The organism is Ferruginibacter sp. (genome assembly GCF_014377975.1).
Taxonomy (GTDB): domain Bacteria; phylum Bacteroidota; class Bacteroidia; order Chitinophagales; family Chitinophagaceae; genus Ferruginibacter.
Genome location: NZ_JACMOO010000052.1, coordinates 1 through 43,814 on the forward strand (window position 1 = coordinate 1; position 43,814 = coordinate 43,814).

General features: G+C 36.6%; 31 protein-coding genes and 1 pseudogene. 12 read left to right on the top strand and 20 right to left on the bottom strand.

The genetic code is table 11. The features are described from left to right. The 3 genes from H7254_RS03345 to H7254_RS03355 form a co-directional block, all read left to right on the top strand. Window positions 1-2,008, top strand: a 2,008-nt coding sequence (locus H7254_RS03345) for a DUF4331 family protein (RefSeq protein ID WP_301931636.1), incomplete at its 5' end; no start/stop codon positions are given. Window positions 2,009-2,204: 196 nt separating this feature from the next. Further along, window positions 2,205-3,569: a lipopolysaccharide assembly protein LapB gene (locus H7254_RS03350; protein WP_301931637.1), complete on the top strand. Its 1,365-nt coding sequence runs from the start codon at window positions 2,205-2,207 to the stop codon at window positions 3,567-3,569. A gap of 14 nt (window positions 3,570-3,583) precedes the next feature. Further along, the gene (locus H7254_RS03355) at window positions 3,584-4,261 is read left to right on the top strand and encodes a HupE/UreJ family protein (protein WP_301921574.1); all 678 of its coding nucleotides are present in this window, start codon (window positions 3,584-3,586) and stop codon (window positions 4,259-4,261) included. A 34-nt stretch (window positions 4,262-4,295) separates the two neighbouring features. On the opposite strand, the gene H7254_RS03360 is transcribed toward H7254_RS03355, so the two are convergent. From H7254_RS03360 to H7254_RS03395, 8 genes are all read right to left on the bottom strand, one after another. Then, window positions 4,296-7,793 (bottom strand): hypothetical protein, encoded by a 3,498-nt coding sequence (locus H7254_RS03360; protein ID WP_301931638.1) that lies wholly within the window; start codon window positions 7,791-7,793, stop codon window positions 4,296-4,298. A 127-nt stretch (window positions 7,794-7,920) separates the two neighbouring features. Then, window positions 7,921-8,685: a succinate dehydrogenase/fumarate reductase iron-sulfur subunit gene (locus H7254_RS03365; protein WP_301931639.1), complete on the bottom strand. Its 765-nt coding sequence runs from the start codon at window positions 8,683-8,685 to the stop codon at window positions 7,921-7,923. Between the two features lie 33 nt (window positions 8,686-8,718). Beyond that, on the bottom strand, window positions 8,719-10,695 hold the full coding sequence (locus tag H7254_RS03370) for a fumarate reductase/succinate dehydrogenase flavoprotein subunit (RefSeq protein WP_301931640.1): 1,977 nt from the start codon (window positions 10,693-10,695) through the stop codon (window positions 8,719-8,721). Window positions 10,696-10,796: 101 nt separating this feature from the next. Next, window positions 10,797-11,510, bottom strand: coding sequence for a succinate dehydrogenase cytochrome b subunit (locus H7254_RS03375; RefSeq protein ID WP_301931641.1), 714 nt, complete (start codon window positions 11,508-11,510; stop codon window positions 10,797-10,799). A 243-nt stretch (window positions 11,511-11,753) separates the two neighbouring features. Further along, a complete protein-coding gene (locus H7254_RS03380) occupies window positions 11,754-12,317 on the bottom strand; it encodes a hypothetical protein (RefSeq protein WP_301931642.1) in 564 nt (187 codons plus the stop codon). A 144-nt stretch (window positions 12,318-12,461) separates the two neighbouring features. Continuing rightward, window positions 12,462-13,688, bottom strand: a complete 1,227-nt coding sequence (locus H7254_RS03385) for a T9SS type A sorting domain-containing protein (protein ID WP_301931643.1) — start codon at window positions 13,686-13,688, stop codon at window positions 12,462-12,464. A 72-nt stretch (window positions 13,689-13,760) separates the two neighbouring features. Further along, on the bottom strand, window positions 13,761-14,573 hold the full coding sequence (gene murQ / locus H7254_RS03390; protein WP_301931644.1) for an N-acetylmuramic acid 6-phosphate etherase: 813 nt from the start codon (window positions 14,571-14,573) through the stop codon (window positions 13,761-13,763). A gap of 92 nt (window positions 14,574-14,665) precedes the next feature. Continuing rightward, window positions 14,666-15,514, bottom strand: a complete 849-nt coding sequence (locus H7254_RS03395; RefSeq protein WP_301921588.1) for an N-acetylglucosamine kinase — start codon at window positions 15,512-15,514, stop codon at window positions 14,666-14,668. 109 nt (window positions 15,515-15,623) lie between these two features. On the opposite strand from H7254_RS03395, the gene H7254_RS03400 reads away from it, so the two are divergent. From H7254_RS03400 to accD, 5 genes are all read left to right on the top strand, one after another. Further along, window positions 15,624-17,210, top strand: a complete 1,587-nt coding sequence (locus tag H7254_RS03400) for a S41 family peptidase (RefSeq protein ID WP_301931645.1) — start codon at window positions 15,624-15,626, stop codon at window positions 17,208-17,210. Window positions 17,211-17,377: 167 nt separating this feature from the next. Next, entirely contained in the window at window positions 17,378-18,733 is a 1,356-nt protein-coding gene (locus H7254_RS03405) for a pyridoxal-phosphate dependent enzyme (protein ID WP_301931646.1), read from the top strand. Window positions 18,734-19,268: 535 nt separating this feature from the next. Then, on the top strand, window positions 19,269-19,544 hold the full coding sequence (locus H7254_RS03410; RefSeq protein WP_301931647.1) for a hypothetical protein: 276 nt from the start codon (window positions 19,269-19,271) through the stop codon (window positions 19,542-19,544). Between the two features lie 2,112 nt (window positions 19,545-21,656). Beyond that, window positions 21,657-22,724 (top strand): class II fructose-bisphosphate aldolase, encoded by a 1,068-nt coding sequence (gene fbaA / locus H7254_RS03415; protein ID WP_301931648.1) that lies wholly within the window; start codon window positions 21,657-21,659, stop codon window positions 22,722-22,724. A gap of 176 nt (window positions 22,725-22,900) precedes the next feature. Beyond that, window positions 22,901-23,812, top strand: a complete 912-nt coding sequence (accD, locus tag H7254_RS03420; protein WP_301931649.1) for an acetyl-CoA carboxylase, carboxyltransferase subunit beta — start codon at window positions 22,901-22,903, stop codon at window positions 23,810-23,812. A 14-nt stretch (window positions 23,813-23,826) separates the two neighbouring features. Here accD and H7254_RS03425 read toward each other — a convergent pair whose 3' ends face one another. The 3 genes from H7254_RS03425 to H7254_RS03435 are packed head-to-tail and all read right to left on the bottom strand — an operon-like array spanning window position 23,827 to window position 26,106. Next, a complete protein-coding gene (locus H7254_RS03425) occupies window positions 23,827-25,254 on the bottom strand; it encodes an L-serine ammonia-lyase (RefSeq protein WP_301931650.1) in 1,428 nt (475 codons plus the stop codon). Window positions 25,255-25,268: 14 nt separating this feature from the next. After that, window positions 25,269-25,751 (bottom strand): FKBP-type peptidyl-prolyl cis-trans isomerase, encoded by a 483-nt coding sequence (locus tag H7254_RS03430; RefSeq protein ID WP_301931651.1) that lies wholly within the window; start codon window positions 25,749-25,751, stop codon window positions 25,269-25,271. 10 nt (window positions 25,752-25,761) lie between these two features. Beyond that, window positions 25,762-26,106: a hypothetical protein gene (locus H7254_RS03435; RefSeq protein ID WP_301931652.1), complete on the bottom strand. Its 345-nt coding sequence runs from the start codon at window positions 26,104-26,106 to the stop codon at window positions 25,762-25,764. 85 nt (window positions 26,107-26,191) lie between these two features. On the opposite strand from H7254_RS03435, the gene H7254_RS03440 reads away from it, so the two are divergent. Continuing rightward, entirely contained in the window at window positions 26,192-27,115 is a 924-nt protein-coding gene (locus tag H7254_RS03440; protein ID WP_301931653.1) for a hypothetical protein, read from the top strand. Between the two features lie 75 nt (window positions 27,116-27,190). Here H7254_RS03440 and H7254_RS03445 read toward each other — a convergent pair whose 3' ends face one another. The 3 genes from H7254_RS03445 to H7254_RS03455 form a co-directional block, all read right to left on the bottom strand. Further along, the gene (locus H7254_RS03445; RefSeq protein ID WP_301931654.1) at window positions 27,191-27,733 is read right to left on the bottom strand and encodes a YceI family protein; all 543 of its coding nucleotides are present in this window, start codon (window positions 27,731-27,733) and stop codon (window positions 27,191-27,193) included. 29 nt (window positions 27,734-27,762) lie between these two features. Beyond that, window positions 27,763-28,212: a hypothetical protein gene (locus tag H7254_RS03450; protein WP_301931655.1), complete on the bottom strand. Its 450-nt coding sequence runs from the start codon at window positions 28,210-28,212 to the stop codon at window positions 27,763-27,765. Between the two features lie 88 nt (window positions 28,213-28,300). After that, complete coding sequence (locus H7254_RS03455; RefSeq protein WP_301931656.1) at window positions 28,301-28,489, bottom strand: hypothetical protein; 189 nt, start codon at window positions 28,487-28,489, stop codon at window positions 28,301-28,303. Between the two features lie 1,107 nt (window positions 28,490-29,596). Here H7254_RS03455 and H7254_RS03460 point away from each other — a divergent pair. Further along, a complete protein-coding gene (locus H7254_RS03460) occupies window positions 29,597-30,523 on the top strand; it encodes a PepSY-like domain-containing protein (RefSeq protein WP_301931657.1) in 927 nt (308 codons plus the stop codon). Between the two features lie 675 nt (window positions 30,524-31,198). After that, entirely contained in the window at window positions 31,199-33,112 is a 1,914-nt protein-coding gene (locus H7254_RS03465; RefSeq protein ID WP_301931658.1) for a beta-N-acetylhexosaminidase, read from the top strand. Window positions 33,113-33,459: 347 nt separating this feature from the next. On the opposite strand, the gene H7254_RS03470 is transcribed toward H7254_RS03465, so the two are convergent. From H7254_RS03470 to H7254_RS03500, 6 genes and pseudogenes are all read right to left on the bottom strand, one after another. After that, the gene (locus H7254_RS03470) at window positions 33,460-33,771 is read right to left on the bottom strand and encodes a hypothetical protein (RefSeq protein WP_301931659.1); all 312 of its coding nucleotides are present in this window, start codon (window positions 33,769-33,771) and stop codon (window positions 33,460-33,462) included. 412 nt (window positions 33,772-34,183) lie between these two features. Beyond that, complete coding sequence (locus H7254_RS03475; protein ID WP_301931660.1) at window positions 34,184-36,850, bottom strand: cation-transporting P-type ATPase; 2,667 nt, start codon at window positions 36,848-36,850, stop codon at window positions 34,184-34,186. A 42-nt stretch (window positions 36,851-36,892) separates the two neighbouring features. Further along, window positions 36,893-37,708, bottom strand: a pseudogene (locus tag H7254_RS21415) (DUF6544 family protein). A gap of 520 nt (window positions 37,709-38,228) precedes the next feature. Then, complete coding sequence (locus tag H7254_RS03490; RefSeq protein ID WP_301931663.1) at window positions 38,229-38,393, bottom strand: hypothetical protein; 165 nt, start codon at window positions 38,391-38,393, stop codon at window positions 38,229-38,231. Window positions 38,394-38,700: 307 nt separating this feature from the next. Further along, window positions 38,701-41,211: a cation-translocating P-type ATPase gene (locus H7254_RS03495; protein ID WP_301931664.1), complete on the bottom strand. Its 2,511-nt coding sequence runs from the start codon at window positions 41,209-41,211 to the stop codon at window positions 38,701-38,703. 109 nt (window positions 41,212-41,320) lie between these two features. Further along, complete coding sequence (locus H7254_RS03500; protein WP_301931665.1) at window positions 41,321-42,154, bottom strand: universal stress protein; 834 nt, start codon at window positions 42,152-42,154, stop codon at window positions 41,321-41,323. Between the two features lie 1,253 nt (window positions 42,155-43,407). Here H7254_RS03500 and H7254_RS03505 point away from each other — a divergent pair. After that, window positions 43,408-43,557 (top strand): BON domain-containing protein, encoded by a 150-nt coding sequence (locus tag H7254_RS03505; RefSeq protein WP_301931666.1) that lies wholly within the window; start codon window positions 43,408-43,410, stop codon window positions 43,555-43,557. Window positions 43,558-43,814: the final 257 nt, after the last annotated feature.

Below are 43,814 nucleotides of genomic sequence, written 5' to 3' on the forward strand. Positions count from 1 at the left end.
ATTTGCATCGTCTCACAGGGAAGCACCTTTGATTGCCAACGACCCGCTGGCAGATAATACAGATGTGTATGCTTTCCGCAGCCCCGATGATCCGAATAAGGTAACCATCATTGCCAACTATGTTCCCGGGCAGTTGCCGCAGGGTGGGCCTAATTATTACCAGTTTGGTGAAAATATTCGTTACGAAGTTCATATTGATAACAATATTGCCACAAAAGGTGATGATATTATTTATCGGTTTACTTTTCACCAAATTAATGAAGATCCTACCACTTTTTTCAACATCCGTTTGGGTAAGCAAAATCTTAAAACAACTTATAAAATGGAAAGAAGTATGAATGGAGGGATGAGTTTTCAAACAGTAGTTGAAAAAGGAATTGTGCCACCACCCAATATTGGCCCACGTTCTATTACATCATCTGTTGGATTAGGCGCTTCAGATTATACTCAGGAGGTTGTCAATGCCCTTACAACTGCTAGCACAGGCGAAAAGGTATTTTGTGGCCCGGCAGACGATCCTTTTTTTGTAGATCTTGGAGGAATTTTTGACCTGGGTGATGCACCTCGTGCAAATGGTATGGCTACAGACGGATTGAAATGTTTAAACGTTTCTACTATTGCTCTGCAAATTGATATCAGCACTTTGCAAAAAGACAAAAAGCCGGTAAGTCAGTGTGTGAGTATACTTGATCCCAATTATGTTATTGGTGTTTGGGCTAGTGCAAGCAGACAAAAAATAAGTATTTTAAGAGAAGATGGTAAAGGAACTACTAATAGTGGACCATGGGTTCAGGTATCCCGTTTGGGTATGCCATTGACAAATGAAGTTGTTATTCCAATCGGGTACAAAGATTATTGGAATTCTTTGACACCCTATGAGGACCTGGCAACGCTAAGCACATTCGGAAAATTCTTCTATAATCCCGAACTGGCTTTGTACATGGACGATACTTTTTTTGGAGGTGCTGTTCCAGGATTAAAACCATTACGGATACAAAGAAATTCGTTGGGTGCATTTGGTTTTGGCAATAACCAAAATGGTTTGTATGGCCTTAAAGGTAATGCAGCTTTGGATGGTACAGCGCTAGCTGAATCTGCATTTGGCGGACTATTGTTGCCGAAAGCAAATTCACCACGTTCTGTTGATTTATGGCCGATCTTTCATACGGGCGTTCCCAATATGGCGCCATACCAGTTAGCAACGGGCAAAGCAGGCAATCCATTGGCAAAGGGAAAACCTTTCATATCTAATTTTTTACCAAACGGAGGAGATATGCTTCGTCTGAACATGGCTGTACCACCAACTCCGAGAACAAGCAGCCAGTTTAGTTCTCTTGGTTTAATACAGGCAGCAGTACTTGGATTAACAGACCCCGCTTACAACTCAAACACGTCAATTCAGTATATTCCCAACATGGATGGCTTCCCCAACGGAAGAAGGCTGGAGGATGATGTGACAAGAATTGAATTGCAGGCAGTAGGCGGTGTTGTACTTGCCGCCATTGGTTTATGGTACGATGATTATGTTCCCGGCACAAGTAAAAGCCCGGTAACGCCTGACCTGGTGAATGTACTGACCTACACTACAGGCGTAGAAGCGAATGATGTTCCGCTAAAACAATGGTTTCCATATGTACAGGAACCTTTTGCCGGTACATATATTTGCCCTTGCAATACACCAAACAATGCAAGGTCCAATAATACAATCAGAAGCACTGTAAACACAGGTGGTTTGGCAATGTCAACTCCCGAAGTTTTTGCAAAGGTTTCTCCTAATCCATTTGTTGAAAATGGTACTATTACCTACCATGTAGATAATACTGCCAGAGTGAATATTTCATTGGTAAATGCACAAGGACAGCAAATAAAAATGCTGGTAGATAAAAATGTTAAGCCAGGCACTTATACCGAAAAATGGAACGGTCGTGAATTGAGTAAAGGTATTTATTTTATAAAAGTGGTAAAAGATGGCGAGGTTAAACAAACCCTCAAAGTAGTGAAAGGATAATTTTTTTACAAGAAGGTTGTTTTAAAAACAAAAATCATCTCTGGTTGAAACATATGCCAGAATTGGTTTTGGATACATGGCTGAGCTCTTTTTAAATGTCCTTGTTTTTAAAACAACCTTTTTTATTTAGTTAAATATATTTTTTAATGCTATTATTCTTAACCTAATTAACCATCTCATCAACAAATAGAAGAACATGAAAAAAAATATTTTATACATCGCATTGCTAATTGTGTTTATAAGTTCCATTGGATTTATAATCTTACAATATCAACATAAAGAAAAAAAAATGGAAGCAATGGTTTACACAATGCTTCCCCGTAAAGGCTTATTAGCAAAAACAGATGAATGGATACTTACGCAAAAAAATATTGCGTTGCTGCAGCGTAAAATTAAAGCCAATTCAAATGATTCAAAATCAATTATTGCCCTGGCAAACTATTTTATTCTGGAGGCAAGAGCCACAGGTAATTATCCTTACTACGATATGGCCGCGATGAAACTGATCAACGATGCACTTAAAATTGATGCTAACAATTTTGAAGCTCTTACACTTAAATCATTAATCTATCTTAGCCAGCATCATTTTGCAGACGGCCTGGCTACGGCACAAAAAGCAAGGGATATTATTCCCTACAATGCATTCGTTCATGGCATTCTGGTAGATGGCAATGTAGAAATGGGCAACTATGATTCTGCTTTAGACTGTGCTCAAAAAATGATGGACATCCGGCCCGACCTGCGTTCTTACGCAAGGGCATCTTACCTGCGTGAAATATACGGCGATTATACCGGAGCTATCGACGCTATGAAATTAGCCGTTGGTGCAGGAGCGCCCGGAGATGAAGCAACAGAATGGTCAAGGGTACAACTTGGTCATTTATATGAAAATACCGGTGACATTAAAAGCGCTGAAATAAATTACAAGATTGCCCTTAATGAACGCCCCGGCTATATGTATGCACTTGCAGGAATGGCACGTTTAGCCCTTGCTGCAAAAGAATACCCCAAAGCCATTGACTATTACCAGCAGGCAGCAAAAGATGCTACCGGCAATACATTTATGCAGGAACTTGCCAATGTGTATTTTTTAGCAGGCCAGAAACAAAAAGCGGAGGACCTTACAAAAAATGTAATTGATGAATTAAATAAAAATGCACAGGCCGCCAATACAAATGAAAGCATCGGCCATTATGCAGATAAAGAACTGTCCTATGCTTACCTGAGCATTAATAACGTTGACAAAGCGCTTGAACATGCATTACTTGAGTACAACAGGCGCCCTAAAAACATTGAAGTAAATGAAACGGTTGCCTGGATGTATTTTAAAAATAACGAAGCCGACAAAGCCTTGCCTTACTTGCAGGAAGCGCTTAAAACCAATAGTAAAAATCCAACTTTATTGTGCAGGGCCGGTTTAATTTTTGCAAAAAAAGGCGATACTGTTAAAGCAAAAAAATATTTACAGGATGGTTTACAAAATAATCCGACTATTGATGAAAGCCTTAAGGCTGATGTATCGCAACAGTTAAAAAATCAAAATATTGTCTTTGCAAAATGATTAAATAATCCATCATGAAAAAAATTACAGCTGTACATTTAAAAATATTGTTGTTGATGACAGCCTTATTTTCATCGTCATTTTTATTTGCACACAGCATCAATTATGCGTTGCAAAATGCACCGAATGTAGATGTGGTATGGTTTTATACTAAATTGGGCTTTACACATATTTTGCCTTACGGTGCAGACCATATTTTGTTTGTTGTTGGATTGTGTTTGCTGAGTACAAATATTAAAACCATGTTATGGCAGGCTACTGCATTTACGGTAGCGCATTCTATAACGCTTGCACTTAGTATGAAGAATATTTTCGTTGCGCCTGCACCAGTGGTGGAACCTATAATTGCTTTATCCATTGCATTTGTTGCTGTAGAAAATATGCTCATCACAAAATTAAAACCGTGGCGTATTCTGGTGGTATTTCTGTTTGGGTTGGTTCATGGAATGGGCTTTGCCAGTGCATTAAACGAAATAGGATTGCCTGCAGGAAAATTTTTTACGTCTGTTTTATCCTTTAATCTGGGTGTAGAACTGGGACAAATGACTGTGATACTTACTGTTTTTTGTTTGCTGATTATTCCTTTTAAAAATGAAACCTGGTACCGGCAAAGAGTAGTATACGGCTTATCTTCTGTGATTGCTTTGGTTGCCGGGTACTGGGTAGTTGAAAGAGTTTTTATGACAACGTAAATTTTTATGAAGTACAATAACTAAAATTATTGTTTTAAAAAATAGCCCGGATGGTAGCACGGCCAACGTGTACAACCCTTGCTGTGCCTGGTTTTCTACCATCGTATTGGATGCTCATTTCGATATTGCCTGCAAGGCGTTTGGTATATTCCAGATTCCATAAATAATTTTTGCCAGGTAGTAATCCTTCCAGCATGATATATCCTACGGTTGAATTGGGTGAAGCTGCATTATCCTTTGAGGAAAAGTTTATTGAGTTGACTGAAAATTTTCCGTTGATGGTACTGTTGGAAGGTACATTGTATTTTACTTCGGTATTAATAGCGCTGTTGGTGAGTTGTTCAAAAAAACCAATGGTATTTTTTTTATCACTGATGCTGTAAGACGCAGTTAACCGTAAATTAGTTCCATGAGTATAGCTTACCGAAGGTTCAGCAACTTTTTGCTGAACGCTGTAATTTCTATTATCAAATTTAGGCGTGGCCAGTTCGTTGATAATCGACTTCAAAGATATGCCGGCGGTTATCTTTCTGTTGAAATTAAACCGCGCTTTGTAGGTGATGTTACGGAGTTTCCTGCTTTCAACACCATAGGTTAATAAAGACTTCCCGCTACTCTGGCTGTGCGTTACATCCATGCCCCATTTACTACTGGTGCGGTTAAAGAAAAAGGAATTCGATAAAAAAGAACTTAGTGTCAGCAAAGTTGTATCAACCAATTTTTTGGTAAAAGGATTGAATTGAAATTTACCGGTAGAGATATCTTTTTTATTAATCTGCATCGAAGAAGAAGTACTGATCCTGGTTAATAATTTTCTAAATCCTTTTGCAGTAGATGCATTGATTACAGCATGTGGACTGATATCAATATTATAATTAAATGTTACATAGTTAGCTTTTACATATTGGTTGGTGGGGGTATTTACACGGATGTATTTCCGCTGATCGGGAAACAAAGCAATTTCAAATTCATTCAGTTCTGCAATTCCATTATTATTATAATCATTCCAGGTGTATTCGCCCTGCCCTGCCGGTACCTCTACAAAAGTAAATTCCCTTTTCTGTTCCTGTCCCGCTCCTACCTCGTATAAAACGTTTCCTGTAACTAGCCCTTTCCATTCATTTACATAATATTCTGTCCTGCCCAGCAAACTTTCATCCGGCTTTTGTGTGGTAAGCAATGGATTTATTATTTCTAATTTGCGATAGGTAAGATTAAATTTAAACTGGTGATGTTCGTTCTTAAGCAAAGCAGTATTTACACTAAAATTATTACTTTTATCTGCCACTGATAATTTCTTTATAACAGGATAAAAATCACTGCGGGTAAAAAAACTAATACCCCATTTATTTAATTTTGTCTCATCCGATTTAAGATACAATTGCCATGTATGAAAGGCAAAACTAAGTGGAGATAAGGTATCGTACTGTTTGTTGCTGCTGGCATTGTGTTCTGCAGAATAATTAGCGCCCACCACCAGGTTATTGATTTTCTTAAATAGTTTATTTACATCAACAGATGGACGCAGGTAAGTAAATTTCTGCAAAGGAGAGTTACTGCTGGTGATACTAACCTGGTCAGTTATCTTCCAATCACGGATGCTGGAATAATGATAGAGCATTTGCCGTACACCGATAAATTTATCGCTGCGGTTATAATTTGTAATTTCGTATTTTATTTGATTGCCTATGCTGTCTTTCAACTGAAATGCTGCGTTGGCAAGGCTTTCATTGGCAGGTGCAATGATATAGGGCAAACTCCAGTCCCGGTTAAATTCTACATTGCGTAGCCGCTCCAGCGGTGTAAAACGGCTTTGTACAAATTCGTAGCCCAGGTTGGTTTGCAGTTGCAAGGCCTTTTTAAAAAGATGAATTTTTTTACCATCCTGCATTAGTTGAATTTTAGCAGCCACGCCATTATCGTTGCTTTTATCTTTACTGCTAAAAAGATTGATATCATAATTGCTAACCGCAAATTCTGTTTTTATCCGGGTGGTTGCATTGATGGCATACTCTGCCCCAACAGTAATCAGTTGCTTTTTTTTAGGAGTTACCAATAAAATTACCGGTTCCCAGTCGCCCTGTTTTATATTGGCGGCATTGGGTGCAACCCATTTAAAAACCTTGCCGTTGGTAGCGGTGTACTGTTGTATATAATTTCCTTTTCCCAGTCCTAAAAAAGTAAACGCCAGGTTATACAACCTATTGTTATTGGTAGTATTATACACGTAGACAGAATCATGCTGGGTTGCGTTAAAAACGGTGTCTATCCTGCTGTACAAAATTTTACCGGTTGCAAAAGTATCCAGTACAGCACCTTTGTAAAATGCAGTATCAATACCATTGCCCACATTTGCCAAAAATTGTTTTTGGTTAACATCCAGCGTTTGATTGATGGGAGAATTTTTTGCATCCTGGTTAGAGAATGCCCCCATACTCAGCACCAGTTTTTTATTAATAGTTACTTCGTCATTTACATAAATATTGCTGTTTAAAAAGTTCCTGTCCGCATATTCAAATTCAGCCTGTATTCTTTTATCTTTTGTGATCATTCGCTTAGGCGTAAAAGTTAATTCTGCCGTATTGTAATTAATAACGTAATCCTGGTCTTCACCTCTTACCAATAATTCACCATCCATAAAAATTCGTTCTGTGCCGGCAAGAATGGTAAAAAATAACTCATTGTTACCGCCCTGTAATCTATACGGGCCCTGGTTTCCTTCGAGAGGGGTGAGAACATTGCGGTTAAATTTTCCTTTGGCAACTGAGCCACTTAGCAAGAAAGAGTTGTTTATATTTTTGCTTAGTTTATTGTCGGTTAAAAAAGACATCCCCTGTAAGCGTTTGTAAAAATTGAGAAAATAATTTTTACTTTGACGAATATCAATGTCGCCAAAATTAATTTGCCAGTTGCGTTTCTTAACCTGCAGAAATATCTTATCAAAATCTCTTAAATCCTTTGTATTACCATCGGGCTGAATTGGGATATTATTATCGGTTACTGCTGCCGTTAGCTCCAGACTATCGCCGATAAAACCATTGATCTGTAAATTTAAACTGGAATTTAATACGGCATCCTGGCTGTTACCAAATGAAATACCCCGTCCGAAGCTACCGTTGTAATTGATGTCGCCAAAATCAAACAGTGCATTGGCATTTTTACCGGTATTTTTAAAAATGTATGGACGTTCGCTGATGAAATTATTGCGGATACTATCATAATTAAAATGCCGTGAAGGGGCATTCAATCTGCCCGGAAAAACGCGGTAACTTATTTCAACGCTATCAGTCACCGGCTTTTGTATCCAGGTTAAACGGGCATTGATTTCATCCAGGATATATTGAGAAGAATATATATTCTTTATACTGAAGGTTTGGGGAACAATACTTAAACTATCAAAACCCGAAACTGTATTGTATATTCTGATTTTTTTACTCCTGAGATTAGAAACCGGCGACATTATTTTTTGCGCCTGGGATAATTGTATAGTCAGCAGAAAGATCAGCAGCAGATATATCCTTGGAGATTTCAAATCAGGCTTTTAGATTCAATGATTAAAGTTATGATTTATTGTGCAGCACTTTTTAAATGCAGTAATATCCACAAATAAAAAAACCTTCCGGACAAAGGAAGGTTTACAAATAATATAACGTAAAATTTTATTGTTCAGTACTTAATCCGGAAGAAAGATATTCCCTGTTAAAACGGGCAATATTGCTTACCGAAATTCCTTTAGGACATTCCGCTTCACAAGCGTAGGTATTGCTGCAATTACCAAAATTTTCCTTATCCATCTGGGCTACCATATTCAACACCCTTGATTCTCTTTCAGGTTGCCCCTGCGGTAATTGCGCCAACTGCGCAACTTTAGCGCTTACAAATAACATAGCGCTGCCGTTTACACAGGCGGCAACACAGGCACCACAACCAATACAGGCTGCAGCCATAAATGCATTATCCGCATCTTTTTTATCAATGGGTAATGAATTGGCATCAACAGCATTGCCGGTATTTACCGAGATATAACCGCCCGCCTGAATGATGCGGTCAAAAGCGCTGCGATTAACTACTAAATCTTTTATTACCGGAAAAGCCGCGCTGCGCCAGGGTTCTACCACAATTGTATCTCCATCTTTAAACGCCCGCATGTGTAACTGACAGGTGGTATTTTGTGCCCACGGACCATGTGCCTCACCGTTAATGTGCATACTACAGGAACCACAAATTCCTTCCCTGCAATCATGGTCAAATGCGATGGGATCTTTATCTTGCGTTATTAATTGTTCGTTTAATACATCAAACATTTCAAGAAAAGACATTTCAGAAGAAATATTTTTTACGGGATAAACTTCAAAATTTCCTTTTGCTTCTTTATTTTTCTGACGCCAGACTTTTAGTGTCAGATTCATGTTGTAATGATTCATAGAAAGTATTTGCAGTGTGTGATTTTCTATTATTTATTTATAACTACGTTGAGTTGGCTTAGCTATCTCAAAACTTAAAGCTTCTTTGTTTAACTGCCACTCACTTTCGCCTTTGTATTCCCAGGCAGAAACATAACTATAATTTACATCGTCTCTTTTTGCTTCGCCATCTTCCGTTTGTGACTCTTCTCTAAAATGGCCACCACAGCTTTCATTTCTGTCCAATGCATCTTTACACATCAGTTCGCCCAGCTCAATAAAATCAGCTACCCTTCCGGCTTTATCCAGTTCGGGGTTCATCGAATTTATCTCACCTGGTATTTTTACATCCGCCCAGAATTCTTTTTTAAGCTGCTGAATTTCAACAATAGCTTCCTGCAACCCTTGTGCATTGCGGGCCATGCCGCATTTATCCCACATAATTTTTCCCAACCGTTTGTGAAAACTTTCAACTGTTTTTGTGCCTTTAATATTCTTCAGTGCGTTGATTCTGTCACTTACTTCTTTTTCTGCAATTTCAAATGCAGGATGCGAGGTAGGAATACTTTTAGTACTGATGTCATCGGCCAGGTAATTACCCAATGTGTATGGAATTACAAAATAGCCATCCGCCAATCCCTGCATCAACGCACTTGCTCCCAAGCGATTAGCTCCATGATCACTAAAGTTTGCTTCGCCCATTGCATATAAACCCGGTATGGTAGTTTGCAATTCATAATTTACCCACAAACCTCCCATAACATAATGTACTGCCGGATATATCCTCATTGGTAAGTTATAGGGATTTTCGCCTGTTATCTTTTCATACATTTCAAACAGGTTACCGTATTTTTCTTTCACCACATCTTTGCCTAATTTAATAAGCGTTGCCTCGTCTAACGAATCATTGCCTTGTTTACCGGCTTCAATTTTACCATAGCGTACAATGGCATCGGCAAAATCAAGGTACACCGCCATCTTGGTGGTACCCACTCCATAACCTTCGTCGCATCTTTCTTTTGCTGCCCTGGAGGCCACATCTCTTGGTACCAGGTTTCCAAATGCAGGATATCTTCTCTCCAAATAATAATCTCTTTCCTCTTCTGGAATATCAGTTGCTTTTCTTGCGTCCGCTTTCATTTTAGGAACCCATATACGGCCATCATTTCGAAGTGATTCACTCATCAGTGTTAACTTGCTTTGGTGATCGCCACTTACCGGAATACAGGTGGGATGAATTTGTGTAAAACAAGGATTACCAAAATAAGCTCCTTTTTTATGTGCCTTCCATGCGGCAGTAACATTGCTACCCATGGCATTGGTGCTAAGATAAAACACGTTTCCATATCCTCCGCTACATAATAAAACAGCGTGTCCGAAATGGCGTTCCAGTTCGCCAGTGATTAAATTTCTGGCAATAATACCTCTTGCCTTTCCATCTATCATTACCACATCTAACATTTCATGACGGGTATAAGTTTTTACATTTCCCAGGCTTACCTGTCTTTCGAGAGCGCTGTAAGCACCCAGTAATAATTGCTGCCCTGTTTGTCCGGCAGCATAAAAAGTACGCTGAACCTGCGTTCCGCCAAAACTGCGGTTGCTTAACAAGCCTCCGTATTCTCTGGCAAAAGGAACACCTTGCGCCACACATTGATCAATGATTGCACTACTAACTTCTGCCAGGCGGTGAACGTTAGCTTCTCTTGCACGGTAATCTCCTCCTTTTACGGTATCATAAAATAAACGAAAAACAGAGTCTCCATCATTCTGATAATTTTTTGCCGCATTTATTCCTCCCTGGGCCGCAATACTGTGTGCCCGGCGGGGACTATCCTGAAAGCAAAAAGATTTTACCTGGTAACCCATTTCGCCAAGTGAGGCTGCAGCAGATGCCCCTGCTAATCCTGTACCCACCACAATTATTTCAAGCTTGCGTTTGTTAGACGGGTTTACCAGTTTAACGTGCCCCTTATAATCGTTCCACTTTTCATCCATTTCGCCGGCAGGAATTTTTGAATCGAAAGACATAATAATGTTGATTAAATGATTAGTTAACTATTAATTTGATTACAATAGAATTTGATGTAAAACAATAGTTGCAACGATATTTTGTTACTGTTGGGTTTTACTTAATTTATCCAGTGTAAATAAAAAGCAATTGGCATCAAGGCAAACAAGACGCAAATTACCAGCGAGTATACAACACCAACTCCTTTAATTATGGGTGTATATCGTTTATGGTTTACGCCCAATGTTTGAAAGGCACTTTGAAACCCGTGCAGCAAATGCCAGCACAACGACGTAACGCCAAGGATATAAACAATTACAATTAACAAGTTGTTCTCAAAAACTAATTTCATTTCTGCATACAAATTATGCACTGTTTCGTTGTTGTAAACATCCAGATTTACTTCATCCAGAGCTTTAATACCTATCATTCCGCCAAAGCGGGACGGCGTCCAAAAATGATATAAATGCATTACCAGGAAAATAAGAATCAACGTACCCAGCAAGCCCATGCTTCTGCTGTACCATTTGCTATTTTTGTTGGCATTATTAACAGCGTATTTTAATGGACGGGCTTTATTATTCTGCCTCCATAATATTAATCCCTGTACTATATGAAGAAGTAAAAATACAAACAATCCTATCTCCATGGTTCTAACGATTAAATTAGAACCCATGAAATGACCCCAATGGTTAAACGTTTCTCCGGCATCATTAAAAAAAATCATGGAGTTAATAGTGCAGTGAACAATTAAAAAAGTAATGAGAAAAATACCGGTAAGCGCCATGATAAATTTCTTGCCGATTGAGGAAGTAAAGAACAATTTCCAGGTCATATAGCTTGGGTTATTTTATTAAATTGATGCAAAAGTACGTCAGTATGTTTCAAAAAATTATTTTATTGAAATTATTTACGCAATACTTTTTAGTTAATTATGATCGTGTATCTTCCAAATTGTTGCTCCTTCTTTGGGGCATTGGGTACACTAAACGAGGCTGGTAAGTGGTTTGTGCAGATACAAACCACATCTTACTGCTGTTACAATTTAAAATAGAAAATAATGATGGGTGCAGAACGTTTAATTTAATTGTTTTATCATCCAGTTATCTACCTGTTGAAAAACTATTTCGGGTTTTAGGGTTCTCCATTGGGGAAAATCCAGTAATGCGGCATAGTTAGTAAGCCTTGCTTTTTTAAAATCATACTGGCTTTGGGCGGGCATATTTAAAATCACTACCCATCCATTATCATCTTCCAGTTGTTCCCGCCACTCTTCATAATAACTATCATCACTACTGTGAAAATTTAACACATTTTCTGCTACTAATATAAATTTATACACGCCTTGTAAATATAAAATATCTGTAACATCCCTCCGCAGGGTCATTATATCATTTTCAATCGCATCGTTCCATTCGCCCAGCAATTCAATGATTGCATAATGCTGATCATAATCAATGAACAAAATTTTCATGTATAAAGTTCTGCTGCCAAATTCATCCCATTGCGGGTGTATATAGTAATTGTATACGGCTTGAGTAAATTCAAATTCGCTGTATTCACGGCCAAAAAAAGGAGATCTGTCATCTTCTTCTGCAATGTACAAATGGCGCCAGTTATAATAAGGTTCTATATTTTGCATACTTTAAAAAAGATTACTTATCCCCTTCGGAGATAACATTACTGTGGCTTCAAAATTAAATCATACTGATGATAAAGTTTATTCTTTATAAAAAAAGCTGCGATAAATGCAGCCTTTATTAAAATATTAACCAGAAATACACTTTTATTCAAGTACCAGTTTTTCTGTAGATACCACCTGCTCATTATCGTCTAAAACATTTACGATATAAGCCCCTTTTGCCTGGCGTCGTGCTAAATTTATTGTAGTTGTTTGTGAGGAGTTTGTAAGGCTGATTACTTTTAATTGAAGGGTACGACCCGTAAGGTCTGTAACAACAATTGTATATCTTCCCGCCTTTTGTCCTTCTATCAAAACCCTGAATTGTGAGCCGGTTTCCGGGTTAGGAAATACTTTTGCATCGTTGATGGCACTCAATGGTAACATTGACTTTGTCAGCGGAAAATTTCTTGCAGCATCCGCTTCTTTCTGTAATAAAAAGTTTGCATTTGCTAAATCTGAAGCATTGAAAGGCTGTTCAGTACTTATAATTTTTAAAGCCGACAAATCTTTCATATTTACTTTGTACAATCCGTCAAAAACGTTGGCACTGCTTACTACCATGTTTCCATCGTCATCCACAGCAGCACCATTGGTTGTAAAATTTGCAGGTAATCCGGATATGGTTCCCGAAAATTTTGCGGTTCTTGTATCAACGTCAATGTTAAAAATATTATGGTTTGCTGTTACTATAACCAGTTTACCAAATGCATCTGCAACCATGTCACCACCCCAACTACTGCATTTATTATGTACAGAAATACCTTTGTTTTCTGCTGCATCAATCACCGGTCCAAGATCCTGCACTGCTGCATTTTTACCGGTACTAAAGCGCACCAGGTGATTGGCATCATTGGTGAGCGCATAGCCGTAACCGTCCGCAGCAATCACCATTCTTGTAATTTGATTTTCTTCTGACTGAAAGCCATTGGCAGCCGGTCTTGCCAACAAGCCGGTTTTAACGGTGGTAAAACGTGCTTCGGGTTGATTAAGGTCAAGATAATTTATATCAGAAAAATGGATCGGCGCAAAATACAGTCTGTTATGTACTGCATCCAGTGCGCAGGCAGCAACACCAAAACTGGTTGGGTTTGCCGTTGCTATTCTGGCATCTGAAGCATCGTCGGCATTGGATATTTTAAAAGCTGTTTTATTTGCCTCAAACAATGTTTTTATTACTTTACCCGTGGTAAGATCGACCTGTTTTATATCGCCCCAAAAAGAGCTATTGTTAGCTTTTCCGGTAATAGCGTATGACCTGCCAGAATTTTGAGCCTGTGTAAAAAAAGAAGTTGTAAAAAATATAACTAAGAGTAAAAGTTTGCGTTTCATGACAGAATTTTTATGGTAAATTAAGCATCCGTAAGTTAACCAAATAGCGGAAGAAAAACAATATTACGTAAGTTATGAAGAATGATTTTCCAAAGTTTTTTTTACACTGCCGGATTGTAACAGCAGCTCTTTTGCTGCCACATATCCTATACTCAATTTATCCATTACCATGCGAACCCCCCGGTCGATTAATTTTTCGTTTGTTAACTGCATATTTACCATGCGGTTATTCTCTACCCTGCCCAATTGTATCATTAATGTGGTAGAAATCATATTCAGTATCAGCTTTTGTGCGGTACCACTTTTCATCCTTGTGCTGCCGGTTATAAATTCGGGACCAACAATTACTTCAACAGGATAGTTAGCCACTTCACTTAATGGTGCGTTGATATTACAGCAAATGCTGCCAGTTACTATCTCGTGGGCATTGCATTTTTGTAAAGCACCTATTACATACGGAGTAGTTCCGCTTGCAGCTATCCCAATCACTATATCTTTATCACCAACGGTATGCTGCTGCAAGTCTTTCCAGCCCTGTTCTGCATCATCCTCTGCAAATTCTACTGCTGATGTGATGGCTTTATTTCCACCCGCTATGATGCCAATGATGAGATTAGGCGATACACCAAATGTAGGCGGACACTCACTTGCATCCAAAATACCCAATCTTCCGCTGGTGCCTGCACCTATATAAAAAAGACGGCCGCCTGCCAGCATTTTATCTGCCACAATCTTTACAAGAGATTCAATTTGCGGCAACGCTTTTTCCACTGCCCCCGCTACCTTTTTATCTTCGTTATTGATATGCGTGAGCAAGTCCCCTACAGACATTTTTTCAAGATGCTGATAGCTGGACTCTTCTTCTGTGATTTTTTGAATAGACATTTTTTACTCCCTTTATTCCGGCCAATTTTGTTGTTATATGACCTGTTTATATTTTCTATTGCTGGTTGCAGTGATAAGGCTTAATTGTTTCGCTATCTCTTTTGACTGTGAAAATGTATCAATCCCTCCATGGGGTTTTTTAATACCCTGCCCAGCTGTAACTCATAAGCATCGCACATCTCTTTTAAAATATCTTTAAATCCAAAAGCCACACTTCCAATAAAATGGACGGGCATTATCCAGCTTTCACGGTATTTGTACACATGGTTAAAAAAGAAATCATTAAAACCATCTTCGATAATATTTTCTATCATAAAATGACCCCGGTTTTCTACCAGAAATGAAACAAAGCCTGCCAGGTAACGATTGGGTAATGGGTGCTTGTACACCGCATCTAATATTTCAATAGAGGTTGTATTGTATTTGGCATTAAAACGATCCATCAGGTCGGGATCAAAAGTGTTGTACAAATAGTACTGTATCACTTTTTTACCCAGGTAAGCACCACTTCCTTCATCGCCCAAAATATAACCCAGTCCCGGGCTGTTTTTTATAATTTTTTTGCCATTATAATAACCGGAATTTGAACCTGTTCCCAATATACATGCCACACCTTTTTCATTACCGCATAAAGCTTTTGCTGCACCCATAAGGTCATTGTCTACAAAAAGCCTTGCCTTGGGAAAAGTTGTCTTTAAAGCCGTTTTTATTAATTTTACATTTTCAGGATTGATGCAGCCCGTACCATAGTAGTACACTTCATCGGGCTCAACACCGTTCAGTTTAGTTTTTAATTCAGTAGCCAGAATTTGCTGAATCTGCTCTCTGTTTAAAAAATAAGGACTCATACCTTGTGTAAAAATTTTTTTCTTTTTTATTCCGTTTATCAGGCACCATTCTGCCTTGGTTGAACCACTGTCTGCTATTAATATAATTGCCATTGTTATTGTTTAGTTTTTTAAGATTAGAATATTAAAGCTCAAGTTAATTAAAAAACACATCGGCGGCATTCATTATAATTCTATTATTTTCGTGTTTATAAGTGTATATATGAACAAGAAAATTAAGGTTTGGTTACCATTGCTTTTTAGTATTACAATGATTGCTGGGATGATGCTGGGATATAAAATGAGGGATAATATGCCGGGTAAAAACTTTTTTTCAATTGATAAACGGAGGCCGATACAGGAAGTAATGGATTTGATTGAAACCAAATATGTAGACAGCGTAAAAGTTGCTGCATTGAGTGATACAGCCATTGCTGCTATTTTAAGCAAGCTTGATCCACATTCTGTTTTTATACCAGCTGACGACCTGCAGAGTGTAAATGATGATATTGCCGGCAATTTTTTCGGCATTGGGATAGAGTTTAATTTGTACAATGATACTATCAATGTAATTAATGTAGTGCCAGATGGGCCAAGCTTTAAAGCAGGCCTCAAAACCGGCGATAAATTCATTAAGGTGAATGATACGCTGGTAGCAGGTAAAAAAATTACATCCGACAGGATCAGAAAATTATTAAGGGGAGATCTTGATACAAAGGTGGTTATTACTGTGTTAAGGGATGACAAGACAATCCCTTTTGTTATTACCCGCGGTATTATTCCGGTTAGCAGTATTGATGCCAGTTATATTATTGAAAACGGCATAGGATATATAAAATTGAATAAATTTTCGCTGTCCACTTACCGGGAGTTTATGCAAGCCATGGAAGCCTTACAAAAACAGGGATTAAAAAAACTGATACTTGACCTGAGAGGCAATGGTGGCGGAATACTGGATGAAGCTACTTCTATTGCGGATGAATTTTTAGATGGCGATAAACTGATTGTATACACAGAAGGAACGCATTTTGAAAAAAAAGAATACCGTTGTAAACGACCCGGCCTTTTTGAAAAAGGTGAGCTGGTAGTACTTGCTGATGAAGGCACAGCAAGTGCCAGTGAAATACTGATTGGTGCATTACAGGACTGGAACCGGGCTACCATTGTTGGCAGGCGCAGTTTCGGAAAAGGTTTGGTACAGGAGCAATTTGATCTGAGCGATGGGAGTGCACTTAGACTTACCATTGCAAGGTATTATACACCCATTGGCAGAAGCATTCAGCGACCATACAACAACGGAGAGAAAGCATACTATGCAGAAATAACCAATCGTTTTCATGATGGGGAAGTAAATTCTGCCGATTCTGTTAAACATGATACTACCAAAATGTTTAAAACACCCAATGGAAAAATTGTGTACGGCGGTGGTGGAATAACACCCGATGTTTTTATACCCATCGACACTGCTAATTTTAGTATGGCTTTTGCAAAAATTTATTACACAGGTGTGGTAGCCGATTTTGCTTACCATTTTTACCTGCAAAATCAGGCACAATTAAACAGTTACAAATCAACCAGAGATTTTATTAAAAATTTTACTTTTACTGAAGACAAATGGAAACAGTTTGTAGCAGCTGCGGCCAGAGATTCTATTGAGCTGAATAATGTTTCTGATAAAGAAAAAACCAATTTAATTAACCGCATTCAATCTTCCATTGCAAGGCAAGTATGGCGCAATGAAGGTTTGTACGAATTAATGAACACAAAAGATAGTGCAGTGTTGAAATCAGTTGAGTTGTTATCCAAATAGTTTTTTGTTATTAAAATATTCCTGTATTTTTTCGCTGTATCAATGTGACAGGCATAAATTTATGAAGCCGCATGTGTTGATACTATCTCCGGTATTTAACCCTCTTTTAAAGGTTATTTTAACGGGGCTATTGTAATAAAATTACCTTTAATTTAAAATAAGATTATATGTGGCTTAATAGCATTTTAGAGACCATTGGCAACACGCCCCTTATTAAACTTAACAAAATAACCAAAGATCTTCCCTGTACTGTTTTAGCAAAAGTAGAATACTTTAATCCAGGCAATAGCATAAAAGACCGGATGGCTTTAAAAATGCTGGAGGTTGCCGAAAGGGAAGGAAAGATAAAACCGGGCGGTACCATTATTGAAGGAACCAGCGGCAATACAGGTATGGGGCTGGCACTGGCAGCTTGTGTAAAAGGGTATAAATGTATTTTTACAACCACCGACAAACAATCCAAAGAAAAGGCAGACATTTTAAAAGCCGTTGGCGCAGAAGTAATTGTTTGCCCAACCAATGTTGATCCTTCAGATCCACGCTCGTATTATTCAGTAAGTAAAAGGTTGGCTACAGAAGTACCCAATAGCTGGTACGTAAATCAATATGATAATTTAGCCAACCGGGAAGCGCACTATGAACAAACCGGTCCTGAAATTTGGCAACAAACAGAAGGCAAGGTTACACACCTGGTTGTTGCCACCGGAACAGGAGGAACCATCGTTGGAACCGGCAAGTATTTAAAAGAAAAAAATCCTGCAATAAAAGTATGGGCAATAGATAGTTATGGCTCTTTGTTGAAAAAATATTTCGAAACCGGGGAGTTGGATCGCAAGGAAGTATATCCTTATATCAGCGAAGGTTTTGGGGAAGATTTTGTACCTGCTAATTACGACATGAGTGTTATTGATGCCTTTACAAAAGTAACCGATAAAGATGGTGCATTAATGGCCAGGCGTATTGCAAAAGAAGAAGGGCTTTTTTGTGGATATAGTGCCGGAAGTTGTTTGCAGGGAATGTTGCAGTTAAAAAATGAATTGAAAAAAGATGATGTGGTGGTTTTGATATTTCATGATCATGGCAGCCGTTATATTGGCAAAGTGTACAATGATGAATGGATGCTTGAAAGAGGATTTTTAGAGGTGAAAACATTTAAGGACCTGATCAATGGACGTGGCTCGCAAAAGCTAATTACACTATCGCCTTTGCAGATTGTAGCAGAAGCCATTGAACTGATGAAAAAGTACGACATTGAAAACATACCGGTAGTGAGCGATGGCGCCAGCATTGGTGCCATTTCAGAAAGTGGTTTGTTTAATAAGATTTTAAATGATGCCAATGTTAAATTTATGAGTGTAGAATCTGTAATGGAAAAGACTTATCCGGAAGTTGCCTTTGATACACCGGTTGAACGTTTAAGCGCTTTTATAAACAAAGAAAACGGAGCGGTTTTAAGTAAGGATGAAACCGGTGCTTTTCACATCATTACTAAATATGATATTATCCAAAGCCTTTCAAAATGACAATTTAAATATGTAACAAAACTGCTTAAATCGCTGAGATACTGATGCATACTGCATTTGATAGATGTTGTATTTTTTTATTTGTATTTCAAAAATAATTGATGCCGTAATTTTACGCCTCATTAAATAGTAGTACTGCTTTCGATATTGCTGCACAACTACGTGGTATTTAGTATTTACTGTAACAATAAAATAGCGCAAGAATGCGCTTGGATGGCAGGAAAATCTGTTGCATCTTTGTATCAGAAGTTGATTGATAGGAATTAAATATCAATCATATCCAAAAATCCTGATAAACCGAAAAAATAGCTAAAATCCAAAATATCACTGAAAAGCTAACACATCCAATATCAGTCAACTTCTTATTTTTTTACGTTATTAAAAATATTATCCAAAAAGATCCAAAGAAAAAACAACAAAACGAATTCCTTTGAAGACCCAAGATCCAACATGCTGAGACTATGCTTTAAAAGGCGATGATGACTCGAAAAACAAATAAATGCCAATATCCGGAGCTATGCTGTAACAAGCGACGATGATCCAAAAACCAACCACCAATATCCTAAGCTTATGCTGTAAAAAGCGACGATGGCAAAACCTACCCCTACAACCTGGTAAATCTGAAAAAGCTTTAACCGGTGGCGCTAAATACGCCAAATGTAATCCTGAAACTGCTGCTTATTACAGCAAAAAAAATTGTACTTCCACAGGCTATGAAAAACCAATAGCTGTGGAAGTTTTTCTTTTTGCACCCTGCCTGTTTTCATTTTCAGACAATCCCTTATTTCAAATTATTTCGGCGAACGCATAAAAATTATTCGATATCAGCTAAACCCTTACGCACGCACTATAATTAAGGAACAAAAAAAAGAGCAACGCTGCTTCGTGTAAGGAGTAGATAACTGCTGTATTTTGTGTGATAAAGTTGAGGTTGAAAAATAAAAAAGGGCTGATTATACAATCCAGCAAAAACAGTAATCGAAATTACTTCGAAAACTGAAAATTAAAAATCTGAGACTACGGTGTTAAAAGCGATAATGGCAAAAGGCTGGAATACTAAAACCCGTTAATTTATTTAATAGGATTTTTCTGAAATTTTAATCCGTAAAATTTACTCCCGCAGCAGCCAGTTGGCAATGACGGTAAACACTGCTTTAGCATGCTATGAAAAATAATAACTGTAGAAGTTTTTATTTTGAGGAAATGTGTCACCAGACTTTTCATTACAAACCACACGGCAAATTTGCGGTTAACGTAAAATTCCCTGTTATTTTTTGAAAAAATACGATTCGTAGCGTATTTTGTGCGTACGAAAAATTGAGTACTGCTGCTCTAGTTTACCAATCAAAACTATCGCATTTTTGTATCAGAAAGTTATGGTGAACAATCACAACGATCTAATCCAAAAATCCATAACAAAACAGAATCTTATTCCTTTGAAAACGGAAAAATCCAAATCCTGAGACTATGCCGTAACAGGCGATGATGACTCAAAAAAACCAAAAGCCAATATCCCGGAACTATGCTGTAAAAAGCGATGATGATCCAAAACCAGTAAGCCAATATCCTTATCTATGCTATAAAAAGCGATGATGATGAGAAAAGACCAAAAAATCAATATCCTGGAACTATGCTGTAACAAGCGATGATGATCCAAAACCAAAGTGCCAATATCCTAAGCCTAATCTTTCACAAAGGATGACGCCAAAAACCGAACAACTGAAACCAGCTAATTCATTTAATTTGATTTTTCTGGAGCGCTAACCCCGCTAAAAGTAAATCCCTGAAATGCCGGCTTCGGCTGGCGATTAAAATGTTACTTCCACATACTATGAAAAACTATAGCTTGTGGAAGTTTTTTCATTTTAATCATGCCTGTTATTTCTCTCCTTTTTTTAAGACTTCGATTAATTTTTGATGTTCAATACCTCCAGATAATAAATCCTTTTTTTTATAAAATATTTTATACAACTCTTCAGAATAATATTAAGCAATTTTATATAAAAACTACAATCCCCACTTTAAAATACCTTCCGGGCTTATTGAACAATATATTGGCAATCAGAAAAAAGTTTACTTTAAAATCCACTTTACAACCCCTTTACAATAAGTATTTTTACTATGCCTGTTATCGCAAATAAACGTGTTGGTGAAGGCATTAGTACTATGTTATACGTATTTACTGCACTGCCATAAAGGGGCAATAATGCTCTTGTACAGCATATAAAACTGATGTATCTTTGTATCAGAAGTTGATTGGTAGGAATTAAATATCAATCATATCCAAATATCCTGATAAAGCCTATAAAGTTTAATACAATATCAATTAAAAGCTAATAGCAAATCCAATATCAGTCAACTTCTTTTTAAATCTTTTATCCTCAATGCCTAAACAGCATTACGAAAAATCAAAAAATCCGTTTGATTCTTAAATGATCCGGTATCCTGACGAAAATAACCAACTTAATGTCTTTTAAAGTATCGATCCCTTATGTTTAAACTGGTTAATACCAGTAAAAGCCAGAAACTGTACCATGGAGTAAATTATTCCGACACAGCCCCCCGCTAAATTATTTATAAAAACTTCTGCAGTTTAATAACTGTGGAAGTTTTTTGCAATCAACCATCGCCTGTTTTTGCGAACGCTTAAAGCTTAATTTTTTTATCTGTAAGAATCAGGAATATTTTGCCTGTTTATGGTAACCGTACTGTAATATTTAAAAAAACCACGTATAACCACCTTGGCATACTAAATTTTCGATTGATCTTCCATCCTGCAAGCAAAAAATAATATTTGATGAAATGTAATATGGAGTTGAAACAACCCGACAATAACCATTTATAACTTTTATGGACAAAAACGAAATTCAAATAACCGTTTGCCAAAAGTGAAATTCACTTATTTTTGTAAAAAACAACCAACATGAGTAAATACACAGCCGGAGTTTTGTTCGGCGCTGAGTTAGAAGCCCTTTACAATGACGCAAAAACAAACCAGTTTGCAATGCCAGCAATAAACTGCATTGGTACGGATACTATTAATGCCACGCTGGAAGCAGCAGCAAAAGTTAACTCGCCCGTAATTATACAGTTTAGCAATGGTGGTGCACAGTTTATAGCTGGTAAGGGAATGCCAAATGATAAGTTACAGGCCAATATTTCGGGGGCAATTTCGGGTGCGCTGCATATACACAATGTAGCCAAATATTACGGGGTACCAGTTGTATTACACACCGATCATGCCGCAAAAAAATGGTTGCCTTGGATCACCGGATTGATTGATGCAGGCGAACAGTTTTATAAAGAAAAAGGTCAGCCCTTGTTCAGCTCTCACATGCTTGATTTAAGTGAAGAGCCAATTGAAGAAAATATTCATACTTCAGTAGAATTTTTTAAAAGAATGGCACCATTGGGCATGAGTATTGAAATTGAACTGGGTGTTACCGGCGGAGAGGAAGATGGTGTTGACAACAGCGATATTGAAAATGATAAATTATATACGCAGCCCGAACATGTAGAATATTCTTACACCGAGTTAGGTAAAGTAAGCAATATGTTTACCATTGCTGCTGCTTTTGGTAATGTACATGGTGTGTACAAACCAGGTAATGTTGAACTACGTCCGGAGATCTTAAATAATAGCCAGGTGTATATTGAGAAGAAATTACGAACTGGTGCAAAACCTGTATTCTTTGTATTCCATGGTGGCAGCGGATCTCCACAGCACCAGATAAGAGAAGCAATTGGTTATGGTGCTATTAAAATGAACATTGATACTGATTTGCAATGGGCATTTTGGGAAGGTGTTTTAAACAATTATAAAAAGAATGAAGGGTACCTGCAGGGCCAGTTAGGCAATCCGGAAGGAAGCGACAAACCCAATAAAAAACAATACGATCCCAGAGTATGGTTGCGCAAGGGACAGGAAACTTTTATAAAACGCCTTGAAACAGCTTTTGATGATTTGAATTGTATCAACAGAAATGCATAATCTTTCAATAGAGCGCTGTAAACAATTTATATTTATAATTAATAAAGTAATATAAATTGTTTACAGTTATTTTTTGACGCCCTCTAAAAGCTATTTTGGAGATGTAATAATTTTTAACTTCTAAAAGAACCCTGCATATTTAGCATTTTTACACCCTTATGCAGGTGGGGCTTATTATGATAAAAGAAGAAGATTTTGATGCCAACCTTGCCGGTGAAGATGGAGAATCGGAAGAAACACAAAGAAGCTGGTTCAAACGCATAAAAAAGGGTATCCTTACTGCTACCAAAGATAAGGCTGATGCGCCTGAAGGATTGTGGACCAAGTGCCCCAATTGCAAATACACCTGCACCGTATCTGAGTTAAGGGAAAATTTATTTGTTTGCCCTAAATGTGATCACCATCACCGCATTGGCAGTGGGGAATACTTTGAAATTTTATTCGATGAAAATGAATTCGAAGAATTGTTTGCCAATATAGTGTCAACAGATTATTTAAAATTTGTTGATTTAAAACCGTACGATAAAAGACTGGAGGAAACCTACGCAAAAACCGGCATTCATGATTCAATCACGGTAGCACATGGTAAATTAAAAGGCAATGATTTTGTGGTGGCTTGTATGGATTTTGAATTTATTGGTGGCAGCCTGGGAAGTGTGATGGGTGAAAAAATATGCCGTGCCTGCGATTACTGCATTTTGCATGGCATACCATTGATGATCATCAATAAAAGTGGTGGTGCCAGGATGATGGAAAGCGCCTTTTCACTGATGCAACTGGCAAAAACTTCAGGCAAATTATCACTGTTAGCCGATGCTAAAATTCCTTATATTTCACTTTGTACCGATCCTACTTTTGGTGGTACTACTGCTTCCTTTGCCATGCTGGGTGATATTATTTGTGGCGAACCGGGTGCTTTGATTGGGTTTGCAGGACCAAGAGTGATTAAAGAAACCATAAAAAAAGATCTTCCGCCGGGTTTTCAGCGAAGTGAATTTTTACTGGAGCATGGTTTTTTAGATTTTATTGTTAACCGAAAAGAACTGAAAGATAAATTGGCTTCGGTATTGTTGCTATTTAAAAATTAATTTTATTTCCTGTTTTAACATTCACTTAAACTGATGGGGATATTGATCGCAAGCCCACCATCTGAAGTTTCTTTGTACTTACTGTTCATGTCAAGGGCAGTATCCCACATAGTTTTTATCACTCCATCCAGACTTACTTTTGCATAATCTGGAGAGCTTTGTAAAGCAAGCTGGCAGGCGGTAATGGCTTTGATAGCACCCATGGTATTTCTCTCAATACAGGGTATTTGTACCAGCCCGGCAATGGGGTCGCATGTAAGGCCAAGGTGATGTTCCATGGCAATTTCGGCTGCCATTAAAGTTTGCTTTTGTGTACCGCCCATGCATTCGGTAAGTGCCGCGGCGGCCATTGCACTGCTTACACCGATTTCTGCCTGGCAACCACCCATTGCTGCAGAGATAGTTGCACCTTTTTTAAAAATACAGCCCACTTCACTGGCTGTTAATAAAAAACGGATGATCTTATCTTCGGTATTGCCGTCACAAAAAATAATATAGTATTGCAAAACGGCTGGTATTACGCCAGCTGCGCCATTAGTAGGTGCGGTTACTACCCTGCCAAACGAGGCATTTTCTTCATTTACTGCAAGTGCAAAACAACTTACCCAATCCAGAATATATTTAAAATCATTACCGCCCTGGCGGATGGCCTCTGTCCAGCTTTCGTAGTCATGATAACTGCGTTGTTGTAATAATTTTTTATTCAAATCAAATCCCCTGCGTTTAACCAATAACCCACCGGGTAAATTACCCTGTGTATGGCAGCCGCGATACATACATTCCTTCATCACTTTCCAAATTGCCCGTACTCCTTTTTTGGTATCATCTTCCGGCCTCCAGGCATTTTCATTTTCCATTACTACTTCGCTTATATTCATCCCGGTACGAATGCACCAGTGCAGAAGATCTGCTGCAGTATTGATGGGAAAAGGCAAAATGATTTCTTTTTTTTCATCTTTTATAAAACCTTCTTTTATCACGAAGCCGCCCCCAATAGAATAATAGGTTTCAGCAAAGGCATCACCGTTGGTTAAGTTTACTAAAAAGGTCAATGCGTTGGGATGAAAGGGCAAAGATTCTGTAAATAAAAATTCAATATCTTCCTGCGGATCAAAATCAATTTCGTGCCGGCCATTCAATACTATTTTTTTCATATTGCTGATATCATCCATTTTGGCCGCAATATTTTTTACATCAAATGTAACCGGATCTTCGCCACATAAGCCAAGTTGCACTGCAATACTGGTACCATGCCCAACGCCCGTCTTTGCCAAAGAGCCATATAACAACACTTCTATATTTTTAACCTGCTGTAAAATCTTTTTTTCTTCCAGCGACACTAAAAAAAGCAATGCCGCCTTCCAGGGGCCAAGCGTATGGCTGCTGCTTGGTCCAACGCCAATTTTAAACATATCAAAAACAGAAATGGCTTCGTGGCTCAAAACAAAATTTTTAATTATTGAACATCCACCAATTGAACAGTAAAGATCAAAGTAGAGTTACCTGGTATTCCATTATAATCATTACAGCCATAGGCTAAGGTTGGAGGTAAATATAAATTAATTGTTCCACCTTTTTTAATTAATGGAACGCCTAATTGCCAACCTTTTATTACTCCGGATAATTGGAATGTTACTACTGGTTTACCGTCATTTGAATCAAAGACGGTACCATTGGTAAACTTGCCCTTATAATTTACGGATACTGTATTTGCAACAGTTGGTGAAACGCCTGCACCCGGAGCAACTATCTGATAAAAAAAGCCCCCGGGATCTTGTGTAGCAGTTATAGAGTTCGCTGTCAGGTATTTTTGAATAGCAGCGATTTCTGCCGCACTTACAACACCGGTGTTGTTACAATTATTAGTTGTTGATGAACTTTTGTTACAGGCAGTAATTATAAATGGCAATGCAACAATAAAAAATAACTTTTTGTACATACTTTTTTTATTAATTAGGGTTTGTTTGGTTATCAATTTTATTTTTTTTTGATTTTATTTCGTTGTACAACTGTTCATTCATTTCCCATTTATATTGCATACGGAAGTAACCGTAAAAAACAATGATGATGCTGGTAGCAAGCAGGATGGTAATAAAGCTGCCTGGCGAAGTTGCAGATATTTTTGTGTACCAGTTTGGGGCAAATAACCTTACCACTATTACAGATAAAATAATGGGCAGTGCAAACAAAAAAGCCATGGGTAAGCCCCCGCTTATTTTGCTTGTGAAAGTATTTTCTTTTTCCCGTACCTGTTCCCAGTATTGTAGAAATGCAATATCTTTTTCACTTATCATGCAGTAAAGTTAACCAATAATTAAGTTGTTGTTTTGCTAATTGAGCAATATTAGTTAGGTTTGTTTTACCCAAATGTCTTTTATTTTGAAAATAGAACAACTCATCGTTCAGTATTTATATTCCTGTAAACAGGTTGCCCTGCCGGGTATTGGTACTATTAAATTAAAAACAGATACAGTTTTACCCACACCCGGCGACAAGGATTTTATCATGCCTGCGGACGCATTTTCGTTTGAATATAATTTAAAAGCAGTCGAAGATGAAAAATTCGTGGATTATATTGTACAACATACAAACAAAATAAAGCCGCTGGCATCGTCTGACCTGGAAAGTTATGCAATACTGGCTAAACAGTTTTTAAATATCGGCAAACCCCTTGTTATTGAAGGCGTAGGTACCATTCAAAAAAACCAGCAGGGATTTTATGAATTTTCTCAGGGTAATTTTATTACGCCCAGAATAGATAACATTCCTAAACTGGTAAAAGAAAAACGGGAAGAACCAATTTCATTTGAAAGTGAATATGAGGGAAATAATAACAATAAAAATATAATAATTGCTATAACGCTTTTTGCCGGCATTGCAATGGTGGTATTTGCTGCGTATTATTTTCTTGTACTAAAACAACCGGAAAGTTCCGCAGTAACTGAAACACCTGGGATAAAACAAGAAACAGGTAAAAAAGATACAGCAAAAACTGCCGTGGCAGCAATTGATACAATAAAAAAAGATACTGTTAACAGCGTTGCAATTTTAATCCCTGCTCCTGCAGCCCTAAAAACAGACAGCAGCAATTTTAAAATTGTAATAAAAGAATATCATTCAGAAGAAGCCATAAACAAAGCCTTTAGCCGCCTTAAAAGTTATGGCCATAAACTGTTAATTGTTAAGGTAGATTCTACAACTTATAAATTGATGATGCCATTTTATAAGCCGCTGTCTGATACAGCAAGGGTCAGGGATTCTCTTAAAATATTTTTTGGTGGCAAGCCTTATGTGCAGTTATAAAAAGACTTTCGGTTCAAAAAATTAAATCATCTGTTTTAAACAAAAAAGGTTTCAGTGAGTAATCAAAATCTTTTATTAAAAATTGATTGCCACAGTAATTTTTGGTGCTTTGTTTACCTTGCCTGCTTCAATGGCTTTACCGGTAATTCCGTAATCTTCTACTTTAATGGTAAAAGCAGCGGAGGCAGCAATTGATTTACCGGTTACAATAATTACTCCCCTCGCATTAATGGGTTTGGTGATGCCATGAATTTTTAAATCGCCGCTGACTTCTGCAGCGTATGTTCCATCTTTACTAAAATCAACACTGGCCAGGTTAGTGATTTTACCTTTAAACGTAGCGGTAGGAAACTTATCAGAATCAATCCAGCTAACGCTGTTGAAATGACCCTGCATCATTGGATTAGCAAAAGAAAAATTTTTCATGATGGCTTCAAAAGCTATTCCACCTGTTTTGGTATCTAATGCTGCTACTACCGCCTTATTTTCAGCCTTAGGCAATGCATCCATACTGGTAGTAGCATCGAAATTAATAGCGCCGGAAGTGGTTGTTTTTTTTTGAGCAGAAACACCAGCCACCGTAAAAAGTAGGGTAAAAATTAAGGTCGTTATTTTCATTGTTGTTTGCTTTTTTTTAGTTTAAAAATTTATTTGTTTAATGCACATCTTTTGAAAGTAATAAATTCTGCTTCAAGTATTTCGCTGTAAGCACCGCCGCTACAGGAACCTTTTATCGACACATCATCTCCTTGTTTTATACTTTTTGCTTCGGCAAGGTGTTGTGACTGAAAAGCAAAAATAACATAAGAGCCAGTCCTATCAGCCATTTTTATATTTACTGTGGTATCTGCAAATTCCAAGGCGGTTACAATCCCCGTAACCGTTACAATCTTTTCTGCATATTTTTTATTGGCAATGGTATCATTTCTTTTAAATTCTTTTATAATATCCATTGCACTAATTGTGTACGCAGATTTCTCTTTACCAGTATCACCAAATGTTTCTGTGTACCGGTACCATACTAATAGTCCTAACCCCAGAGCAATAACTATACCCGCAATGATTATATTTTTGATTTTATATTTACTGATACACATGATGTAGCGTTAAAATATGCCGGTTTTGTTCAAATATACAATGTCGAAACATTGAAATTTTTAAATTTACAATATTATATGTTAAATCTTATTTTAGCTGATTGTATGATTGATTACCCTTTTGCATTTTTGAATAATATCTATGCAGCATTCTTTGCCCTCCTATCTTTCCGGCGGTGCAATATCCATGTTCTCCATAAAACATACCGCTTAAGCGCAACGCCTTCTCCTCATTTACCATTTTTTCTTTTTGCTTTTGAATTATTATCCGTATCATAAAGTACAGTTAATCCCTGGAAGAGCGTATCTATGAAGATATTTTTAACACCCTCTTTTCTATTTTCTTCTGTTGCAAAATACCTGCCACCAACACTTTAAATACAGAACCTTGCTAATTTATACATGCATATACTCTTATACAATTTTTAGTAATTTTTAGAGACCATTGCCAACACCAGCACTTGTATAATGCTGCTCTCTTTAGTTACCAATGATTCCAATGCATGATTTCCACTGGATATAATCCGGTTAACGGCTGATGGATTGGGATACAACAGGCTCCGGTTATTTCCTTTATCTATAATTTTTAATAATCCGACCGCATTTGCCTAAACTGTATTGGAATACAATAAATCAAAAACGTAAAAAATAATCTGGCAGTACAGGTTATACACACGTGAAGTATTTGCTGCGTTGAAAGTAATGTACCCTCTCACCCATGTCGCAAGTTATACATTCCACATCCGAACTGTACATACTAAAGATCAAAAAAAACAATGTCGCCATTGCTGATACCTAAAAAATTCCAGGTATCATTTCTGTCTTTTCGGTTAATTTTTCAAGAGTCGTCACTAAACAACTTTATATAAAATCAACAATGAAAACAACTACAACTGGCTTAAAGTTTTTATAACTGCACTTTTATTTGTACGCTATTCATTTTACTGATTTAGTTACAATGGCAGCCTCTGTAAATATGTATTTTTAGAAATACTTTTTAGATTAAAGACACTTGTCGACACATCAGGTCAAATCAACCCGATATATTTCAGTCAATCATTTCTTTTTAATTACCCTTTGCGAAAATTTATAACACAACAGGTATTTCCGAAAATAATTTAGTAGAGCGGGCGTTGATTTTCAAAAAAAGTGCTCATTTTTATTTATCAACCCAACCATTGTTTTACTGATTACATCTATTGCAATTATACAGGTGGTAAATGCATATTCCCAAATTAAAACGGTAAATAAATTTGTAACAAATATTTTTTCGATTTTCATTTTTAATAACCTCATCTATACAAACTTGCCTATGATTTAATTTTAGAACCAAGAACATCACAAAGACTTATTATTAAATCACACTAAAAAAAAATAATACAGCATGAAAATTAATATCAGCAACATCAAATACCCAGTGTTAGCCGTACTGACATTATTTCTTTTTGAATCCTGCAAAAAAGAAATTTCTTCACCGGATGCGTCCGGTAATACAGCTACCGTATCGCAAGCCGTAATAGCCGGTGTACAGGCAATTGCCGTTGGTACCAGTACATCCAGAGCAGCTTTCCGGGATTCATTGTATGTAATTGGTACCTGTGCTCCCCATCATCATACAGACTCTGTTGCATTTAGTAGTTTGCCGGCTTTCATCAATGATTACCTCACCACAAATTATGCAGGAAACGTTTCACAAAAAGCATTTATTGATAAAGACTTATCCGGAACAATAACCGGCTATGTAGTAATTATCCAATTCAATGGGAAACCTATCGGATTAAAATTTGATGCAGCAGGTGCTTTTGTAAAAGTGCTGGAGCAACGGGAGGGGCATGACCTGCTTGGTCATGGATGGCATGATGGCGGTCACTTTGATGACCGCAATGGACTGAATCATGACATCATTGCTATCCCTGCATTAGCTTCCGTTATTATATCCTATTTTGCGGCCAATTATGCGCAGGATACCTTGATGCATGCATTTAAAAATAAGGACAGCAGTTATATTGTACTAAGCATCAACAACGGCGCCTATGCAACTGTTTTTGATATAAACGGAACTTTCATCAAAAGAATTAAATTGCCTGCACATGAGGGTGATTTTAATACAGTAGTTCAGTCTGCATTGCCTTTAGCCGTTACAAATTATCTGACATCAACTTATCCTGCTTATGTTTTTAAACAGGCCTTCAAAATCAATGACAATGTTAATATAAAAGGCTATGTAGTTTTTATAGATGCCAATGCTACCAAATATGCAGTTGAATTTGATGCGGCTGGAAATTTTATTAAAGCCATTACTATAAGATAGATTTCAGCGGGTTTTGATACACTTAAAGCCTTGCCTGCATCAATGATATGGGCAAGGCTTTTTAAAAAAATTAACCAGTTTTAAACAGTACCATTGGCAGACCACTCCTACCCCGGTTTAAAACAGTATTAATAAAAAGACAAACATTTATTATTCACCGCTGGTCAATATCTATATTTCGATTATTTGATAAAAATTAAGAGAAATATCAAAAAATTTAAAATAAAATGAGGATTATATTAGTTGTGAAAAAATATTATCATTGATTTTATTTATCATCATTTTAGCAGTATTCTTTCTTTGCTATAGCTTTTTAAATATATTTAGAAAAACAATTAATATGATGGAACAAAAATCATCCTGATTACTTTTAAGCAATGGCTGCGGTAGTGCCATTTTTACTTATATAAACCCCGTGGAGCCTGTAAAAAAATATCCCTCACTGTTCTGCGTCATTGTTATTTTTTTACTACAAAGTTCATAAAAAACATATTCAATGTTTTATTTTAAACCTGCTACTTTTTTTTAGAGTGTTGTTATTACCTTCCAATTTTTACAAAAGCCAGACTTCAAGATGCAACAGTTAACAACGCTATAATTTTTCAATGTTAATAATACTTACATTTGATAACTTAAAGTTGTCATTTAAAAAATTTATTAAATCTTGTTTGTTTTATGAAAAAAATAGCGCTTTTATTAATCTGCTACCTGTTTGGCGTACACGCAATTTGTCAAAATACCTCTACCCCAATTTCCATCATTCCCGAACCTGTGCAGATGGTGCAAAATGCAGGCGTATTTGTACTGCCTTCAACAATCACCATTGAGGCACCCATACAGCCTGCAGTAAAAACAACACTTGATATTCTTCAGCTGCGTCTAACCGCTGCAACCGGTTACAAGGTGTTATTTGGAGGCCAGATGCCTTCAGCCACTATTAAGCTGGTTTTGAATACAACTGCCGATGCAGCCATTGGCAATGAAGGTTATCGTTTAAATGTCAAAACCGCCAATATTACCATCGTGGCCAACCAGCCGGCTGGCTTATTTTATGGAGTGCAAACACTGTTGCAACTATTGCCTGTAGAAATTGAAAGCAAAACAGTGATGGCGCAGGTTAAATGGAAAGCTCCCTGCGTAACCATTACCGACTATCCACGCTTTGGATGGCGGGGTTTGATGTTTGATGTATCCAGACATTTTTTTACCAAGAAGGAAGTAAAGGATTTTATTGATCAGATGGCCCGGTATAAATACAATTTATATCACTGGCATTTAACAGATGATGAAGGCTGGAGGATTGAAATAAAAAGTTATCCCAACCTTACAAAAAAAGGTGCCTGGAGTGTAGCAAAGGTGGGCTATTTCGGAACATTCTCCCAACCGTTACCTGATGAGCCAAAAACCAATGGAGGCTTTTATACACAGGAAGATATTAAAGAGGTAATACAATATGCAAAAGATCGGTTTGTAAATATTTTACCCGAAGTAGATGTGCCCGGCCACAGTATGGCTGCTATTGCTTCTTATCCCGATTTATCCTGCACGCCAGGTGCTGATAAGTATGATGTAATTGCAGGAGAAAGTTTTATGGATTGGTCGCACGGTGCACCGCCGATTGCACTTAAGGATAATACACTTTGCCCGGCCAACGAAAAAGTATATGTTTTTTTAGACAAGGTAATGACAGAAATTGCTGCACTTTTTCCTTTTGAATACATACATGTTGGCGGGGATGAATGCCCTAAAAACTTTTGGGAAAAGAGTGATGCTATTAAAGCACTGATGCAAAAAGAAGGATTGAAAACAATGGAAGAAGTACAGAGCTATTTTGAAAAAAGATTAGAGACTATCGTTGAAAGTAAAGGTAAGAAATTTATGGGCTGGGATGAGATACTCGAAGGTGGTTTGGCTCCCAATGCAGCTGTTATGAGCTGGCGTGGAGAAAAAGGGGGCATTGAAGCTGCTAAATTAAAACATGATGTAGTAATGAGCCCTACCACTTATGCTTATCTGGATTATATGCAGGGCGATGAAATTATTGAACCGCATGTTTATGCAACCCTGCGCTTAAAAAAATCGTATGAATTTGAACCGGTTCCCCCAGGAGCAGATGCAAAATACATCATAGGCGGACAGGCTAATTTATGGTCCGAGCAGTTGTACAATACACGCCACATGCAATACATGCTTTGGCCAAGAGGCTTTGCTATTGCAGAATGTGTATGGAGTCCGAAAGAAAAAAAGAACTGGAATAGTTTTGCTGCAAAAGTAGAACAACATTTTAAACGCTACGACCTGGAAGAAGTAAAATACGCACCCAGTATGTACGACCCTATTTTTACAGCCATTAATAATAACGGGCAATTGCAAATTGAACTGGCCACAGAAATTGAAGGTTTAGATATACACTACAGTTTTGATAATTCTTTTCCTGACCAGTTTTATCCAAAATATACCGCAGCACTTACGCCACCAAAAGATGCGGTGATGCTAAAACTAATTACTTACAGGGGCAATAAACCAATTGGCAGAATGATTGCCATGCCATTGGATGTTCTGCAAAAAAGAGCCGGGGTTAAAAAATAGAGTACAGTTACCGGTCGCTATAGCGGAGTTTAGTTTTTGAGATTTTTGACCTTGATAGTTTCTATAGCAGACGGGCTGATATTTTCATTTTTATAACTTTTTAAAAATTATAATTCCTTCATTTTAACGGGCAAATTTGTAGTTATTTCAGATGAACCCGGAAATATTTGATAGCAACCTTATTACCTCCAATAGCAGGATTACCTGCAAAAAGGTAGTAAGGTTTATTTTTATTTGATAATTCTGTTGGAGGCGTCAGTTAATAAAAGAATTTTTTATTAATTATGAAGACGCTGTTCGTTTTTTTAACCAACTTATTTATTCTTTGTTGTGGATTTTTTATCAAATCACGGCAATGCTTTTTTGCTGTCATCCTGTCCATTATTGCATCGGCTAGTGTAGGTTCTTCCAGCTATTCTTATAAGTTTACAACAGGCAGTTGGGAGATTGCGATCACCGTTTTTTTTTGCATTCCTGTAGTACATGATCTGAAGAATAGCAAGCTTCATATTTTTGTTGGATGAATGCAGCTTTAAGCAATCTAAAATAATCTGGATATTTTTTTTGTTTAAAACCTTCAGATAACTTCCTTCCGTTTTTGCAATGGCAATCGCTTCAATCAAATGATTGACATTATAACCGCCCCTATTAACATCCACATGAACGGACTTTTGTATTGTCCAAAAAAACCAATACCTCTTTTTAAAAACGTGATGTTACTTTCACTGTATTAACGGGTTGTTTTAAAATTTTATCAGCTTTTTCTTCAGATGATCCAACGGCCGAAATATTTTAGTTTTTTAAACCAATAACCGTTATCAAACTGCCGGAAAGTATGGGGGTGGTTGCTGCTATATTATTTAGAATTTTTCTTATTTATTGTATCCTTTAATTATTACATTAATTTTTGCATAACTGAAATCATCTTTTTTTAATCTCCGGATTAGACCTGCTTTTTATTGGAATAAATATGTTATTTTTTTTAGTATCTATCAGGTTTTTTAATTTACGCCTGTAATGTCTTTTTATTTATTATAACGCCGGAAATCCTGAAAAAATTCCCTTTCCATTCTAATCAATAATTTTAAAACCCCTCTTAAACAACTGAATAAAAAAAACTGGCGCAATACTCGTAAAAGCTATAATTAACCAGGTACCTATACTTAAAATTTGAAATCCGACATATTTATTAAGTGGATTGATGAAATAAAAAACTGCCATTATTGCAATACATAATAGTAAAGCTGCCCAAATAAATTTATTACGGGTAATTTCATTATTAAAGAAAGAGATGTTACGGGAAGATAAATTTAGTACATGCCACAACTGTGATATTGCCAGACTGAAGAAGGTAATATTATTACACAATTGTGCATCGTACTTTAAATAATAGCTGCAATACCAGGTTGCCAGCATAATAGGTAAAGCCAACAATATTGCATACACGTTTATTGTAAACCAATCTCTTTTAATTATAATAGGCTCCTGCGGATTTCGTGGAGGGATTTTCATTATTAATTTATTGCCTTTGCCGAGCCCCAATGCAAGCGCCGGAAAAATATCTGTAACCAAATTGAGGAAAAGTATTTGTAATGGAAGTACTGAGAATGGAACATTTAATAATCCATAAAAAAATACAATAAATATTTCACTAAGGTTGCAGGAAAGCAGGTACATTAAAAAGTTTTTAATATTTTTAAAAATTATCCTGCCCTGCATAATGGCTGCTACGATAGAAGTAAACGAATCATCTTTTAAAATCATCGCAGCTGTTTCTTTAGCTACCTGTGTACCCCTAATGCCCATGGCGATACCAATATCTGCTTTTTTTAATGCGGGGGCATCGTTTATTCCATCACCCGTCATGGCAACAATATTACCCTGCTTTTGATACAGGCTTACCATGTCTAACTTTTGCTTTGGTGTAACCCTTGCAAAAATAGTAGCGGCAAATAGTTTTTCCTGCGGCAATTCGGCATCTAATTCTTTACCGTTAATAACAATATTATCTTTTTCTGAAAGCTTTATTTTTTCAGCAATATTGAGCGCTGTTGCCGGGTGATCTCCTGTGATCATAATAACCTTAATGCCCGCATCCCGGCATGATTGCAACGCATCGGCCACTTCCATTCGGGGAGGATCTAAAAACCCTATTAAACCAGCAAGCGTTAAGTTACAAGAAAAGTTGCCGGCAGCGATATTGGCTGCTTCCTTAAAGGCAAATGCCAATACTTTTGAACCCTGTGCCTGGATAACTTCTGCTTTATATAAAAATATTTTTTTGTCAACCTCTGTTAATGGAATTACCTTTTCGTCCGCACAATACAAACTGCATTTATTTATTAATTCTTCCACTGCTCCTTTTACTGCTACAAAGTTACCCGTATCTTTTTTATGTAAAGTGGCCATTAATTTTGTTTCAGAATTGAATGGTTCTTCTGCAATACGGGGATAAGATCTGTTTATATCTGCCGCATTAATTTTCCTGGATTGTACAAATTGCAAAAGTGCAATTTCAATAGGGTCACCCAAATGTTTTTTCTTATTCTCTTCCACTTTGCTAACGGCGTTGTTGCATAAAGTAGCAATGAGTAATAACTTATCAAACGCTGCTTTATTTTTTGTAATTGCAGAGCTGCTGGCTTCACCACTTTTGTTAATCGGTATGTCTTCATCAAAAAAAACGATCCTGTTTACATCAATTTTATTTTCTGTCAGTGTACCGGTTTTATCAGTAAAAATAATATTGATTCCCCCAAGTGTTTCTACCGATGCCAGTCTTTTAATCAGCACGTGCTTTCTCGCCAGGCGCAACATGCCATAAGTTAATGCAATAATGCTTACCACAGGCAGCCCTTCCGGTATAGCAGCAACGGCCAGTGCCAGGGCTGTTTCTACAATGAGGTAAACCTGTTTACCCTGCAGTAATCCTGTTATAATAAATATGGCTGCAAATGCAGCTGTAACTGCCATTAAAATTTTTGTAAGGCCCTGCAGTTTCTTTTCTAAAGGGGTATTATCCTGTTTTTCGGTTTCCACCAATTGCGTAATCTTTCCTAATTCGGTATTAAGACCTGTACCGGTTACAATGGCCCTGGCATTGCCTTTTACAACGGAAGTTCCTTTAAATATTAAATTGATTTTATCAGCAAGGGAAACATCACTTTCTATAATTTCAATATTTTTTTCAACCGGTAATGATTCTCCTGTTAGTGCCGATTCATCACTTTCAAACTGATTGACTACTATTAATTTTGCATCAGCGGGTACCATATCACCAGCCTCTAAAACCACTATATCTCCAGGTACTATTCTTTCAGAAGGAATTTCTTTAACAGCACTATCTCTCCAGACTTTTGAAACGCTGACATCCATTTTTTTTAAAGCCTTTATTGAATTACGGGCTTGCAATTCCATAAAAAAACCAAGCACAGCGGTAATAAAAATTACACCAATGATGGCAAATCCTTCTATCCAATCCTCAAAGAAAAAAGAAAAACCTGCAGCTAAAACGAGCAATAATATTATCGGGCTTTTAAATTGTTCAAACAAAATCAGCAAAATATTTTTTTGCTTTTGCTCTGCATAACGGTTTAAGCCATACTTTGTAATCCGCTCATTGATATTGCTTTCCTGTAATCCGGTTTGCACATTTACCTTCAGCAGCTTTTCAATATCGACTGCCTTTATCGATTGCGTATTTTTTATTGGATATATCCCGTCGTTCACTGCTGTCATAGTTTTAATTTTCTAATTACCTGCCTCACTTTCCTGGCTTTTTTAAAATCTTTCCGCAATATCATACTCCATAGTTTGCACCCTGAATTTTGCATAACTGAAATCACCTTCTTTTAATCTCCAAAATACTTCAGCTTCGAGTGGAATAATGATACCATTTCTTTCTTGATAGTTACCTGGTTTTATAATCCATGTTTCAAATCTCTTTTCATCCAGGTAGCGCTTTGTCTCCATTTGTATGATCTCTCCAATCTCATTAAAACTAATTATATAAAATAGTGCCAAACCATTGTGGTTAAAGTTTAGTATGGCAGACAAAGTATCAATTGCGGTCCATTGCAAATTTACGGATGGCAATAAATTTGTTGGGAACCAAACACTTTCCGACAGCCAACGCAATAGTTCACTTTCATCATATTGTTGTTTTCCATGACTGTTCACTACGTTAACAGTGGATAAAATTGTTGCAATTAATCTTCCTTCATTTGCTAAATACATAACCCTGGCGACAAACATTGAGGATGTACCTTTCCAGATAAAGCCCGATTTTCCTGTAGTGAAATATTATTCACCAGTAATATTTACCCAATCTCTTTTTAAGCCGGTTTTAAATTTTCCGTTATGTTTCAATCTTACATAACTGATGCAGGGTTGACCTTCTTTTAAGACATGTTTAAAATATCGCTGTACAGGTTCAGGCAAACCTGCCAGCTGTTGATAGCTAAATTTTTGTTTGGAAATATCTGTAGACTGAGCAAACAAATCCTTTACCTGCTTATTAAACCTGATAAATAAATTTATTTTTCCTGCAAGGAATATTATTGCAACAATGGCGATGAAAATTAATATGTATGTCATGATTTTTAAGTTTTCAATTTTAACTATTTTATACGTTATAATAATTCCAAATTACTACCATGAGAATTTTTTTTTCCACTTTCTGGTAAGGAGTTTATCGTTACCAGATAGTACACTCATTTTACCAAATAATCTACATGCATATAAAGTTCGGTGATGCATTGGATGTTATAAATCATGTCGCAGTAAAGCTTGCTTTTATTTCATGGTTATCGCCGGGCATCCTTAATGCAACTTCTTTTTGCAAAGCCCCCCATGTTAGATATCCTGGCCTGATGATAAATAAATAAGTGCAGGCTCACAGAATATAGAAAGTATCGTTATTGCAACTATCATTATTGTAATTTGCCTTTCCATACAATTTTACTTTATTTTAAATATTATTATAAGCATAAACATCTCTATTGGTGCGGTGCTTGCTTACACCAAGACCAGCATCAATAACCTATCGGAAAATATTGGTTACAAATAAATAAAACCAATTAGAGATGTAACAAATGCATCAGTCAGAAAAGAAATTTTACTCCATTTTTATATTCTTTTTTTCATATACAGGAACAGCAGATAAAGTAGGCAGCCCCATAAATAAATAATCTACTGAATCAAAATCCCGAAAAAGGGAATGTAAATTTTGACTGCAATTTTCAGTTTCATCCCGATCTCCTTTACCTGTAATAGAACTCATTGTGGCTAGTTGTACAACATAATTGAAGATTACGAATACAACATACCTAATATTAAAAACAAGTACCACATCACTCCAAATCTTTTTATCATTTTACTATATAATGCAGTGCAGGTATTTAGTACAAAAAGGGAATTATTATACAAAGTAAAAATCCACAAATTAAAATTTCATCAACTGAAAAAATAAGTATATCAAAAGATGTAGTAACTGAACCAATAAAACTGCACATTAGAAGCAAATGCGAGAACGCCGCTCAAAATTTATTTTGACACTGCCGCATTCTTGTCCTTAATTTTTTTGTGATTTAACTACCAGCGAAATTACTTTTTAGTCTAATTCTTATTTTCACAATCTCGTACCAAATAACTGATGTAAAACCTATTGCGATAGAAGTAAATAACTGTGAAATAGTCAGGGTTTCAAATTGAAAGAAATTTGTCAATGCTGGTACACAGAGTAATAGTCCTGTAATAATAATTGTAATGGCAATAATGAACAAAACGATATTATTTTTATACATCAAAGTAGTAAGGATTGAATAGTAGAAGGAACGATTGACGAGTGTTAAAAATACATTGGCAGCTATTAAAACTGTAAATACAATTGTTCGGGTATGTGCTTCATCAAATCCCCGGTAAACCGAATATTGATAGGCAAACAATGTTCCTGCTGTAATGGCTAACCCCTGTATAACGCTTATGGTTAATTCCTTCCAGTTGAAAAAAGAAGATGAAAATGGTCGTGGCTTTTTACACATAGCGTTACGCTCCATCGGCTCGTTTTCAAAAGCGATAGAGCAGGTTGGTCCCATAATCAACTCTAAAAAAATAATGTGGACGGGTGAAAATATATTTGGATAAATCCAGCCTGAAGCTAAAGGAATAAAGACCGTTAAAATTATTGGTATATGAATGGAGATAATGTACTGAATTGCTTTTTTGAGGTTGGTATAAATTTTCCGACCCATGGCTACAGCATCCACCATTTTTGATAAGTCATCTTCTAACAAAATAAGCGAGGCGGCCTGTTTGGCTATTTCAGTTCCTTTTTTCCCCATAGCGATGCCGATATGTGCAGCTTTCAAAGCAGGCCCGTCATTTACACCATCGCCTGTCATTGCCACAATTTGATTTCGCGCTTTTAAAGCATTGATTATTCTTAGTTTTGCTTCCGGAAACATTCTTGTAAAAATATTTATCTGCATCACTTTTTCCTCCAGTGCTGCATCCGGCAATTTCATCAGTTCATCTCCTGTTAAACTATGTTCAAAATCTTTAAATGCAATTTGTTTAGCAATAGCCTTGGTTGTTGCGGCATTATCGCCTGTAATTATTTTTACTGAAATACCAGCTTTATAAAAATGTTTTAAAACGGTTTCGATATTCTTTTTTGGCGGGTCGTAAAAAGCTACGATACCTTTAAATTTAAATTGAAACTCCTGCTGTGTTTTCGGAAAATTACTACCTGTAAAATCACTTTCGCCAACACCTAAAACCCTGTATCCTTCATTGGTTATGGTTCGTATAACTTTTTCAATTTGTTGTGTTTCTTCCTGTGACAAAATACAAACATTCATCAACGCTTCGGGGGCACCTTTGGCAGCTATAATTCTTTTACCGGCATTGTTTTCAAAAATATGCGTCATCATTGGTGGCTTTCCTCCCAAAGGATATTCGTAAATTAATTTAAAACCAGACCGTACATTTTCTGTATCAAAATTACTGTAAGCCTTATGCAACTCTACTTCCATTGGGTCAAACGGAATCGGTTCGCTTGCCCACATAGCTATTTCTATCAACGCTTTCTCATCGTTATTTGCTTCATCTGGAGTAGTAATTTTTTTTGAAGTCACCGCATATACTTTTGCCAAACTCATTTTGTTTTCGGTGATGGTTCCTGTTTTGTCTGTACAAATAACAGTTGCAGATCCCAATGTTTCTACCGTTTTCATTTGCTTAACCAAAATTCCCATTTTCATTAACCGCCAGGCACCAATAGCCATAAAGGTGGTAAATGCCATCGGAATTTCTTCGGGTAAAATACTCATAGCCAGCGTAAGCGCCTTTAGCAAACTATCCAACAAATTATGCGAACGAAAATAATTGATAGCCCATACCACTAAAAAAACGATGGCACCGGCAATAATTAACTTTTTTACAAAATTGCTGATTTGCAATTCTAATGGTGTTTTTTCTTCTTTAATGCTTTCGAGACTTTTACCAATTTTACCCAACCTGGTTTCGTTGGCTATATTTGAAATGGTTACAATTGCCAGGCCACTTACAACAGTCGTGCCTTTAAAAATCAAATTATCTTCTGTTGTTTTATCTTTAAAAACAGGAAAAGATTCTCCCGTGAGAATAGATTCATTTACTGAAAAATCATTGGAATGAACGATCATTCCATCGGCTGTAATTAAAGTTCCTTCTTCCACTATCAAACTATCTCCAACAACTAAATCTTCACTTTTTATTTCTGCTGTAAAACCATTCCTGATTACTTTGCAATTGGGTTGTTTAAGGTTTTTTAATTTTTGCAAAGCATTACGGCTTCTTGAATCCTGGAACAAAGAAATAGCTGAAACTATAACAATAGCCGACGAAAGGAAAATTCCATCGCCTGTTTTTCCACTTACAAAATAAATCAGCGCAGCCACTAATAATAAAATAATCATTGGCTCTTTTACCAAATTTACTAAAGCATCTAAAACACTGTTTTCCTGTTTGTAGTGTAAGATGTTTTGTCCGTATTTTTCCCTTGAAATTAATACCTGCTCATTCGTTAAACCTTTTATATCGACATTATATGCAGCCATTTTTTTAAAAATTTGCTTTGATAACCTTCAGGTATAGTTCAAAATATTTAGTAATTCATATTCTGGAAATAACCGGTAATTATTAGAAGGATTGCTAAAAAACACATTGTTATAGTTTGCTGAAAACAAGTAGTGGAACTTTTATATCGAAGGAATACCCGGCTGATTTACTAGAGAGAAATAATTTTTCAAAAAATGTTCTGTTTTGCTGCGTGAACATTATCACCATAGATGGTTTGGATTTTTTGATAGCTGATTGAAGATTTGAAATAAGTGATTCAATCGATTTTGGTTTTTCCAGTTGCAGTTTTACATCATACTTTGAAAGAGTTTTAACTGCCATTTCGATTATTTTAGAATTTGTAGATTTCTCTTCCGGCGAGATAAAATGTAATAACTCCACTTTTGCGTGTAAAGATTTTGAAAAATCAACTACTTTCTTTAATTCCTTTTCCAGGTTAATTAAATCGGACGCATAGATGATATTCATTATTTTTTTTGCGCGATAAGAACTGGGAACGGCAATTACGGGAACATCGGAAAAATTAATGAGATTAGAAGTGTTGGTGCCGAATATTCGTTGAAACTTTCCGGCACCTCTTGTGCCGATACAGATATAACTGAAATTATTTTGGCAGGCATATTCCCTGATGCTTGCGTCAATCATCACTGAACTTTTTACTACGCACTTTATATTTTCAGGAACAATGTTCTGTTTCTTATAAATTTTGTCAACAAAGAGATCGAGTTTAATTTGTATTTTACCTGATGCTGCTTTTTCGTAAGCATCAGCTTTTGCTATACTCCATGAAATGGGTTTTATAATATGGTAACAATGAAGAAATGTCAACTCATATTTATGCTGAGAAGCTAACTGGATAGCGAACCGGAAACCCGCTGTAGAGTTGGTCGAGAAATCGGTGGTAACAAGGATTTTTTGCATGATTGTAATTTTATTTTTGAGTGCATTGAAATAATCTGCTAAACAAGGCGTTAACCGTAAATTGGAATGATTGTTAGTATTATAAGTTAACTATTTTGCCGGCTATTTGAACAAATTAATTTAACCATTTTTTCATTTTTAAAATAGCTGGCGATAAACTGAAATTTTTTTAAAAATCAGCAAAAAAATATCAAACTTTTTAGAGAGCTGAAATTTATTTTGCCAAACTTTCAATACCACCTGATTTTGTTATTATCCTTATTGTTTATCCCGTCTGTTGACTTTGTGCGTGGGTAATATACAAGCTTGCATTTGTCGCATTGATTACAGACTCTATTGTAATTTTAAAAAATAACCGGGTAATCACAAAACGCTCCAAGCTAACATTACTAGCATCATTTTTTCAGAATACTGCCGCATAAATTTTTGCCAGCTTACTTTTTATCTTTCCTGTTATCAGTTCAATCTTTATATTAATAAAATGTTTTGATGCCCGGCTTTTTATTTGCTCTAAATGTTTTACAGCAACCGTTTCTGCATTGAAAATTTTAAAAACTAAACACCATAATTTTTATATTCATGCAAAATATCACTGAACATTTTATGGCATACAAGCTGAAAGCAGCGCATTCATAAGCTATCAATATCCTTTGTATAGACTCCACTTTTTTAGATACACGTATGAATAAACAATGAGCATCTGCCAATAACTCCCGCAAACTGTATTATCAGTATTTCTTTCATACTCATTTTTTAGTATTTTTTAACATTCAATTTCCATTCCAATATCTCAGGTATAGCTCCTCATGCATATTGATATATGTTTGTACCCGGGTAATTTATTTTGCAGTCGTTGTTTGGTATCAGCAGCTTTTGAACCCAGGATGGATAATCGGTCTATCGCATCTTTTAAAGGTTAAAACCTGTCCAGGCGTATCGATTTGGTTATTTGTTTCATTAAAGGTTATTGGTCAAAACTATTGCTACAAATTTATCCCCTCCGGAATGTGTGAATGATACAACTTATTTTTTTTATTGTATAACACTTTCCAGGCCTTACAAGCTCACCTTTACTGTTTAATAAAATACTCCTGTAATGGAATATAACAGTTTGGAGCGAAAATGCAGTGGCCTTTACGCAATTGTAAAAATGAGTTTGTAGTTTAAAATTATAATAAAATGAAAATAATGCAGCAGTACAAAAAGGAGAACAGGATGCCATTAAATGGGAAATAGTATGAAACTGTGCCGAAATGGGCGTAACTATTAAACGTAACGTAGTAACACTAACGGGTGTTGTTGAAAACTATATGAAGAAATCAGAAGCAGCGGATGCAGCTAAAATTATAACTGGCGTAAAAAAAGTAATTGGAAAAATTGAAGTAAAGCTTAGCAGCACTTAGATGTTGCATCGATAGAAGGCTTTAACCCCAAAGCTCTGAACAAATTATTTGAGTTTAAAAAAAAGAGTTTAAAAAATCACAGTAATTTTAGCAGTTGGGATATCAGGATATAACTATAGATTGAGTAGTAATTCGCACAAAAAAGAGAAACCATTGAGACAGTTTTTTACTGTAACCAAATAAATGAAAATGAAATTAACTTTAATTATAGTAGCTATTTTGACGGCTTTATTAATCATTTCTCAATTATATTTTAC

Coding starts and splice junctions, on each gene's coding strand:
- H7254_RS03410 (WP_301931647.1), top strand. CDS start 19,269: ATGATCCAAAAACCAACCACCAATATCCTAAGCTTATGCTGTAAAAAG.
- H7254_RS03430 (WP_301931651.1), bottom strand. CDS start 25,751: ATGTACAAAAAGTTATTTTTTATTGTTGCATTGCCATTTATAATTACT.
- H7254_RS03490 (WP_301931663.1), bottom strand. CDS start 38,393: ATGAGTTCTATTACAGGTAAAGGAGATCGGGATGAAACTGAAAATTGC.
- H7254_RS03460 (WP_301931657.1), top strand. CDS start 29,597: ATGAAAATTAATATCAGCAACATCAAATACCCAGTGTTAGCCGTACTG.
- H7254_RS03445 (WP_301931654.1), bottom strand. CDS start 27,733: ATGAAAATAACGACCTTAATTTTTACCCTACTTTTTACGGTGGCTGGT.
- H7254_RS03370 (WP_301931640.1), bottom strand. CDS start 10,695: ATGTCTTTCGATTCAAAAATTCCTGCCGGCGAAATGGATGAAAAGTGG.
- H7254_RS03450 (WP_301931655.1), bottom strand. CDS start 28,212: ATGTGTATCAGTAAATATAAAATCAAAAATATAATCATTGCGGGTATA.
- H7254_RS03385 (WP_301931643.1), bottom strand. CDS start 13,688: ATGAAACGCAAACTTTTACTCTTAGTTATATTTTTTACAACTTCTTTT.
- H7254_RS03365 (WP_301931639.1), bottom strand. CDS start 8,685: ATGAATCATTACAACATGAATCTGACACTAAAAGTCTGGCGTCAGAAA.
- H7254_RS03380 (WP_301931642.1), bottom strand. CDS start 12,317: ATGCAAAATATAGAACCTTATTATAACTGGCGCCATTTGTACATTGCA.
- H7254_RS03435 (WP_301931652.1), bottom strand. CDS start 26,106: ATGATAAGTGAAAAAGATATTGCATTTCTACAATACTGGGAACAGGTA.
- H7254_RS03505 (WP_301931666.1), top strand. CDS start 43,408: ATGGGCGTAACTATTAAACGTAACGTAGTAACACTAACGGGTGTTGTT.
- H7254_RS03465 (WP_301931658.1), top strand. CDS start 31,199: ATGAAAAAAATAGCGCTTTTATTAATCTGCTACCTGTTTGGCGTACAC.
- H7254_RS03405 (WP_301931646.1), top strand. CDS start 17,378: ATGTGGCTTAATAGCATTTTAGAGACCATTGGCAACACGCCCCTTATT.
- H7254_RS03495 (WP_301931664.1), bottom strand. CDS start 41,211: ATGGCTGCATATAATGTCGATATAAAAGGTTTAACGAATGAGCAGGTA.
- H7254_RS03350 (WP_301931637.1), top strand. CDS start 2,205: ATGAAAAAAAATATTTTATACATCGCATTGCTAATTGTGTTTATAAGT.
- H7254_RS03475 (WP_301931660.1), bottom strand. CDS start 36,850: ATGACAGCAGTGAACGACGGGATATATCCAATAAAAAATACGCAATCG.
- H7254_RS03355 (WP_301921574.1), top strand. CDS start 3,584: ATGAAAAAAATTACAGCTGTACATTTAAAAATATTGTTGTTGATGACA.
- H7254_RS03500 (WP_301931665.1), bottom strand. CDS start 42,154: ATGCAAAAAATCCTTGTTACCACCGATTTCTCGACCAACTCTACAGCG.
- accD (WP_301931649.1), top strand. CDS start 22,901: ATGATAAAAGAAGAAGATTTTGATGCCAACCTTGCCGGTGAAGATGGA.
- fbaA (WP_301931648.1), top strand. CDS start 21,657: ATGAGTAAATACACAGCCGGAGTTTTGTTCGGCGCTGAGTTAGAAGCC.
- H7254_RS03395 (WP_301921588.1), bottom strand. CDS start 15,514: ATGGCAATTATATTAATAGCAGACAGTGGTTCAACCAAGGCAGAATGG.
- H7254_RS03375 (WP_301931641.1), bottom strand. CDS start 11,510: ATGACCTGGAAATTGTTCTTTACTTCCTCAATCGGCAAGAAATTTATC.
- murQ (WP_301931644.1), bottom strand. CDS start 14,573: ATGTCTATTCAAAAAATCACAGAAGAAGAGTCCAGCTATCAGCATCTT.
- H7254_RS03400 (WP_301931645.1), top strand. CDS start 15,624: ATGAACAAGAAAATTAAGGTTTGGTTACCATTGCTTTTTAGTATTACA.
- H7254_RS03455 (WP_301931656.1), bottom strand. CDS start 28,489: ATGATACGGATAATAATTCAAAAGCAAAAAGAAAAAATGGTAAATGAG.